This is a genomic window from Yersinia aldovae ATCC 35236, assembly GCF_000173735.1.
Classification (GTDB): Bacteria; Pseudomonadota; Gammaproteobacteria; order Enterobacterales; family Enterobacteriaceae; genus Yersinia; species Yersinia aldovae.
On the sequence record NZ_ACCB01000036.1, the window covers coordinates 1 to 41,500 of the forward strand.

Sequence of the window (41,500 nt, forward strand, 5' to 3'; positions counted from 1 at the left end):
GTCAAGCCAGCGCGATGGGCATCCCTGCCCAAGCGCGCTTTTCGCGGGCGTCCATGCCCGCTCACTCGAGCCATCGCCTTTGTCGGTAATATTCCTGATTGCGCTTAAGGCCAAAATCCAATTCGAAACACGGGTTTTGACCTTGATGTTTAAAAGCACATTTGAGCCGCCGAGTGAAGAGTGTAGCAAGGGAAATCCGCCAAGGACGGCGGATTTAGGCGTCATGAGCAGGGACGCGACAACACTGCGTAGCAGTTTTGAACAACGCTTGCGTTGGCCCGGAGGGTAGCCTCGAAGAGGCCATAATAAAGCCGTCCCGCCAGCGGAATGATGAGTGAGGGCACCCACGAAGTGGGCAAGCGATACGTGCGTAAGCGCAGGGGTTCCAAGGGGGTTACGCGCTTGTAACCCCTTTGGCGGTTGAGGCACCTGTAGTTAAGTGAACACCGATCCCATGTCAACCGAATATATTACCTAGCAAAATCAACCAATTACTGATGATATGTCTCAAGGAATCGCCCCAGTTTCCCAACCGCCATCTCCAGCTCATCCACGCGCGGTAATGTCACGATCCGTACATGGTCTGGATATGGCCAGTTAAAGGCACTGCCTTGAACTAACAATACTTTTTCCTGTAACAATAGGTCTAATACCAACTTCTGATCGTCTTTTAGGTTAAAACGTTTCTGATCAATGCGCGGGAACATATACAGCGCACCTTGAGGTTTCACGCAAGAAACACCCGGTATTTGGTTGATTAGCTCCCAGGCGCGGTTGCGTTGTTCGTACAAGCGCCCACCCGGTTGAATAAACTCGCTAATACTCTGATAGCCCCCCAATGCAGTCTGGATAGCATGTTGCATTGGCACGTTGGCGCACAGGCGCATGGATGCCAGCATTTCCAGGCCTTCAATGTAACCTTTGGCGTGTTTCTTCGGGCCGTTCAATACCATCCAGCCCTGACGGAAACCAGCAACACGGTAAGTCTTGGACAAACCATTGAAGGTGATGGTGAGTAAATCAGGGGCCAGAGCCGCAATAGAATGATGCTGCGCTTCGTCATATAAAATCTTATCGTAGATCTCATCGGCGAAAATAATCAGGTCATTTTGGCGGGCGATTTCGACAATCTCCAGCAACAGCTCTTTACTGTAGACCGCACCGGTTGGGTTATTCGGGTTAATAATCACAATCCCACGGGTACGTGGGGTGATTTTACTGCGGATATCATCCAGATCTGGGAACCAGCCGGATTCTTCGTCACACATATAATGTACGGCTTTACCGCTCGAAAGCGACACTGCCGCCGTCCATAACGGGTAATCCGGTGCCGGCACCAGCATCTCATCGCCAAGGTTTAGCAACGCCTGCATGGATTGTACGATCAACTCAGAAACACCGTTTCCAATGTAGATATCCTCGACAGTCAGGTCACGCATATCGCGGGCCTGATAGTGCTGCATAATGGCTTTACGCGCCGAAAACAGGCCTTTGGAGTCGCAGTAGCCTTGTGCCGTTGGCAAATTACGGATCACATCCACCAGAATTTCATCCGGGGCATCAAAACCAAACGGGGCAGGGTTGCCGATGTTTAGTTTCAGAACCTTGTTACCTTCTTCTTCAAGACGCTTAGCTTCTTTTAGCACCGGGCCACGAATGTCGTAACAGACGTTGTCCAGTTTGCTGGATTTCTCAATGGGGGACATAAAAAATTGAGCCTTTTGCTGGTAAAAGCGTGTCCTCAGCGTGGAACACTGCAAGACATCCAATGTACTCCGACGCCGCTGATTTTTGAAGTTCTATACAGCGGTTTAGTGCAAATGATTTTCGTCGGAAAAGAACCAAGAGAGGGACTGCTATTTTTGCCACTCAACACCCACCGGTTATGTTGAATTGATGAGTTAGGCTGAAGTTTTATTCAGCGTTTTCTGGCGAGATTCGGCATTAACAAAAAAGGTGTCTAACCGACATTTACTGCTTTTTGCTAGCCTAAAAATAGGCTCTTTCAAGGGAGGTAGCCTGGATATAGCCTATTTTTAATAAAGCTACTCCTTATCTCCTTCCTTATATCATCATACATATTATAAATGGGCCGATAATCCATAATTTGTAAATAGGAAAACTATTAAGAATAATTGATGTTATCTGCTTTTTATATCAATGATAAACAAATGCTATTCGTTGAATTCATTGGATTAGATAAAATGGAGTGCAGAGATATATTGAGATTTTTTGATATTTTATGGCGGGCTAAAGACATAAATTTAATTAGAATCGTCAGGTAACGCGTTATAAATCTTCAAAAGTCGAGGTAAATAAAGCTGAAAAAATCTTCATTAATCGAAGATTTAGCTGATTTACATGACATTATTTACAAATCAGTGCATCAACCGACCAATAGATTTTTTAAAAAGAGATAGCGGTAACGAAATATAAGTAAATTTTTTGCCCTACTCTAATGAGTGGGGTACTGTCATACTTAGCGTTGTCCCTTATTGATGGCGCTAAGAGTTAAACACCAGGGTAGTTTGAAGTTAGAATTCAAAAAAGTGAAGAATACACTATGACAAATGCAAATCGTCCGATAATTAATCTCGACCTCGATCTGCTTAGAACCTTTGTAGCTGTTGCTGACTTAAATACTTTTGCTGTCGCAGCTGAAGCGGTTTGCCGAACTCAATCAGCAGTAAGCCAACAAATGCAACGGTTAGAACAGCTAGTCGGTAAGGAGTTATTTGCCCGCCACGGGCGTAACAAATTATTGACTGAACAAGGTCTCCAGTTACTTGGTTATGCCAGAAAAATCTTACGTTTTAACGATGAAGCTTGTACGTCACTTATGTACAGCAATATAGAAGGCTCACTCATTATTGGTGCATCTGATGATACTGCCGATACTTTGTTACCTTTTTTGCTAAACCGAGTGGCCACACTTTATCCTCGACTGGCGATAGATGTGCGGGTAAAACGCAGCCAGTTTATCGCTGATATGCTGAGTGACGGCGAAGTGAATTTGGCTATTACCACAGCCAAAGTTGACACCCATCCTCACGTAATTTTAAGAACATCACCGACACTTTGGTACTGCTCTGCTGATTATCAGTACCAGAAAGGTGAAACAGTGCCGTTAGTGGTAATGGATGGGCCAAGCCCATTCCGTGATATGGCACTAGATCATCTGACCAGAGCCGGTATTGCATGGCGCATCGCCTATGTAGCCTCTTCGCTTTCTGCCATCCGAGCGGCAGTTAGAGCAGGGCTGGGTGTGACTGCCAGACCAATTGAAATGATGAGTCCGGATTTACGTGTGCTAGGGGAAACTGAAGGCTTACCGCGCTTGCCTGAAACACATTATGCATTGTGTAAAGACAGCCGGTGTGACAATGAATTGGCGTTAGCCATTTTCGATGCGATGCAAACCGGTCATCAACATGGCTTGTTGGTGGGACCAAAATCCTCCCTTGTTGCTGATCGTCTAATCGACGAAAAGAATTAAGCTACTTCATCTTGTTAATTATCCAAGCCCCTGTTTAACAGGGGCTTTTTTATTTACTTGTCAGTAAATAACGCCGTTGTCAGCCTTCGATTTAATTTTCCATTAAAAGCGTTGTTTATTTTACTAACGCACATTTGCCAGAACAAAGTAAAATGCGATAACCTTATAAAACTAATGGTCAATATTTCCCTTACATTCGTACATTTGTATTTTATCAAAACGCTATTCCATTATTTATGTAAGAAAGAAGACAACTTTCTATGTTGGATATTCATGAAATAACACTCAAAACGTGTTCTGGATCAAAAAAATACCCCTAGCTAGTGAGTGGAAGAATCGGTTATTCCTGAGACAATGGTATAGTTATGATGAAACATTCACGTTGGTTTATATGTGTATGTTCTGGCTTGATAAATGACTGACTCGATTTAGCTGTCGAGTTCGCACCATTTGTTAAGCAAGATCGTGCGTTTGTAAATTAATGTGTAGTTACTTTTGTCAAAGTTGACAAAAGGTTACTGAAAGGAGTAAAAAGCCCACAGTAAAGCGCTGGCTAAATAGTTGTAAAGACAGTGTGTTTTGTGTGGTTTTTATTCCTTCCCTTTGAATCGATGTGGTGCGCTAACTGCCAACTAAAGAGCAGGATGTTCGACACCACTTTTGATGAGTAAGCAATGCGTATGTCAACAACCACTGAAGTTATCGCTCATCATTGGGCGTTCGCTGTATTCCTGATCGGCGCTATCGGACTGTGCGGTTTGATGCTGTTGGGTGCGTTCTTTCTGGGCGGGAGAGCTCGGGCCCGTGCCAAAAACGTTCCTTATGAATCCGGTATTGACTCCGTAGGCTCCGCGCGTATGCGTTTGTCTGCCAAGTTCTACCTGGTCGCCATGTTCTTCGTTATTTTCGATGTTGAAGCCCTGTACTTGTACGCCTGGTCAATCTCTATCCGTGAGAGTGGCTGGGTCGGCTTTATCGAAGCAACCATTTTCATTTTGGTGCTCTTGGCTGGTTTGGTTTATCTGGTGCGTATTGGCGCTCTGGATTGGACTCCTGTGCGTTCTAATCGCCGTGTGAGCAAACCGAGCATAGTCAAATACGCCAGCAGTCATCCAGATATACCCAAAGAGCTTGGTGTTGCAGGTAGGCAGCAAGCGAACAAACCCCGATAAGCTTACCGAGGTAAGTGATTCGGGTGAGGGCGCACAGCTAACAACCCTGCGGCTCCAAGAACAAAGGGTATAGGTCAATAAATACAGCGAGGCATTAACATGGACTATACGCTCACCCGCATAGACCCTAACGGTGAGAACGACCGTTACCCCCTGCAAACTCAGGAAACCGTCAGCGGCGATCCTCTCGAGCAACATGTCCACCGTAGTGTTTACATGGGTAAACTTGAGAACGCCATGCATGACATGGTGAACTGGGGGCGTAAGAACTCTCTTTGGCCGTATAATTTCGGCCTTTCCTGCTGTTATGTCGAGATGGTGACCTCGTTCACCGCTGTGCATGACGTGGCACGTTTTGGTGCGGAAGTATTGCGTGCCTCCCCGCGTCAGGCTGATTTCATGGTAGTGGCCGGTACCTGCTTTACCAAGATGGCCCCGGTTATTCAGCGTTTGTATGAACAAATGTTGGAACCCAAGTGGGTTATCTCCATGGGTGCCTGTGCCAACTCCGGCGGCATGTACGATATCTATTCTGTCGTACAAGGTGTGGATAAATTCCTGCCGGTAGATGTGTATATTCCTGGCTGCCCACCGCGCCCGGAAGCTTATATGCAAGCCTTGTTGCTGCTACAGGAATCTATCGGTAAAGAGCGCCGTCCTCTCTCTTGGGTTGTCGGTGATCAAGGTGTTTACCGCGCCAATATGCAGCCAGAAAGAGAACGTAAGCATGCTGAACGAATTGCAGTAACTAACCTGCGCACCCCTGACGAAATCTAACGCGGTCTTTAGGCGTAATACTCTGGTGCGTAAGTGATTTGTTTTTGGAGAGAACCGTTTCCTTCCAGAACATGTATGCGGCAAATGACCACAAAATGACACATTTAATGTGGTGAAAAAACAGTGTGGTAAATAAATAATGACCGATTTAACGACGTCCGACAGCACTCAGCCTGCATGGCAGACCCGCGATCATCTTGATGATCCGGTGATCAGTGAGCTGTCGAACCGTTTTGGGCCAGAGGCCTTTGTTGTTCAGGCAACACGCACCGGGATGCCCGTGGTATGGGTGAAGCGTGAACAATTACTGGAAGTAATGTCATTTCTGAGAAAACAACCGAAGCCGTATGTCATGCTGTTCGACCTGCATGGCGTAGATGAACGCCTTCGAACCCACCGCCAGGGCTTGCCTGATGCGGATTTTTCTGTTTTCTATCATCTGCTTTCCATCGAACGCAACCGCGACATCATGCTGAAAGTGGCACTGTCTGAAAAAGACTTACATGTGTCCACAGCCACCAAGATTTTCCCTAATGCCAATTGGTATGAGCGCGAAACTTGGGAAATGTTCGGTATTACCTTCGATGGTCACCCTCATCTGACGCGCATCATGATGCCGCAGAGCTGGGAAGGGCATCCGCTGCGTAAAGATTACCCGGCGCGTGCTACCGAGTTCGATCCCTTTGTGCTGACCAAGCAGAAAGAAGATCTGGAAATGGAGTCACTGACTTTCAAACCGGAAGATTGGGGCATGAAGCGCGGCACCGAAAATGAGGACTTTATGTTCCTTAACCTCGGCCCGAACCACCCCTCGTCACACGGTGCGTTCCGTATCGTGTTGCAGCTTGATGGTGAAGAGATTGTCGACTGCGTGCCAGATGTGGGTTACCACCACCGTGGTGCGGAGAAAATGGGCGAACGCCAGTCCTGGCACAGCTACATTCCTTATACCGACCGTATTGAGTACCTGGGTGGTTGCGTTAACGAGATGCCTTACGTGCTGGCAGTTGAAAAACTGGCGGGCATAGAAGTGCCGGATCGCGTTAAAACCATCCGCGTGATGTTGTCTGAATTGTTCCGCATCAACAGCCATTTACTGTACATCAGTACTTTCATTCAGGACGTCGGCGCAATGACACCGGTGTTCTTCGCCTTTACTGACCGGCAGAAAGTGTATGATGTGATTGAGGCGATTACTGGTTTCCGTATGCACCCAGCTTGGTTCCGTATTGGTGGTGTGGCGCATGACTTACCACGCGGCTGGGAGCGTTTGCTGCGTGACTTCCTTGACTGGATGCCAAAACGGCTTGATTCCTACGTTAAAGCGGCGTTGCAGAACAGTATCCTGAAAGGGCGTTCTATCGGTGTGGCGGCTTACAATGCCAAAGAAGCATTGGAATGGGGTGTGACCGGGGCTGGCTTACGTGCGACTGGCATTGAGTTTGACGTGCGTAAATGGCGGCCATACTCCGGCTATGAAAACTTTGATTTTGAAGTGCCAGTCGGTAACAACGGCGACTGTTATGACCGCGTGATGCTGAAAGTGGAAGAATTACGTCAAAGCCTGCGTATTCTGGAGCAATGTTATAAAAACATGCCAGAAGGCCCATTCAAGGCTGACCACCCACTGACGACGCCGCCGCCGAAAGAACGCACGCTGCAACATATCGAAACGCTGATTACTCACTTCCTGCAAGTTTCATGGGGTCCGGTGATGCCAGCTAACGAATCATTCCAGATGGTTGAGGCGACCAAAGGGATCAACAGCTACTATCTGACCAGTGACGCCAGCACCATGAGCTATCGCACCCGGATACGTACGCCAAGTTATGCCCATTTGCAGCAGATCCCATCGGTTATCCGTGGCAGCCTGGTATCTGACCTGATCGTCTATCTGGGCAGTATCGATTTTGTAATGTCTGATGTGGACCGCTAATTATGAGCAACCAAAAAGAGACTCAGAATCATAACGAAAGCCAAAATGTGGTGGATCTGGCAGTCAATGCGGCTGAACCGGCGACCACAGTTGAAGTTTTCGAATTGAGTGCTGAAGAACGTGATGCTATCGAGCATGAAAAACACCATTACGAAGATGCCCGCGCCGCGTCAATTGAAGCACTGAAAATTGTGCAGAAACAACGCGGTTGGGTGCCGGATGGGGCGATTCACGCCATTGCCGAAGTGCTGGGTATCCCGGCCAGCGATGTCGAAGGTGTGGCCACATTCTACAGTCAGATCTTCCGTCAACCGGTTGGGCGTCATGTGATCCGTTATTGTGACAGCGTAGTGTGCCACATCACCGGTTATCAGGGTATTCAAGCCGCGATTTCGAAAAAACTTAGCATTCAACCAGGCCAGACCACCTTTGATGGCCGCTTTACGTTGCTGCCAACCTGCTGCTTGGGTAACTGTGATCGTGGCCCGACCATGATGATCGACGACGATACCCACAGCTATCTGAAACCTGAAGATATTGAGAAGTTACTGGAGCAATATCCATGACAACTAATTCGGGTTTTACCAAAGAGGTTATTCGCACGCCAGAAATGCACCCGCTGACCTGGCGTTTGCGCGATGATAAACAGCCAGTATGGTTGGATGAATATCGCAGCAAAAACGGCTATGTCGGCGCGGAAAAAGCCTTAAAAAGCATGGCAGCACCTGATGTTGTTAGCTTAGTCAAAGACGCCGGCCTGAAAGGGCGTGGCGGTGCGGGCTTCTCCACCGGTTTGAAGTGGAGCCTGATGCCAAAAGACGAAAGCATGAACATCCGCTATCTGCTGTGTAACGCCGATGAGATGGAGCCGGGTACCTATAAAGACCGCTTGCTGATGGAGCAATTGCCTCATCTGCTGGTGGAAGGGATGCTGATCAGTGCGTTTGCGCTGAAAGCTTACCGCGGCTACATCTTCCTGCGTGGCGAATATATCGAAGCTGCCGTGCATTTGCGCCGTGCGATTAGCGAAGCGACTGAAGCGGGTTTGCTTGGCAAAAACATCATGGGCAGCGGCTTTGATTTTGAGCTGATTGTGCATACCGGCGCGGGGCGTTATATCTGTGGTGAAGAAACCGCCCTGATTAACTCGCTGGAAGGCCGCCGCGCCAATCCACGTTCCAAGCCGCCTTTCCCGGCATCGTCCGGGGTGTGGGGCAAACCGACTTGCGTTAACAACGTTGAAACTCTGTGTAACGTTCCGGCCATTCTTGAGCACGGCGTTGACTGGTATCAGGGGATTACCGCCGGTAAAAGTAACGATGCGGGTACCAAACTGATGGGCTTCTCTGGCCGGGTGAAAAACCCAGGTTTGTGGGAGCTGCCCTTTGGTATTTCAGCGCGTGAAATTCTGGAAGATTACGCCGGTGGCATGCGTGATGGCTTGAAATTCAAAGCCTGGCAGCCGGGCGGGGCAGGGACTGACTTCCTGACCGCTGATCATCTGGATTTACCGATGGACTTCGAGAATATTGCCAAAGCAGGTAGCCGGTTAGGCACCGCACTGGCGATGGCGGTAGACCATGAGATCGGTATGGTGCCGCTGGTGCGCAATCTGGAAGAGTTCTTTTCCCGTGAATCCTGTGGCTGGTGTACCCCTTGCCGCGATGGGTTGCCGTGGAGCGTGAAGATCCTGCGCGCACTGGAGCGCGGCGAAGGTCAGCCGGGCGACATCGAAACGCTGGAGCAGCTTTGCCGCTTCTTAGGGCCGGGCAAAACCTTTTGTGCTCACGCGCCGGGCGCGGTTGAACCACTACAAAGTGCGATCAAATATTTCCGCGAAGAATTCGAAGCCGGGATCGCGAACAAGGACTATGGCAACACCCGAGCCATAGCCGGTATTCAACCGAATAACTTGCTGAAGCAGCGCTGGTGATACTTTGGGTCACATGAGATGTGTTAAATGTAATGTCTCAGAGTGCCAAGTAAGAAAGTTTTTATAATTAACGCTTGAAAAATAACCCAATAATTTACGTGGCGGCAAGGCGGCAACGGAGAGAAGCTCCGGGAGTTTAGTGAACTAAATGACCGGTGTGAACGACGGCAGTCAACGCAGTAGCAGCGTAAAGGATGACGGTTATTTCAGGCCACTTGGAAGCATGCATATGGCTACGATACATGTAGACGGCAAAGAATACGACGTAAACGGGGCCGACAACCTGTTACAAGCTTGTCTCTCCCTGGGACTCGATATTCCTTACTTTTGCTGGCATCCGGCGCTGGGAAGCGTCGGTGCTTGCCGCCAATGTGCGGTAAAGCAATACCAAAACGCGGACGACACGCGTGGGCGTTTGGTGATGTCCTGTATGACGCCGGCCACCGATGGAACCTTTATTTCCATTGATGACGGTGAAGCCAAAGCGTTCCGTGAGAGTGTGGTTGAATGGTTGATGACTAACCACCCACACGATTGCCCGGTCTGTGAAGAAGGGGGTAACTGTCATCTGCAAGATATGACAGTGATGACCGGCCACAGTTTCCGCCGCTATCGCTTTAGTAAACGGACTCACCAGAATCAGGATCTCGGCCCGTTCATCTCACACGAAATGAACCGCTGTATCGCCTGTTATCGTTGTGTGCGTTACTACAAAGATTACGCTGATGGCACCGATCTGGGTGTTTATGGCGCGCACGACAACGTCTACTTTGGTCGTACTGAGAGTGGCACGCTGGAAAGCGAGTTCTCTGGCAACCTGGTAGAAGTGTGTCCGACTGGGGTATTCACCGATAAAACCCATTCCGAACGTTATAACCGTAAATGGGATATGCAGTTTGCGCCAAGTATCTGCCAGCAGTGCAGTGTGGGGTGTAATACCAGCCCTGGCGAACGCTATGGTGAATTACGCCGCATCGAGAACCGCTATAACGGCAGCGTGAACCACTACTTCTTGTGTGACCGTGGCCGTTTTGGCTATGGCTACGTCAACCTGAAAGATCGCCCACGTCAACCGCAGCAATTGCGTGGCAATGACTGGATCCACCTGAATGCCGAACAGGCAATGCAGGGGGCGGCGGATATTCTGCGTCAGGCGAAGAAAACCATCGGTATCGGTTCACCGCGTGCCAGCCTGGAAAGTAACTTCGCGTTACGCGAGCTGGTCGGTGCGGAAAACTTCTATACCGGCATTGCCGCGAGTGAACAACAACGCCTGCAACTGATGCTGAAAGTGCTGCGCGAAGGCGGTATCTACACGCCAGCATTACGCGAAATTGAAAGCTACGACGCCGTGCTGATTCTGGGTGAAGATTTGACTCAGACCGGCGCACGAATCGCGCTGTCTGTTCGTCAGGCGGTGAAAGGCAAAGCGCGTGAAATGGCGGCGGCACAGAAAGTCGCTGACTGGCAGATTGCTGCCATCATGAATATCGGTCAGCACGCTAAACACCCGCTGTTTATCACCAACGTTGATAACACCCGTATGGATGATATCGCGGCATGGAACTACCGTGCGCCAGTGGATGATCAGGCCCGGTTAGGTTTCGCCATTGCGCATGCATTGGATGAATCTGCGCCAGCCGTGGATGATTTAGCGAAAGAGCTGAAAGGCAAAGTGGATATCATCGTACAAGCCTTGGCGGGTGCGAAGAAACCATTGATTATTACCGGCAGCAGTGCTGGCAGCGATGCCATCATTGAAGCGGCCGCTAACGTGGCGAAAGCCCTGAAAGGCCGTGGCTCTGATGTGGGTATCACCTTTGTTGCCAGTGCAGCCAACAGCATCGGTCTTGCTATGATCGGCGGCGGTTCTCTGGATCACGCGCTGGAATCGTTAACCCAGGGTGACGCTGATAGCGTTATCGTGATGGAAAACGATCTCTATCGCCATGCAGCGAAAGATAAAGTTGATGCGGCATTGGATAAAGTGGCCAACCTGATTGTGGTTGATCATCAACGCACCGCCATTATGGATAAAGCGAACTTGATTCTGTCAGCGGCCAGTTTTGCTGAAAGTGATGGAACGCTGGTCAATCAGGAAGGCCGCGCTCAGCGTTTCTTCCAGGTTTACGATCCAACCTATTACGACGACCCGAAAAAACCGGAAAACAACAGCATCATGCTGGAAAGCTGGCGTTGGCTGCACTCCTTGCACTCAACCTATACCAGCCGTCATGTGGACTGGACACAACTGGATCATGTGATTGCCGCCTGTGTTGCAGCATTGCCGCAGTTGGAAGGGATTGTTGAAGCCGCACCCGATGCCAGCTTCCGTATCCGTGGTCAGAAACTGGCTCGCTCACCCATTCGTTACAGTGGCCGTACTGCCATGCGTGCGGATATCAGTGTGCACGAACCGCGCCAACCGCAGGATATCGACACACCGTTTGCCTTCTCAATGGAAGGGAACAACAGCCCACTGGCTGACCGTCAGCAGATCCCATTTGCCTGGGCACCGGGCTGGAACTCACCGCAAGCATGGAACAAATTCCAGGCTGAAGTGGGCGGCAAGCTGCGCTTTGGTGATCCGGGTATTCGCTTGATTGAAGCAGGGGAGGGAACGCTCGGTTACTTTGATTCGATACCGGCGGCCTTTACCGCCAACGGCGAAAACTGGCAGATTGCCCCTTACTATCATCTGTTTGGTAGTGAAGAGATGTCTCAGCGTTCAGATGTGATTCAACAGCGGATGCCAGAGCCTTATGTGATGGTCAATCCTGCTGATGCGACCCGTCTCGGGGTAAACCTCGGTACGCTGGTGGAGTTCAACTGTGCCGGTCAGACCTTGCGTCTGCCAGTGCGTTTGAGTGAAACCTTGGCTCAGGGGCAGGTCGGTTTGCCGCTTGGCTTACCGGGTATTCCGCCGATAATGGTGGGTGCGCGGGTTGAGAATCTGCGGGAGGCAGTACTATGAGCTGGTTTACCCCTGAATTGATTGAGATTTTAATCTCTGTCCTGAAAGCGGTAGTGATTCTGTTGGTGGTGGTGACTTGCGGCGCATTTATGAGCTTCGGCGAGCGTCGCTTGCTGGGCTTGTTCCAGAATCGTTACGGGCCAAACCGTGTCGGTTGGGGCGGGTCATTGCAGCTAGTGGCTGACATGATCAAAATGTTCTTCAAAGAAGACTGGGTGCCGCGCTTCTCCGACAAGGCTATTTTTACCTTAGCCCCGGTGATTGCTTTTACCTCGCTACTGCTGTCGTTTGCTATCGTCCCGGTCAGCCCGACCTGGGCAGTTGCGGATCTTAATATCGGTGTTTTGTTCTTCCTGATGATGGCGGGGCTGGCGGTATACGCTGTGCTGTTCGCCGGTTGGTCGAGTAATAACAAATATTCTCTGTTAGGGGCGATGCGTGCATCTGCGCAAACCCTGAGCTATGAAGTGTTCCTCGGACTGTCTTTGATGGGCGTGGTCGCACAAGCTGGCTCATTTAACATGCAGGATATTGTTAACTCTCAGGAGCACGTCTGGAATGTTATCCCGCAGTTCTTTGGTTTTGTGACCTTTGCTATTGCGGGTGTTGCGGTCTGTCACCGTCATCCCTTTGACCAGCCAGAAGCTGAACAAGAACTGGCCGATGGTTACCACATTGAATATTCCGGTATGAAATTCGGTTTGTTCTTCGTCGGTGAATATATCGGTATCGTGACTGTCTCTGCACTGATAGTCACCTTGTTCTTCGGTGGTTGGCAAGGCCCGTTCTTGCCGCCATTTATCTGGTTTGCGCTGAAAACGGCTTTCTTCATGGTGATGTTCATTCTGATCCGTGCATCCTTGCCGCGCCCACGTTATGACCAAGTGATGTCATTCGGCTGGAAAGTTTGCCTGCCGTTGACCCTGCTGAATCTGCTGGCGACTGCCGCGGTCATTTTGTACAACGCTCAATAAGGGGTGAATGAACCATGACGTTGAAAGAGTTAGTGGTTGGTTTCGGCACCCAAGTGCGCAGCCTGTGGATGATTGGTCTTCATGCCTTCCACAAGCGCGAAACCCAAATGTATCCGGAAGAGCCGGTTTACCTGCCACCGCGCTACCGTGGTCGCATCGTGCTGACGCGCGACCCCGACGGTGAAGAGCGCTGCGTTGCCTGTAATCTGTGCGCTGTTGCCTGTCCGGTTGGCTGTATCTCATTACAGAAAGCTGAGCACCAAGATGGCCGCTGGTATCCCGAGTTTTTCCGTATCAACTTCTCCCGCTGCATTTTCTGTGGTTTGTGTGAAGAAGCTTGCCCGACCACCGCTATCCAGCTGACGCCGGATTTCGAAATGGGTGAGTTCAAACGCCAGGATCTGGTGTATGAGAAAGAAGACTTGTTGATCTCGGGGCCGGGTAAATATCCGGAATATAACTTCTACCGGATGTCCGGTATGGCAGTAGACGGCAAGCAGAAAGGCGAAGCCGAAAACGAAGCCAAACCGATTGACGTTAAAGGTCTGATGCCTTAGGAGCCAGCGTCCATGGAATTTGCATTTTATATTGCAGCATTGGTGGCAGTGGTGGCGACTATTCGCGTTATCACTCACACCAACCCGGTACATGCGCTGCTGTACCTGATTATCTCTTTGCTGGCTATTTCAGCCGTGTTCTTCTCACTGGGGGCTTACTTTGCCGGTGCGTTGGAAATCATTGTTTACGCCGGTGCCATTATGGTGCTGTTCGTGTTCGTGGTGATGATGCTGAACCTGGGCAACGTCGAGCAACAAGAGCGCGATTGGCTGAAACCGAGCCTGTGGATTGGCCCTGGTATTTTAGCGTTAGTACTGCTGTCGGTACTGATTTATGCCATTAGCTCGGTATCTGATCAGGGGATCAGTGGTGAGATGGTCGATGCCAAAGCGGTCGGTATCAGCTTGTTCGGCCCTTATGTATTGGCGGTGGAACTGGCGTCAATGCTGCTGCTGGCCGGTCTGGTGGTTGCCTTCCATATCGGGCGTGAACACAAGCCGGGTGAAGTGCTGGGCGCAAGTGATAGCGCGAAAAGAAAAACGGAGGAACAAGCATGATCCCTCTACAACATGGCCTGATTTTAGCGGCCATTCTGTTTGTGCTCGGGCTGACAGGGTTGCTGATTCGTCGCAACTTGCTGTTTATGCTGATAAGCCTTGAAGTGATGATCAACGCAGCGGCGCTCGCTTTTGTGGTGGCGGGCAGTTATTGGGGTCAGGCTGACGGTCAGGTGATGTATATCCTGGCGATCACGCTGGCAGCAGCGGAGGCCAGTATTGGCTTGGCATTGCTGTTACAGCTATATCGTCGCCGTCATACTCTGAATATCGATACAGTCAGTGAGATGCGCGGATGAACCTATTATATTTAACAATTCTGCTGCCACTGCTGGGCTTCTTGCTGTTGGCATTCTCCCGTGGGCGTTGGTCTGAAAATACCTCTGCTACCGTCGGGGTGGGGTCGATTGGTCTGACGGCACTGGTCACGCTGTATGTGGCGGTGGACTTCCTTAGTCAAAAGGCCACCGGGGTTCAGGTGTTTAACCAAACACTGTGGAACTGGATGTCGGTTGGTGACTTCAACATTCCGTTGACCCTGACTCTGGACGGCTTGTCGCTGACCATGTTGTCGGTGGTCACTGGCGTGGGCTTCCTGATCCACATGTATGCCTCTTGGTATATGCGTGGGGAAGAGGGCTACTCGCGCTTCTTCGCCTACACTAACCTGTTTATCGCCAGCATGGTGGTATTGGTGCTGGCCGATAACCTGATGCTGATGTATCTGGGTTGGGAAGGGGTGGGTCTGTGCAGTTACCTGCTGATTGGTTTCTACTACACTAACCCGGCTAATGGCGCGGCGGCGATGAAAGCCTTTATCGTAACCCGTGTCGGTGACGTGTTCCTCGCCATCGCGCTGTTCATCCTGTATCAGGAACTGGGCACGCTGAACATTCGTGAGCTGATGGTGTTGGCACCGCAGCAACTGGAAATGGGCGGAACGGCTATTACCTGGGCGACGCTAATGCTACTCGGTGGTGCAGTGGGTAAGTCGGCGCAGTTGCCGTTACAAACCTGGCTGGCCGACGCGATGGCAGGCCCAACGCCGGTTTCCGCGCTTATCCATGCGGCAACCATGGTTACCGCCGGCGTCTATTTGATTGCCCGTACTCACGGCCTGTTCCTGATGGCACCAGAGGTCTTGCATCTGGTGGGGATCATCGGGGCGGTAACCTTGGTATTGGCAGGCTTTGCCGCACTGGTGCAGACCGACATCAAGCGGGTGCTGGCGTATTCCACCATGAGCCAGATTGGCTACATGTTCTTGGCGCTGGGCGTTCAGGCGTGGGATGCCGCCATTTTCCACCTGATGACCCATGCCTTCTTTAAAGCGTTACTGTTCCTCTCCTCTGGCTCAGTGATTCTGGCCTGTCACCACGAGCAAAATATCTTCAAAATGGGTGGTCTGCGTAAGACTATTCCATTGGTGTATATCTGCTTTTTGGTGGGGGGCGCGGCGCTGGCAGCATTGCCAATCGTCACCGCAGGCTTCTACAGTAAAGACGAAATTCTGTGGGGCGCATTGGCCAGTGGCCATATCAATCTGATGGTCGCCGGGCTGGTTGGGGCATTCCTCACCGCGCTGTATACCTTCCGTATGATTTTCATTGTGTTCCACGGCGAGCCAAAAACCCAAGCGCATCCGGTTAAAGGGATCACTCACAACCTGCCGCTGCTCGTGTTGCTGGTGCTGTCGACCTTTGTTGGCGCGCTGATAACTCCGCCGCTGGCGGGTGTATTGCCTGAGCTTCACTTCGGTGAAGAGGGTAAAATGCCGCTGGAAATCTTCTCCGGCGTGTTGGTGGTGGTCGGTATTGCACTGGCAGCGTTTCTGTATCTGGGCAAACGTCAACTGGTCAACAGCATCGCGCAAAGTGCGCCGGGCCGCTTCTTTACGGTCTGGTGGTTCCATGCGTGGGGCTTCGACTGGCTGTACCACAATGTGTTTGTCCGCCCGTATTTGTGGATTGCAAGGCTATTGCAGCGTGATCCGCTGAACTCACTGATGAATACCCCGGCGATACTTTCGCGCTGGAGTAATCGCGGTTTGACGCTCAGTGAAAATGGACAGGTGCGTTGGTATGTCGCGTCTATGGGTTTGGGTGCAGTCGTCGTACTGGCTCTGTTGCTTTTCGTTTAATTAGGGACACAAAACGCCATGCTATTACCTTGGCTAATTCTTCTCCCCTTTATCGGCGGCCTGCTGTCTTGGCAGTGTGAGCGCTTCGGTACTAAGGTACCGCGTTGGATAGCGCTATTCGCGATGGGGCTGACATTGGTGCTCTCCTTGCAGTTGTGGGTGCAGGGCAACTATTCACTGATGAACCCGGCGGGTATCCCGCAGTGGCAGTCAGAATTCACCTTGCCGTGGATCCCACGGTTTGGTATTGAATTCCATCTGGCTTTAGATGGTTTGTCACTGCTGATGGTGGTGCTGACCGGCCTGTTGGGTGTGCTGGCTATCCTCTGTTCGTGGCGTGAAATTCAGCGCAATCAGGGCTTTTTCTACCTGAATCTGTTGTGGATTCTGGGTGGGGTAATCGGCGTGTTCCTCGCCATCGACATGTTCCTGTTCTTCTTCTTCTGGGAAATGATGTTGGTGCCGATGTACTTCCTGATTGCCTTGTGGGGTCACAAAGCATCAGACGGTAAAACCCGTATCGCGGCGGCAACCAAGTTCTTCATCTATACCCAGGCCAGCGGCCTTATCATGCTGATTGCCATTTTGGGGCTGGTGTTCGTGCACTACAACGCCACCGGTATCTGGACCTTCAACTACGAAGACCTGTTGAATACGCCGATGTCCCACAATGTGGAATATCTGCTGATGCTGGGCTTCTTTATCGCCTTTGCGGTAAAAATGCCGGTTGTGCCACTGCACGGTTGGTTGCCAGATGCACACAGTCAGGCGCCAACTGCTGGTTCTGTCGACCTGGCGGGGATTTTGCTGAAAACCGCAGCTTATGGTTTGCTGCGCTTTAGCCTGCCACTGTTCCCGAATGCCTCGCATGAGTTTGCGCCAATCGCTATGTGGCTAGGTGTGATCGGTATCTTCTACGGTGCGTGGATGGCCTTCTGCCAGACTGATATCAAACGCCTGATTGCTTATACCAGCGTGTCGCACATGGGCTTTGTGTTGATTGCCATCTATACCGGCAGCCAACTGGCTTACCAAGGCGCGGTTATCCAGATGATTGCCCACGGCTTGTCTGCCGCCGGTATGTTCATCATCTGTGGCCAATTGTATGAGCGCCTGCATACCCGTGACATGCGTCAGATGGGCGGCCTGTGGGGCCGAATCAAATACTTGCCTGCGCTGTCGCTGTTCTTCGCGGTAGCCACATTGGGGATGCCGGGCACCGGTAACTTCGTCGGCGAATTCATGATCCTGTTTGGCAGCTTCCAGGTGGTTCCGGTGATTACCGTGATTGCTACTTTTGGGCTGGTTTTTGCTTCGGTTTATTCGCTTATCATGATGCAGCGTGCTTATTACGGCGCGCCAAAATCTGAAGAGCCATTACCGGGCATGAGTGCAAGGGAACTGTCTATCATCCTGCTGTTAGTGGTGCTGTTAGTGTTGCTGGGGGTTTATCCGCAGCCCATTCTCGACACCTCTCATGCTGCGATGAGTAATGTACAGCAGTGGTTCAATGCTTCATCTATTATTCCAACAACAAGGCCGTAATTCGCCATGACAATAACTCCTCAACAACTGATCGCAATGCTACCGCTGTTGATCGTCGGATTGACGGTGGTGGTTGTGATGCTGTCCATTGCGTGGCGACGCGATCATTTTATCAACGCCACCCTGACGGTTATCGGGCTTAACCTGGCGCTGCTGTCACTCTATTTTGTCGGTCAGGTTGGGCCGATGGATGTCACGCCGCTGATGCGGATTGACGGCTATGCGATGTTCTACACCGGGCTGGTGATTGTTGCCAGTCTGGCGACCAGCACCTTTGCTTATCCGTGGCTCAATGGCTATCCAGATAACCGTGAAGAGTTCTACCTGTTGGTGCTGATTGCCACTATGGGCGGCATTCTGCTGGCCAGCGCCAATCATCTGGCATCGCTGTTCCTGGGTATCGAGCTGATTTCTCTGCCGCTGTTTGGCCTGATTGGTTATGCTTATCGCCAGAAGCGTTCACTGGAAGCCAGTATCAAATACATGCTGCTGTCTGCGGCGGCATCGTCATTCCTGCTGTTTGGTATGGCGCTGCTGTATGCGGAATCGGGTAGTTTGTCATTCGCTGGTCTGGGCAAAAGCCTGAGCGACTCCATGATTCACCAACCGCTGATCCTGGCCGGTCTGGGGATGATGATTGTTGGTCTTGGCTTTAAGTTATCGCTGGTGCCGTTCCAACTGTGGACGCCGGATGTGTATCAGGGCGCACCTGCCCCGGTATCTACTTTCCTGGCAACCGCCAGTAAGATTGCCATCTTTGCAGTGGTAATGCGCTTATTCCTGTATGCGCCAGCCGCTGACAGTGAAGCGGTGCGTTTAGTGCTCTCGCTGATTGCTGTGGCCTCGATTCTGTTCGGTAACCTGATGGCTATCAGCCAAACCAACATCAAGCGTCTGCTGGGTTATTCCTCTATCGCGCACCTTGGCTATTTGCTGATTGCGTTGGTGGCAGTGCAAACCCATCAACTGGCATTGGAGACCGTCGGCGTCTATCTGGCCGGTTACCTGTTCAGCAGCTTGGGGGCTTTCGGTGTGGTCAGCTTGATGTCCAGCCCGTACAAAGGCCCGGATGCGGAATCACTGTTCTCCTACCGTGGGTTGTTCTGGCATAAGCCCATTCTCTCTGCGGTGATGACAGTGATGATGCTATCACTGGCCGGTATCCCAATGACGTTGGGCTTTATTGGTAAGTTCTTTGTGGTCGCAATGGGTGTCAGCGCCAACCTGTGGTGGTTGACTGGTGCGGTGGTCTTAGGCAGTGCCATCGGCCTGTATTATTACTTGCGTGTGACGGTTAGCTTGTACCTGAGTGCGCCGGAAACCCTGGTGCGTGATACACCAAGCAACTGGGCACTGACCGCCGGTGGTGTGGTGGTGCTGATTTCCGCGATTCTGGTGCTGTTCTTGGGTATCTACCCGCAGCCGTTGATCACGCTGGTTCAGATGGCGCAACCCCTACTGTAAATAGCGTTAAAACGGCGATTCTAACCCCCTGTCAGCAACCCTGGCAGGGGGTTTTGTTTTATAAGCTATTTAAGGTTATATAATTTGATATGGGGTAAATGCCTGAATGTGAGATATGTTTTATCTGGATATATTGATAGCTGATTCTCTAGCTCAATATTTAAGGGTATGTATGTCATTTTTTAGTCTTCCCTCGCTGGCACTGGGTACTGGCGATTTGCATAAAAAAACACCTTTTCTGCATTCTGGTAAATTGATATCTGGCGAAGTTTCGATATGCTCTGATAATGTTTTTTTTGGCGATATGAAAGCCATCAATTTTTCACTCGATAAAAGTAAAGAAAATGAAGTGTTCAATGTACTTATGATTGAAAATGCCTATTATATTAAAAATAAAAATTATGCTTATACAAGCAGTCCGATCATAAATAAAAAGGATAAAGCTAATATCACTGCGTTGATATATGCACAAGAACTACAAGAAAGAATAAATAAACAATATAGTTGCTTGAAAGGAAGTGCAGGAATGCATGAAAGTGATTATCAAATAAAAGGTAATTTAATTCTTACCGAGTTAATTGTAAAAGAGTTTACTGCCGTAGCGCCATCAGATATCAATAGTGGACAATGGGCTAATGAAAACCCGTTAACCAGTGCAATGCTTGCTTGTATCAAAGATAACCACGAACAGCCTGATATTAATGCTATTGTTTCAGATAGGGCGATTCGATTTCTTTGTACTAAAATGCCCCATGAGATGAATGAAATATTCTCTTTGGATGGGTTAATTACAACATGTATTGATGAGATTGCTAAATATGTCTTTTCACCTGAAGGGTATAAAGTGACATTTCCAGATGATATTGCGATAAGTATTAAAAGAAAAGCTCAAAAAATGGCGTATGAAGCTCGTAGCTTACCTGAGATAAAACTTGCAGAACTTACTCAGCTTGACTCCCTTATTAAATACTTATCCTGAGCTTATCTAAATAATAAGTTAATTATTCCTCGGGCGATATTTATCGCAATATTAGGCGCGCCATAAACGAAGGTAATCATGACACACCGTATTCTCCCTGCTGTAAATATATTTAGTAATATAAAAAGGTTATCAAATAATTTTTCCGAAACCAAATTATCAAAAATAAAACAACCCCAACAAACAGACTTTAACTGCTTTGAAGAAAAGAAATTAGATAATATCATTTCTGAGTTGGAAAGAGTATTTAACTACAATGATGATTATGGCAAAAACTCCTCTATTTATATGCAGCTTTGGGATGAAATAAATAAAAGTGAAAATCATCGCAATCATGTATTGTGGGAAGCTCAAGCCAATAAAGGTAAACGCAGCGATGCTTTATGTGTATTTTTGGTCGATCTGTCGCGGTTGAGAGTCGAGGAGAGCATATTATATAAACCAGAAAAAGAAAAAGTTAAAGACATTAGGCGCACTGAGCTTTGTGAAGAAGTATTGAGGAAGTTCGTAGCAAGAGGGGTACAGGCAGAAATTGACGCTATCGCAGATATGAAGATTAATTCGCCACACTGGAATGGTAATGAAGAGCTTAAAAAACAAGAAAGCACTCTTTCGTTAGTATCTTATATCTTAGGCTTAACCACTAATAAAAAAGATGGTGCTAAAGACCGTTTAGGTATGGGCCCTATTGCAAGTGTTATAGGCGATGTTGTAAATAATGCACGTAGTTTTCTTAAGTTACATATTCACAGCAATCAACCAAACATAGATGTATTGCACAGAATTACTGATTCTTATTATAGATGTTATTGTGAGAAAGAGAAATTACCAAACGAACAACTTATTGATAACGTGATTAAGGAGGTAAGAGCTAGCGTTAGTCGTAGCAATTTTGCTTCGGCTAAAGGTCTTCCCTCTTCTATTGATCCAGAATCCAGTGCGTATAGGATGATTTCTAAAACCATACTCGATCCTGCCATTAGCGTGATGTATCAGCGACAGATGACGTCAAAAATACTGTCTAACGTTCACCGTGAAAATAATGGGGAGAAGAAAAAAACCACTGTAGAGATACAAAAAGAATATTTAGCGACAGATGAAACGTTGGATTTGAAGAGTAGCCAGATTTATAAAGATGTTAAGAATTATTTATTGAGTATCAATGAAAATCTTACTGAAGATGATATCTCATCATGTGCTAAAAATTATTACGAGTTTTTTCGTGAAAAATACTTTCTTGACGTCCATAGTTTGGTGCAACTGGAGCCTTTTCAGTCGGTAAACGGCATTCAGAATAAACGCAATGGTATTATCTTTGACCGATGATATCCCGCTTATCTTTTCAAGATACTGGGAGGTTGGCAGCCATTACTCACCCAAGGTATTGAGTTATCTCTGTTCCTTGGGTTCATTTCATTGCCACCGGCCTGCAACTCAAAATCTATTGAGCATGGTGTTTTGTGACTTTAACCACAAATTTGATGTAATTAAACAAATAAAATCATTTTAAATGTGATTCTAATCGCTAAAATTCCTCTCATTTCAGGTAAACTGCGCAACTTTCACTCAATAGACATTCTATCTAACGATTTTTGCGCAGGTAACGCGGATGAACATTATTCTGATGATTGCTATCACCACTGGCATTCTCTCGGGGATTTGGGGTTGGGTTGCAGTCAGCTTAGGGCTAATCAGTTGGGCAGGGTTCCTTGGCTGTACGGCCTATTTTGCCTGCCCACAAGGTGGCTTAAAAGGGTTGCTGATCACGCTGCTAACCTGCCTGAGCGGAGTATTCTGGGCGATGATGGTTATTCAGGGCAGTGCATTGCAACCTGAATGGGCGATCCTGGGTTATGTCTTAACGGGGGTTGTCGCGTTTTTGATGTGCATTCAGGCCAGCCAGCAGTGGTTATCGTTTGTACCCGGTACTTTTATCGGTGCTTGCGCTACCTTTGCCGGTAATGGTAATTGGAAACTGGTGATTGTTTCTCTGTTAGTCGGTGTCGTGTTTGGTTATGCAATGAAGAACAGCGGGTTGTGGCTGGCTGCACGGCGTGGCCGAGAGAATACTGCGCCTTTGGCCTCCTCCGCCGGAGCCGATATTGATTAGCTGACACTCATTTAGTCATTACAGCATCGGGTCTGATTGCGGGTATATTCAGTTATCTATCTGTCGTCATGGGGGAATTTAACTCCCCTTAATCACCCAAGCTATTTGCGATACAGATTAATCCTGAAAATCCCTTCTTAGCCCTGAATCAATATTCCCCCGGTTATCTTCGACTATGCTTAGAGGATGCATTTTTTACTCATGGAGAACCCACATGAACCGAGATAAAGAACAGCAAACCTCGTTGGACGACGATCTGACTATGCTAACCGATACGCTGGAGGAGGTGCTTCGTGCTTCCGGAGATGTCGCGGATGAGAGTTATAAAGAGATTAAGGCACGCGCGGAGAAAGCCTTAAAGGAGGTTCAGAACCGTTTGAATGGCCGCAGTGAATGCTATATCAAACGGGCGAAAGAGCTTGCGTGTTGTACCGATGATTATGTGCGCGATAAACCTTGGTGCAGCGTGGGGATTGGCGCAACTGTCGGGTTGGTTGTCGGGTTACTGATCGCACGGCGTTGAGATAGGTGATCGAACCCAAGGGGCTGCGGCCCCTTAATTATTCATTCAGGTTTACATATTTGAATTTGCACTGCCGGATACCCCATGTTGAGTATACAAAACCATCAATATCAAATATTAGTGTGATAACTAACAATAACTTTTGAATCTGACTTTTCTTATTATTCACGCCCCGTATAATCCCACTCTTTCTGTTGATTTACCGAGGTGGTCGTGAAACAACTTTCTGGTTTGCTGGGTGAATTACGGCAGAAGTTACGAGCCGGTTTCCCTGACCAGGCAGGTATCCGGCAAATTATCGTGCCTGCACCGGGCCGAATCGGTAGCCAACTGTTAGAGTGGCTGGCCGCACAATGCCATTTCCCGCAATTTTACTGGCGTCACCGCGAAGGCCATGAAGAGGCCGCAGTCTGTGGTCAAACTCAGATTTTCAATGATATGCAATCGGCTGATGATTTTATTCAGCAGAACCAGGATGCCGGTGGATTACGCATTTGGGGCTTGAATGCATTTGAACCTGTAATTGTTCACGGGCACAACGATGCTGAACAACCGGTTCAGCCCAGCTTCCTGTTTCTACCACGCATTGAGATATTACGCCGCGGTGAGCAAACTTACTTAACGCTCAATCTGACGAGTGATTTTTCCCTGCATCAAGACGCGCTGCGTGCGATGACCTTTATCGATCAACTGGTGGCGGCTAAACCATTGGCTGCATTTGATGTTCAAGTGCGACATGCCAGCCATATGCCGGAATATCCGCAGTGGAGTCGCCTGATTCAACATGCATTGGATGACATTGAGCAGCAGAAGATGGAGAAGGTGGTATTGGCGCGCACCACCCAACTTACGCTGGATAAGCCTCTTTCCTGTGGCGCATTTATGGCTGCCAGTCGCCGGGTTAACCACCACTGTTTCCACTTTATGTTACGTTTTGATGCGCAGCGGGCATTTTTGGGTTCCAGCCCTGAGCGTCTCTATCTGCGTCAGCAATTGCATTTGGAAACTGAGGCATTGGCGGGAACCGTATCCAACGCACCAAGCCATCAGCAAGCCGCAGAACTGGCTGATTGGTTGATGCATGATGAAAAAAATCAGCGTGAAAACTTGTTGGTGGTGGATGATATCTGCCAGCGATTGCAGGGTGGCGTCGCCGCTGTTGATGTGATGCCACCAGAAATCATCCGTCTGCGTAAAGTGCAGCACTTGCGCCGCTGTATTCATGCGCAGCTCAACCATGCCAGCGATACCGATTGTCTGCAACGTCTACAGCCGACGGCGGCAGTGGCGGGTCTACCGCGTAATGTTGCCCGGCAGTTTATTACCGAACATGAGCCAATCTCGCGTGGCTGGTATGCCGGTTCTGCGGGTTATCTTTCCTTAAAACAAACTGAATTCAGTGTCACGCTGCGTTCTGCCTGGGTAGAGGATCAAAAGGTTCATCTGTATGCCGGAGCCGGTATTGTGGCAGGTTCTGACGCAGAGCAGGAATGGCAAGAAATTAACAATAAATCAGCCGGGCTACGTACCTTGCTGGGAAGCCAGCAACAAGACAGTAAAACGCCGTAATTAACCGTACTTACGATGTGGTTGGATTGTGACACTTAAGCGGTAGGTGTAAACTGCGGCTTATCGGTCACTTTCCTTACATAGAGCGGCAAACTTTAACCATTAATCAGTCACTCTGGGCTTTTTTGACTGGATGAAGCGCTATCCTGATGTTGATTATCGGGCTCGCAGTGTCTGTTAACTGACTTTTGAGCAAACCATGTCGACAAGTGTTTTTAACCGTCGTTGGGCGGCATTGCTACTGGAAGCGTTGACCCGCCACGGCGTGCGTCACATCTGTATCGCTCCCGGCTCCCGCTCGACGCCGTTAACACTGGCTGCGGCGGCGAATCCATCGCTGGTTTGTCATACCCATTTTGATGAGCGTGGCTTGGGCCATCTGGCATTGGGGCTGGCGAAAGCTACCACTGAGCCGGTAGCGGTGATTGTTACCTCTGGCACGGCGGCTGCTAATCTTTATCCTGCCCTGATTGAAGCCGGGCTGACCGGTGAGCGGCTGATATTACTGACGGCTGACCGCCCACCGGAATTGATCGACTGCGGTGCTAATCAGGCGATTCGCCAATCCGGGCTGTTTGCCAGCCATCCGACAGTCAGCCTTAATCTGCCTCGGCCAACGCCTGATATTCCCGCCCGTTGGCTGGTTTCTACCCTTGATAATGCAATGGTGCAATTACAACACGGCGGCCTGCATATTAACTGCCCATTTGCCGAACCTCTCTATGGTGGCGATGAGCAAGCCTATGCTGATTGGTCTGCGACATTGGGCGACTGGTGGCAGGGGGATCACCCGTGGTTGCGTCAATCCTTGTCAGAGCCACAGGGCCAGCAAACGGACTGGTCTTTCTGGCAGCAAAAGCGTGGGGTGGTGATTGCCGGGCGCATGATGGCGCAAGAGGGCCAACTGCTGGCTGAATGGGCGGCTTTACTGGGCTGGCCCCTGATTAGCGATGTGTTATCACAAACCGGCCAGCCATTGCCTTGTGCTGATTTATGGCTGGGAAATCCAGCGGCTAAGAAGATCCTCGCTCAGGCGCAGATCGTGTTGCAATTTGGCAGCAGTCTGACGGGGAAGCGTTTGTTGCAATGGCAGGCACAATGCCAGCCGCAAGAGTATTGGCTGGTCGATAATTTGCCCGGTCGCCTCGATCCGGCTAATCATCGTGGGCGCAGAATTATTTCGCCGGTGAATGTATGGCTGGAGCAACATCCGGCGCAGCGCCATGCGCCGTGGGCCAGTGAGTTGGCAACATGGTCGCTGAAGGCGCAAAGTCATGTGGCACAAGCACTGAGTACGCAATTTAGCGAAGCCGCAGTCGCGCATCATCTTGCTGAACTATTGCCGGAGAATGGCCAGTTGTTTGTTGGCAACAGCCTGATTGTCCGATTGATTGACGCGTTTGGCCAGCTGCCTGCCGGCTACCCGGTTTACAGTAACCGTGGTGCCAGTGGGATAGATGGTTTGTTGTCGACAGCCGCAGGTGTTCAGCGCGCCACCGCCAAGCCAACGCTCGCTATCGTCGGGGATTTATCGGCTTTGTATGACCTGAACGCTTTGGCACTATTGCGCCAAAGTTCCGCGCCGATGGTGCTGCTGGTGGTGAACAATAATGGCGGGCAAATTTTCTCGTTGTTACCCACGCCAGAAGCTGATCGTCAGCGCTTTTACTGTATGCCACAGGATGTCAGTTTTAAACATGCTGCTGCGATGTTCCAGCTGTGTTATGCCCGACCAGATAACTGGTTAGAGTTACAAGAGAGCGTAGCCCAATGTTGGTTGCACGGCGGGGTGACATTGATTGAAATCGTGGTGCCGCCGAGCCAGGGAGCCGAAATGCTGCAACAACTGGTACAACAGGTAGCCCAATTATGACGCTGGCGTGCCGCAAACTTGGATCTCATCCCCAGGGTGCGGCACAGCAACATGACGGGCCGTGGTTGGTGTGGCTGCATGGTCTGCTGGGCAGTGGTGAGGACTGGCAACCGGTGGCTGAGTTGTGTGGCGATATCCCTTCATTATTGGTAGACCTGCCCGGCCACGGTAAATCGGTGACTCAGACTACCTGTGGCTTTGCTGATGTTAGCCACCAGCTAGCGCAAACGTTACAGGCCAACGGTATTCGCCAATATTGGCTGGCAGGCTACTCTTTAGGCGGCAGAATTGCGATGTATCACGCCTGTTACGGCGAACATCACGGCTTGCAAGGGCTGATTGTGGAGGGCGGTAACCTGGGTTTGGAAAGCGATGCACTGCGTCAGGCTCGGTTACAACATGACTACCAGTGGGCGCAGCGTTTTCGCAGCGAACCCTTGTCACCGGTGTTAATCGACTGGTATCAGCAGGCGGTGTTTGCCGATTTAGACTCGCAGCAGCGTGCACAACTGGTCGCATTGCGTAGCAATAACCACGGGCCCGCGGTGGCCGATATGCTGGAGGCCACCTCACTTGGGCATCAGCCGTGGTTGTTACCGGATCTGCAACGGCTCAATATCCCTTATACTTACCTGTGTGGTGAGCGCGACCACAAATTCCAGCAATTGGCAGCTCAATACTCGTTGCCACTACGCACACTGGCCCGCGCAGGGCACAATGCCCATCGGGCCAACCCCGGTGCTTTTGCCGCGCAGGTACTATCATTTTTATCACAATCGTCATTTTTATCACTCTCCCGTTAAAGGAATGCTTACTATGCTTTATCCGAGCGAAGAACAACTGTATGCCGCCATCGATTGGCAGGATTGCTCCGCCGGGTTTGAAGATATTCGCTATCACAAATCCAGCGATGGTATCGCCAAGATAACTATCAACCGCCCCGAAGTGCGTAATGCATTCCGCCCGTTAACGGTTAAAGAGATGATTCAGGCGTTGGCTGACGCCCGCTATGATGACAACATCGGCGTGATCATTTTGACCGGCGAAGGCGACAAAGCCTTCTGTTCCGGTGGCGACCAGAAAGTGCGTGGCGACTACGGCGGCTATAAAGATACCAGTGGCGTTCATCACCTGAATGTGTTGGATTTCCAGCGTCAAATCCGGACTTGTCCTAAACCGGTTGTTGCAATGGTTGCTGGCTATTCTATTGGTGGCGGCCATGTATTACATATGATGTGTGACCTCACCGTGGCCGCTGATAATGCTATTTTCGGTCAGACCGGGCCAAAAGTGGGTTCATTTGATGGTGGCTGGGGTGCGGCGTATATGGCGCGCATTGTCGGCCAGAAAAAAGCGCGCGAAATCTGGTTCCTGTGCCGCCAGTATGATGCTCAAAAAGCCTTGGATATGGGGCTGGTCAATACTGTGGTGCCGATCGCTGATTTGGAGAAAGAGACGGTGCGCTGGTGTCGTGAAATGCTGCAAAACAGCCCAATGGCACTGCGCTGCCTGAAAGCGGCATTGAATGCCGACTGCGATGGGCAGGCGGGCTTACAAGAGCTGGCCGGTAACGCCACCATGTTGTTCTATATGACAGATGAAGGTCAGGAAGGGCGTAATGCATTCAATGAGAAACGCCAGCCGGACTTCAGCAAATTCAAGCGTAATCCGTAATGCGCGCGGCCACACTTTACCGCTACAGCATCCCGATGGACGCCGGGGTGATACTGCGCCATCAGCGGCTGAAAAGTCGCGATGGGCTGTTGGTTAAGTTGCAGCAAGGTGCGCTGATCGGTTGGGGCGAAATTGCCCCCTTGCCAGAGTTCAGTCAGGAAACCCTAACAGAAGCGCAGGTTGTCGCACAAAATTGGCTGCAAAACTGGGCAGGCGGGGCAGAACCGGCGCTTGATGCTTTACCGTCGGTGGCTTTTGGTCTTAGTTGTGCGCTGGCGGAGTTGCATCAAACGCTGCCGCTGATGGCGGATTATCGTAAAGTGCCACTGTGTACCGGCGATCCGGATGAGCTGTTTGCGGTACTTCAGGCGCTGCCGGGTGAGAAAGTTGCCAAGGTAAAAGTTGGGTTATATGAAGCGGTACGCGATGGCATGATTGTCAATGTGCTGCTGGAGGCGCTGCCTGATTTGACGTTGCGCTTGGATGCCAACCGTAGCTGGACACGCGCCAAAGCAGATGGCTTTGCCCGGTACGTGAACCCTGAACTGCGCTCACGCATTGCGTTTCTGGAAGAACCTTGTAAAACCCGCGCCGAATCCCGTGAGTTTGCCCGTGATACGGGGATCGCCATCGCCTGGGATGAAAGTGTACGCGAAGCTGATTTTAAAGTGGAAGCCGAGCCGGGTGTGGCGGCGATTGTCATCAAACCGACGCTGGTGGGCAGTATCGCTCGCTGCCAGCAATTGGTGCAGCAAGCGCATCAAGCAGGATTGGTGGCGGTTATCAGCTCCAGTATTGAATCCAGCCTTGGGCTGACCCAACTGGCGCGGCTGGCCGATTGGCTGACACCTGATACCATTCCCGGGCTGGATACCCTGAGCCTGATGCAGGCGCAGTTGGTTCGTCAGTGGCCGGAAAGCCCGTTGCCGGTCATGACTGCCGAACAGTTGGACGTGCTATGGTGCAACTGAAGGATTGGCCCTGGCTCTATTCCTCCCCTTGGATGTATTCATCGCCCTGGCGATACTGGGCTAATCTGCGGCCTCATGCGATAGCCATTCGCACTGGGGCGCAGCTTATCAGTTGGCAGCAATTAGCTGATGAGATTGATGGCCTTGCTGCGGGTTTCGCGCAGCAAGGGGTGACGCCCGGTTGTGGTGTGGTGTTGCGTGGTAAAAACAGTTATTCGCTGTTATTAGCGTATCTGGCGGCTTTGCAGTGTGCTGCGCGTGTTTTGCCGCTCAATCCGCAATTGCCAGAGGCTTTGCTGACGCAGCTACTGCCCCAGTTGGATTGCCATTTTATGTTGAATCTGGCAGACCCGCTCACGGCATCGTGTTCGCAGGTGCCGCTTGATATGCGCCGTGTTGGTCCGCCGGTGCTAAGGCAAGCCTGGGATAGTCAGCGGCTGGCGACTCTGACGCTAACCTCAGGTTCCTCTGGTTTACCCAAAGCAGCCGCTCATTCGCTGGCCGCCCATCTGGTCAGTGCCGACGGCATATTAAAACTGATGAACTTTACCTCAACGGATAGCTGGCTGCTGTCGCTGCCGCTGTTTCATGTCTCGGGGCAAGGTATTGTCTGGCGCTGGTTAAGTGCGGGTGCCACGTTGGTGGTGCAGGAAGGGGCGGCGTTGGTTGATGCTCTGGCTGGATGCAGTCACGCCTCGTTAGTTCCCACGCAGTTATGGCGTTTACTGGCGAACGATGACTCGGCGTTAACCTTAAAAGAGGTGCTACTGGGCGGTGCAACCATCCCGATAGCACTGACACAACAGGCCGAAGCGCGGGGTATTCGTTGCTGGTGTGGCTATGGCTTGACCGAAACGGCCTCAACGGTTTGCGCCAAACGTGCTGACGGTTTGCCCGGTGTGGGCGTTGCGCTGGCGGGCCGTGAGGTGAAATTGGTCGACGATGAAGTGTGGGTGAAAGCAGATTGTCTCGCGGCGGGTTACTGGCAACAGGGGAGGTTACAGCCAATAACTGACAGTGAGGGGTGGTTTCATACCCGCGATCGTGGTGTGTGGCAGCAAGGTGAACTCCGTGTCCTTGGGCGGCTGGATAACCTGTTTTTCAGCGGTGGCGAGGGCATTCAACCAGAGGATATTGAACGCGTTTTGTTGCAATATCCGGGGGTGCAACAGGCTTTTGTGGTTCCAGTTGCTGACACTGAATTCGGCCACCGGCCCGTGGCCGTGATTGATGCTGATAACTCGGTGAATGAGATTGCGTTAGCGGGTTGGTTAGCACCACAGTTAGCGGTATTCCAACGTCCGGTTGCTTTCTATCGCTTACCGGTGGCGCTTAAGAAGGGCGGTATTAAGGTGTCGCGGCGGGATGTTTGTGATTTTGTGGCTAATTTATAGTGAGTTAGCGGCCGGTACAGTGGTTCTATCGTATTAAGGCGTTGTCGGTAATAGGCTATTTTTACTGGCTTACGCCCTGAGTCTGCGCGATCTCGAAGAGATGATGGCTGAACGCGGTATGATCATTGACTATTTCACATTACACCGCTTGATACCGTTACTGAACAAGGCTTTCCGCTGGCATAAATGGAACGCAGCCGCTGCGCTGCGCTTCTTTAAGTGTCATATCAGCATCCACGGGACGGATTATTCCCGGTAAAACCATTTTATCGGTTGGCTACCTAAAATACAGGCGGCACAAATTTTGTTGGCCCCGCATCGTTAACACGACAGAGCCTTGCTGTTGTAGCGCGAGGCATCGATCACTTCTTCCGACCGCCGCATTCTAAACCTACCATTTGTGAAGTTCCTCACGGCCAGTTACTGCTGAGTGCCAATATTAAGACATTAGTGGCAATGACAGAAAGGTTTCGTTCGGTTCATTTTTTATACTCATATTTTGTTTCTTTAACATAATGATAACTTAAAATCAGGGATCATAGAAAATGACAACGCTCTCGCCGCCAGTAACCGGGCAACCCTCTGATATATCGAAAGTGGTATTCGGGATGCCCATAAAGCTCTTCTGGGGATATATTGCCATTGCAATATTTATGACCGGGGATGGTATCGAATTAGCTTTCTTGTCGAAATACATTATTGATATAGGCTTTGATGTTTCACAAAGTGCGATGATTTTCACTGCCTATGCCATCACCGCCGCGATCGCCAGTTGGTTATCTGGCGGTATCAGTGAGATTTATGGTCCGCGAAAAATCATGGCCCTCGGTGTTGTTTGGTGGGTAGTTTTTCATGTGCTGTTTATCCAATTTGGCCTCTCAGCCGAGAATTACCCGCTAATGCTCGTGTTCTACGCGCTGCGTGGTTTTGCCTACCCGTTGTTCTTTTACGCTTTCTATGTTTTGGTGGTACAAAGAACGCCGTCACATCGACTGGCGTCGGCAACCGGTTGGATATGGTCAATGTTTACCATTGGCTATGGCATCATCGCGTCCTTCCTGCCCAGTGTCACCATTCCACTGATCGGTTTTATTGCCACGTTATGGATGTCCCTGGTATGGGTTATTGTTGGCGGAGCTGTCGCTCTATTAACCTTAAAAGATATTCGTTCTCAAAATAAAACCGCCATTCCGATGGCAGATAAATTGCTCGAAATTAGTCGTGGCATCACGCTTATCTTTCAGGATAAAGATATCTTTTTAGCACTTATCATTCGGATCCTGTGCAACCTGGCGCTGTTCGGTTTTCCCATTTTTATGCCATTACATTACACGTCACAAGGTGTCGGTTTTACGTCCGAACAATGGATGCGTATCTGGGGGATTTTCTTCCTGGTTCAGCCGGTCACCAATGTCTTGTGGGGAATTATAGGTGACCGCATTGGCTGGTTATTCCAAATGCGCTGGGTGGGCTTTTTTGGCTGTACAGTGACCACTTTACTTTTTTATTTTATGCCGTTGTACTTCCCTGCCAATCTCGGTATGGCTATTTTCTTTGCGTTAATGCTGGCATTAACCATCACATCCTTCGTCCCTATGGGCGCCATTTTCCCGATGCTGGCACCCGATCATAAAGGTGCTGCCATATCAGTACAAAACCTTGGTGGCGGTATTGGCAACTTCATTGGCCCCGCCATCGCCACCATTTTGTTCACTGCTTCTTTTGATATCAAAACGGTGGTTATCTGTTATTCAGCGCTGTACTTCCTGGGCGGTATTCTTACCTGGTTTATCCGTAATCCTCAGCCAGAACAGATCCCAACACCGATTGAATCCCATATGGCACCGCTTTCTCTTAAGGATGAAAAATGAACATCAATGAATTTTTTGGTATCAAAGGAAAAATCACGCTGGTAACTGGCGCCTCAGCAGGTATCGGTCTGGCTATTACCGAATTACTGAATGAACTGGGTGCTACGGTGATCATGGTGGATAAAGATCCACAGGTTATTGCTCAGGCTAAAAATATGCCGGGCGATGGCTTCGGCATTGCCGCCGATTTATCCGATATTGAAGCACTCCCGATGTTAATCAAGCAAATAGTGGAGCGTTATGGGCGCATTGATATTCTGGTTAACAATGCCGGGATCGGCATTCTCGAATCCGCTGCTGAGGTAAAAAAAGAGAGCTGGGATGCCACATTGTTAGTCAACTTGACTGCACCCTATTTCCTGTCACAGGCGGCTGGAAAATATATGGCAGAGCAAGGTTACGGGCGCATTGTGAATATTGCCTCGCAAGCCAGTGTGATTGCGCTGGAAAACCACGCGGCCTACTGCACCAGCAAAGCGGGTCTGGTTATTGCCTCGAAAGTGTTGGCGGCAGAGTGGGGGAAGTTTGGTATTACCGTCAATACTATTTCGCCGACGGTGGTAGAAACCGAATTAGGCAAACGGTATTGGCAGGGGGAAAGAGCAACGGAAATGAAGTCAAAAATTCCTGTCGGGCGCTTTGCTATGCCTGATGAAATCGCGGCAGCCGTTGCCTGGCTGGCCAGCGAAAAAGCCGGAATGGTCAATGGCGAAAATATTATTATCGACGGCGGGTACACCATAATTTAGTGGGTTGCATCATATGCTATGGCAATACAACGACCATGTTGTTTATGCCATTAAAGCGGCAAATTGCGCTTTTTTAGGGTGATTTAAATGCGAACAGTATGATGCATTGTAAGACTTTTTCCATGCTTCGTTAGTGACTGACACTGACGTGAACAATCTTTCAGCCAGATAGGGTTATTATAAAAATTGCATTCTCCGCTTACAGGGAATTTTTATGTCACAGAAAATTAATGCTGCATTATTCGGTATTGGGCTTAAAACCTATTGGCCACAATTTGCTGGTCTGGAGGATAGGCTTCTTGGTTATTTGGGGGAGATTGAGGAAAAAATACAGTCCCCAAAGATCCGTGTTATTAATGGCGGACTCATTGATTCAATCGAAAAAAGTGATCAGTTTGCACATCAACTCAGACATGATGCCCCTGATGTTATTATGATTTATATCAGCACATATGCACTCAGTTCTACGGTATTACCGCTGGTACAGCAGTTTAAAGTACCGGTATTAATCCTTGCGTTGCAACCCGAACGTGGATTGCCTTATGCAACGATCCGCCGTATGGATGATCGCGGTGCCCGCACGGGTGAGTGGCTGGCACATTGTCAGGCTTGCAGTGCTCCGGAGTTGGCGAATGTTTTCAACCGTGCAGGTATCAATTATGAAATGATAGTCGGTGCCCTGAACGATGATCCTTTGGTCTGGCAGCAAACTGAAGAGTGGCTCACCGCGTTACGTGTACAGCGCGAACTTTCGCACACGCAGATTGGTGTCCTTGGCCATTATTATGACGGAATGTACGATGTTTATTCGAACATGACCAATCTTTCTATCAAGATTGGAGTACGTTTCAAGCTGCTGGAAATGTGTGAGTTGCAAGCCTGTCGTGAAGAGATCAGTGAAACGCAGATTACCTCTAAACAAAAAGAGATCCGCCAACAACTCGTGGTCGATGCCAGTTGCGAGCCAGAAGAGGTCATGCGTGCGGCAATCACTTCAGTGGCGTTGGATACATTAGTGAAGAGACATCAACTCGGTGCAATGGCTTATTACTATGAAGGGCAGCCGGGCAATGCATATGAAAATATTGTCACTTCCCTAATCCTGGGAAATACATTGCTGACTTGTCGTGATATCCCGGTCGCTGGTGAGTATGAAATCAAAAACGTCATTGCGATGAAGATTATGGCACTGCTCGGTGCTGGTGGCTCTTTTGCTGAACCTTATGGTATTGAGTTTGATGATGATGTTGTGCTGTGGGGACATGATGGGCCGGCACATCCATTAATGGCCGAAGGGGATGTCATGTTGGTTCCCTTACCGGTTTATCACGGTAAACCAGGTAAAGGCGTGTCGATTCAAATGACAGTAAAAAACGGGCCAGTGACGTTTCTTTCGGTAGTCGAAGGTATTGATAACCAAGTGACCTTACAATATGCCGAAGGTGAGGCAGTATCTGGCGAAACTCTGGATATTGGCAATACCAATAGCCGCTACCGTTTCTCGATCGGTGCCCGCGAATTTACCACCAATTGGTCATACGGCGGAGCAGCACACCACTGTGCTATCGGTTTAGGCCATCAGGGAGCGATACTGGAAAAGCTGGCAAGCCTGCTGGGGATTGAAACGAATCGTATCGCATGATGCCTGAATAATAGGCATTGTTTTTAGCTTTTGGTCAGTTAGCGAAAATAGACCGATTGCAAAAAATGTACGCAAACGCTATTTATTGTTCTCCATCGTTTGATAAAAATCGGGGTATCCGACTTGGGTTGCGCAGGGTTCCAAGAGGGGCACGCGCTTGTGCTCCTCTTGGCGGTTGATGCCACGGAGATCTGTAAACGACTGAAATGGTGTCAACCGATCCTGTTCACTTAATCGGTTACAACAATAACCCTACTTTAATCCCAGCGCCTTCCTCACCCCAGCACCATAGTCTGGGTGAACTTTCTCAAACAGTTCGATCTGCCGTTTCCGAATATTTTCCGGTACTTGTGACAACTCACCTGCAATACGGGTAAACATCCGTTGATGCTCTTCTGCACTGAGCAAGTTAAACAGCGCCCGTGGTTGGGAGAAGTAATCCTCATCTTCACGGTGATTCCAGTGATCAGCCGCCCCTTCCAGTGTTAATGGGGGTTCGCTAAAATCAGGTTGCTCCTGGAACCGACCATAACTGTTAGGCTCGTAAGTGACATCATTGCCACTGTTACCATCAACGCGCATCGCGCCATCGCGATGATAATTGTGGAACGGACATTTAGCACTGTTCACAGGGATCTGATGATGGTTCACCCCTAAACGATAACGTGCCGCATCGCCGTAGGAGAACAGGCGGCCTTGTAACATGCGATCAGGAGAGAAACTTACCCCGGCACCACATTCGCTGGGTTGAATGAGGCTTGTTCGACTTCAGCAAAGTAGTTTTCTGGATTACGATTCAGCTCAAAGAAACCCACATCAATCAGCGGATAGTCGCCGTGCGGCCACACTTTGGTTAGATCGAATGGGTTATATGGGGTTTGTGATGCTTCCAACTCTGGCATTACCTGAATTTGCAGATTCCAGCGTGGGTAGTCTTTACGTTCAATGGCATCAAATAAATCACGTTGAGAACTTTCGCGGTCAGTACCAATGAGTTTTTCAGCCTCATCATCCATAAGGTTCTCAATGCCTTGCTGACAACGGAAATGGAATTTAACCCAAAAACGCTCATTATTGGCATTGATAAAGCTGAAGGTATGGCTACCGAAGCCGTGCATATGGCGATACGATTTTGGCAGGCCACGGTCACTGAAATCGATAGTAAGTTGGTGCAGAGATTCGGGTAAATGGGAGAAGAAATCCCACTTATAAGTTGGGTTGCGCAGATTGGTACGTGGATCGCGTTTAACAACGTGGTTTAGATCCGGGAATTTCAATGGGTCACGCAAATAGAAGACAGGGGTATCATTACCAACCAAATCCCAATTGCCTTCCTCGGTATAATATTTCATCGCGAAACCACGAATATCACGTTCCGCATCGGCCGCACCACGCTCGCCGGCAACTGTTGAAAAACGCACAAACATTTCGGTCTGTTTGCCAATCTCAGAGAAGATTTTTGCTCGAGTATATTTAGAAATGTCATGAGTGACAGTGAAAGTGCCGTAGGCTCCGGAACCTTTAGCATGCATACGGCGTTCTGGAATGACTTCACGATCGAAATGGGCCAACTTTTCCAGGAACCAGACATCTTGTAGCAGCATTGGGCCGCGTTTACCTGCGGTTATCACATTATTATTATCAACAACGGGAGCGCCCGCAGCGGTAGTTAATCCTTTCTTTTCGCTCATCATTTTCTCCAGTGTGGCTGTTGAATTGACTGCTTTTGTGGGTGTTTTAAAGGATGACATCACGTCAAAAAGCTGATTGACAAGATATTAACTTAAACAACAAAAGAGTGTTTTTCTTTGATCTCCACACTAGTTGTAGCCCTATTGACTGGATTCATCAAATAGGTACGCCTTATCGTTACCATTGCTAACATAAGAAATGGTAACTGGATGGTTATTTACAATTCTTTGAAATTATGCAGTATTTAAGCGGTTTTACTGTGTGTTTATGATGTTTCTTTCGGTTAAACTCGGAGCGGAAAAACCTGTCAGTGAGAATTGGCTCTCAGGTAACATAATGGATAATGAGAGAAGAATATGAATAAGTCTTTAGTCGCGTGCGCAGCAAGTCTGCTGTTTGTGGCCGGTTCAGCCAGTGCAATAAGCTTCAACGGGGAAGTTGGCAGTGATTACACCAACCTGGGTTTCGGTATGGGGACTAACACTGGCGGGTTGGCTATCAGTGGCAACTGGGCACGCAGTGATCACGATGGTGATATCTATGGGCTGGGCCTGGGTTTTAACCTCCCCATTGGCCCACTGATGGCAACTATCGGCGGTAAAGGCATCTACATGTCGCCAGAAGATGGCAGCAGCGGTGGCGCGGTGGCGATTGGCGGTGGCTTAAGCTATCCGATCAGTAAATCGTTCACCTTGTACGGCGAAGGGTATTTCGCGCCAGAAGAATTGACCAGCGGAATGAAATCCTATAGCGAAGCCAACGGCGGCTTACGTTGGAATGTATTCCGTCCGTTAACTGTTGACGTCGGCTATCGTTATATCAATATGAAAGGCAAAGACGGTAATCGGGATAACCGCGTGGCGGACGGCGTGTATATCGGCGCTGGCCTGAACTTCTAATTATCCTTCGTCCTTGACGTTACAGCGTTGTTGGCCGCACTCGTTACTCGGCCCATCCATGGGCCTCGCCTTTGCGAGGCCGCTGCAAGCCGCGTTCAAATCTGCTCCCAACTGATTTTTTTCTCGTTTTCCGCTTGGCTACAACGCCAATAGTTTTGGATAATGAACTGATTTTAATGATAAATTGGTAATATTTGATTAAAAAAGGCGCATTCCTGACAGGATATGCGCCTTTTTTATGTATGGACTGAATTACCCGACTGCCGGTAATACGCCGGTGACAATGCCTACTTGAATGCCAATCACCAGTATGCCACAAGCAAATACCGCAGCCAGTGCGGGTTTCCCACCCCATACCCGATAATGCCCCTGATGGATATTACGGGCTTTCCACGCCAGCATTGCCGGCAGCAGTAAAGCCAGAACAGATAACGCCACGGCCGCAAAACCCAGCGCCATAATAAAGCCACTTGGATAAAATAGCGCAAACAACAGCGGTGGCGTGAAGGTGATAACACCCGTTTGCAGGCGACCCCGCACTGAATTACGGCGCTTGAATAAGTCGGCCAGATAATCAAACAACCCGAGTGCGACACCCAGGAATGAGGTAGCCAGTGCCAGGTCTGCAAACAGGTGTACCGCCAGTTCAACATGGGGTGAGGCTACGACGTCACGCACTGCTTGTAATAAGCCGTTCAACCCGGCTTGTTGCGCCAAAATACCAACAAAAGTATGAGAAGAGATGGCTCCAAGAGTGGTCAATTGCCAGAAAATATAAGCAATCAGTGGAATGGCGCTGCCGATAATAAACACCCAGCGTAGCTTGCGGATATTGCCGCCCATATAATTGACAATACTTGGCACGCTGCCGTGGAAGCCAAATGAGGTAAATATTACCGGAATGGCGGAAAGCGCCAGCCCTTGTTCCAGCGGCAAGGTCAGTAAGTTGGTTTTTTCGATGTGTGGCATCATTAGTGCCAGCATCACAATCAGAAAAATAATTTTAGCACTGAATAGTATGCGATTGAATAAGTCGACTGAATGGGTGCCGATACAGACCACGCCGCCTGCGACTAGCGTGAACAGTAATACGCCGAGTGAGGTCGGAAACGATTGTTGCGTCCATTGGCTGATGCTGGTTGCCAGCAATTCACCGGCTCCGCTGATATAAGCGGCGGTCAGTGCGTACATAAGAAACATCATACTGAAACCGGTCAACCATTGGCCGCGGTTACCAAGATAGCGTTTAGCCAAGGTACCAAGCCCGGTATCTGCCGCTTCATACTGATAAACTTCCACCAGTAGCAATGCGGTGTAACACATTAATATCCAAAGAGAAACGAGCAATACAAGTGTGACGCCAAACCCCACGCCCGCCGCGGCCAGTGGCATTGCCAACATGCCAGCACCAATGGTCGTGCCGGCCACGATAAATATACTGCCCAGAGTGCGATTCTTCACGCTTTCCTCTACTACATGACAATTAATTAGCATGATAAAGTGCAGCAGAGTAGAGGATTGTCTCATTTGTGTCAAATCGACGTTACGGGTGATGTAAACTTATAGTTACGATTGTTAGTGTGTTGAAAAGTCGGCTTTTATCGGGGTTAATAATTCTGATGATCGATAAACGTTGTTTTTATGTAATCAGATTCATAAAGTGAATGCATAAGTATCAACGGAGAAGAGAATGATCAGAGTTGAGATGTTGAGTACCGGGGATGAAGTGCTGCATGGGCAGATTATTGATACTAACGCAGCCTGGCTGGCTGACTATTTATTTAATCAAGGTCTGCCAATCAGCAGTCGGGAAACGGTCGGAGACTCACTTGCGGCACTGATTGACGTGCTGACCGAGCGCAGTCAGGTGGCCGATGTATTGATTGTTAACGGTGGCTTGGGGCCAACCAGTGATGACTTGAGTGCATTGGCTGCGGCGCGTGCCGCCGGAACGCAACTGGTTGAGCACCCGGAATGGATTGCCCGCATGGAGGCGTTCTTCCATGAGCGCGGCCGCGTGATGTCATCGACTAACCGTAAACAAGCCCATATTCCGGCCAATGCGGAAATGCTGGATAACCCGGTTGGAACCGCCTGCGGTTTCGCTTTACGGCTCAATAAGTGTCTGATGTTTTTTACGCCCGGCGTACCGTCAGAATTTAAAGTGATGGTCGAACAGCAGATCATGCCGCGTTTACGTCAACATTTTGATGTGGCTGAACCCCCGTTGTGCCTTCGTATGACGACGTTTGGCCGCTCAGAAAGCGATTTGGCACAAGAGTTAGATCCGTTGAAACTACCTGAAGGCACCGTGCTGGGCTATCGCTCCTCCGCACCTATTATTGAATTGAAGCTGACCGGGCCGGCTTCACAGCAAGCTGCGATGGAAGCGGTCTGGCAGCAGGTCAGGGCAGTCGCGGGTGATAGCACGATATTCGAAGGCACGCGCGGCTTGCCGGCATTATTGAGTGAGCAATTGACTCAACGCGGGTTGTTATTGGCCGTCAGTGAACAATTTACCGGTGGGCTAATGAACTGGCAGTTGCAGAGTGCCAGCGTACCGCTGGTGGGCGGTGAACTGTTACCGGCCCATTGTCAGGAGTCATTAGCCGAGGTGGCGGGCCGCGCTCAGTCATTATCCATGCTGTGTGGTGCGCAAGTGGTACTGGCAGTAAGTGCAATGCAAAATGATCGCCTAAGTGTTGTGCTGCATACTCCTGATGGGACTTTTGCCCAAACGGTACGCTATCAGGCTAGCCGACATGGTTTACGCATCCGTCAGGAAAGCAGCGCCATGCTGGCATTAGACATGCTGCGTCGTTGGCTAAAAGGCAGCGCGGTATGCGGCCAGCACGGCTGGTTGGAAGTGGTTAATATTTTGTAGTTAATTGATAATTCCCGATGATAATATAAAGGCGCAATATTAAAATATGCGTCTTTTTTATTAATTTTATATTATTAATTAGGTGGCCTTGCTATTCTTATTGCTTGGTGACTTTATTTTTACCGCTTGTTTTGTTTTTATGTTTACGCTATTTTTACTTTATCAATTTAACTGCGAGCAATTTATTTAAATATATTGTATATAAATGAATTTAATCTCGATGTAGAATTAATATAACATATGGATGGTGTTAATGAATGAATATATTGTTAGATACTTAATTCCGTCATTAAAAGCTATATTGTTAATTATATCTCCGCTAACTTCTGCCGAAAACCGCCCCGGTTTTGTTTGCGGTAAATTTAATGGTCATGTAATGGAAGTGCCGAATAGCTATGTTTTTTACTGGACAGAATATAGCGGTACCAGCGCCTGGGGCTACAGTTTTACTGAAAATACAAAAGGGTGTGATACCGATTTCGTAGCATTACCGATGATAATAAATTGGCCGGATATGCAACCTGGTGATAAATCACTATGGTATAAGAAAAAAGAAAATTTTGGTGGAGTAAGAGTAAGTATTCACCCGTTAAAACGACCTGACACCGATATGAATTATAAGCGTGATGTTTATCTTGAAAAACAAAATGATAAAGTATTTGAACCTGTGGTTGATCTTGATGAATTAGAATTGTTTTCTGTCAAGGTAAACCAAAAAAATAATTAGAAAAAACACAAGGGACAAAAAAATAATTATTGGCTAGATAAGGATGTCATTACTTATTACTGGTCAGAGGTTGATGGGCGAGTACCGGTAGTATTTGACTGTAAGTGGTTACCGATGAAGAAAATATATTATCTTTGTGAAGCTTGGTTTATCATGCCGGAAATAGGCTCACTGGTTAGGATTATTTTCACCATAGATAAACTTCCTCAGTGGCAAGCTATTGTGAATAATACTCAGCAGTTTATTTTATCGCATATTAAATATTAAGGAGAATAATGATGCCTCCTGATATAAACACCAATTGGTTATTAAATAATAAAACTCAAATGAGAAGGTTAATACTGTTACTTTTAATAATTTCACCACTCGTATTTGCCGAAAACCGCCCCGGTTTTGTTTGTGGTAAATTTAATGGTT

At 49.3% G+C, this 41,500-nt stretch carries 30 protein-coding genes and 5 pseudogenes; 32 read left to right on the forward strand and 3 right to left on the reverse strand.

Features of this window, described 5'->3' with window-relative positions; genetic code table 11:
• A pseudogene (locus YALDO0001_RS21605) lies at window positions 1-289 on the forward strand (hypothetical protein); the annotation flags it as partial.
• 202 nt (window positions 290-491) lie between these two features.
• Here the strand turns inward: YALDO0001_RS21605 and YALDO0001_RS15120 are convergent.
• Entirely contained in the window at window positions 492-1,706 is a 1,215-nt protein-coding gene (locus tag YALDO0001_RS15120) for a pyridoxal phosphate-dependent aminotransferase (protein WP_004704385.1), read from the reverse strand.
• A gap of 857 nt (window positions 1,707-2,563) precedes the next feature.
• Between YALDO0001_RS15120 and rovM the strand changes: the two genes are divergently transcribed.
• From rovM to YALDO0001_RS15255, 28 genes and pseudogenes are all read left to right on the forward strand, one after another.
• Window positions 2,564-3,496 carry a virulence transcriptional regulator RovM gene (gene rovM / locus YALDO0001_RS15125; RefSeq protein WP_004704388.1) on the forward strand — a complete coding sequence of 311 codons (933 nt, stop codon included), beginning with the start codon at window positions 2,564-2,566 and terminating at the stop codon, window positions 3,494-3,496.
• Window positions 3,497-4,170: 674 nt separating this feature from the next.
• Window positions 4,171-4,668, forward strand: a complete 498-nt coding sequence (gene nuoA, locus YALDO0001_RS15130; RefSeq protein WP_042840208.1) for an NADH-quinone oxidoreductase subunit NuoA — start codon at window positions 4,171-4,173, stop codon at window positions 4,666-4,668.
• A 99-nt stretch (window positions 4,669-4,767) separates the two neighbouring features.
• A complete protein-coding gene (locus YALDO0001_RS15135) occupies window positions 4,768-5,445 on the forward strand; it encodes a NuoB/complex I 20 kDa subunit family protein (protein WP_002210278.1) in 678 nt (225 codons plus the stop codon).
• A 139-nt stretch (window positions 5,446-5,584) separates the two neighbouring features.
• On the forward strand, window positions 5,585-7,381 hold the full coding sequence (nuoC, locus tag YALDO0001_RS15140) for an NADH-quinone oxidoreductase subunit C/D (protein WP_004704392.1): 1,797 nt from the start codon (window positions 5,585-5,587) through the stop codon (window positions 7,379-7,381).
• 66 nt (window positions 7,382-7,447) lie between these two features.
• Window positions 7,448-7,947: pseudogene (nuoE, locus tag YALDO0001_RS15145) on the forward strand (NADH-quinone oxidoreductase subunit NuoE).
• Entirely contained in the window at window positions 7,944-9,314 is a 1,371-nt protein-coding gene (gene nuoF / locus YALDO0001_RS15150) for an NADH-quinone oxidoreductase subunit NuoF (protein WP_042840210.1), read from the forward strand. The pseudogene nuoE and the gene nuoF overlap by 4 nt, the downstream one beginning before the upstream one ends.
• 229 nt (window positions 9,315-9,543) lie before the next feature.
• The gene (nuoG, locus tag YALDO0001_RS15155) at window positions 9,544-12,288 is read left to right on the forward strand and encodes an NADH-quinone oxidoreductase subunit NuoG (RefSeq protein ID WP_042840217.1); all 2,745 of its coding nucleotides are present in this window, start codon (window positions 9,544-9,546) and stop codon (window positions 12,286-12,288) included.
• Window positions 12,285-13,262 carry an NADH-quinone oxidoreductase subunit NuoH gene (gene nuoH / locus YALDO0001_RS15160; RefSeq protein ID WP_042546444.1) on the forward strand — a complete coding sequence of 326 codons (978 nt, stop codon included), beginning with the start codon at window positions 12,285-12,287 and terminating at the stop codon, window positions 13,260-13,262. Before nuoG ends, nuoH begins: the two co-directional genes overlap by 4 nt.
• A gap of 14 nt (window positions 13,263-13,276) precedes the next feature.
• A complete protein-coding gene (gene nuoI, locus YALDO0001_RS15165) occupies window positions 13,277-13,819 on the forward strand; it encodes an NADH-quinone oxidoreductase subunit NuoI (RefSeq protein ID WP_004704400.1) in 543 nt (180 codons plus the stop codon).
• A 12-nt stretch (window positions 13,820-13,831) separates the two neighbouring features.
• The gene (gene nuoJ / locus YALDO0001_RS15170; RefSeq protein ID WP_004704401.1) at window positions 13,832-14,377 is read left to right on the forward strand and encodes an NADH-quinone oxidoreductase subunit J; all 546 of its coding nucleotides are present in this window, start codon (window positions 13,832-13,834) and stop codon (window positions 14,375-14,377) included.
• Window positions 14,374-14,676, forward strand: a complete 303-nt coding sequence (gene nuoK, locus YALDO0001_RS15175; RefSeq protein ID WP_032815102.1) for an NADH-quinone oxidoreductase subunit NuoK — start codon at window positions 14,374-14,376, stop codon at window positions 14,674-14,676. Before nuoJ ends, nuoK begins: the two co-directional genes overlap by 4 nt.
• Window positions 14,673-16,517: an NADH-quinone oxidoreductase subunit L gene (nuoL, locus tag YALDO0001_RS15180; RefSeq protein ID WP_042840212.1), complete on the forward strand. Its 1,845-nt coding sequence runs from the start codon at window positions 14,673-14,675 to the stop codon at window positions 16,515-16,517. The genes nuoK and nuoL overlap by 4 nt, the downstream gene beginning before the upstream one ends.
• A gap of 18 nt (window positions 16,518-16,535) precedes the next feature.
• A complete protein-coding gene (nuoM, locus tag YALDO0001_RS15185) occupies window positions 16,536-18,062 on the forward strand; it encodes an NADH-quinone oxidoreductase subunit M (protein WP_004704404.1) in 1,527 nt (508 codons plus the stop codon).
• 6 nt (window positions 18,063-18,068) lie between these two features.
• Complete coding sequence (nuoN, locus tag YALDO0001_RS15190) at window positions 18,069-19,526, forward strand: NADH-quinone oxidoreductase subunit NuoN (protein WP_004704405.1); 1,458 nt, start codon at window positions 18,069-18,071, stop codon at window positions 19,524-19,526.
• Window positions 19,527-19,698: 172 nt separating this feature from the next.
• Window positions 19,699-20,505, forward strand: coding sequence for a hypothetical protein (locus YALDO0001_RS15195; RefSeq protein WP_004704406.1), 807 nt, complete (start codon window positions 19,699-19,701; stop codon window positions 20,503-20,505).
• A gap of 78 nt (window positions 20,506-20,583) precedes the next feature.
• A complete protein-coding gene (locus YALDO0001_RS15200; protein ID WP_004704407.1) occupies window positions 20,584-21,831 on the forward strand; it encodes a hypothetical protein in 1,248 nt (415 codons plus the stop codon).
• Window positions 21,832-22,114: 283 nt separating this feature from the next.
• A complete protein-coding gene (locus YALDO0001_RS15205) occupies window positions 22,115-22,615 on the forward strand; it encodes a DUF1097 domain-containing protein (protein WP_004704408.1) in 501 nt (166 codons plus the stop codon).
• Between the two features lie 214 nt (window positions 22,616-22,829).
• Window positions 22,830-23,138 (forward strand): ElaB/YgaM/YqjD family protein, encoded by a 309-nt coding sequence (locus YALDO0001_RS15210; RefSeq protein ID WP_004704409.1) that lies wholly within the window; start codon window positions 22,830-22,832, stop codon window positions 23,136-23,138.
• Window positions 23,139-23,351: 213 nt separating this feature from the next.
• Window positions 23,352-24,707, forward strand: coding sequence for an isochorismate synthase MenF (gene menF, locus YALDO0001_RS15215; protein ID WP_004704411.1), 1,356 nt, complete (start codon window positions 23,352-23,354; stop codon window positions 24,705-24,707).
• Window positions 24,708-24,906: 199 nt separating this feature from the next.
• The gene (gene menD / locus YALDO0001_RS15220) at window positions 24,907-26,580 is read left to right on the forward strand and encodes a 2-succinyl-5-enolpyruvyl-6-hydroxy-3-cyclohexene-1-carboxylic-acid synthase (protein ID WP_004704412.1); all 1,674 of its coding nucleotides are present in this window, start codon (window positions 24,907-24,909) and stop codon (window positions 26,578-26,580) included.
• On the forward strand, window positions 26,574-27,383 hold the full coding sequence (gene menH, locus YALDO0001_RS15225; RefSeq protein ID WP_145588712.1) for a 2-succinyl-6-hydroxy-2,4-cyclohexadiene-1-carboxylate synthase: 810 nt from the start codon (window positions 26,574-26,576) through the stop codon (window positions 27,381-27,383). The genes menD and menH overlap by 7 nt, the downstream gene beginning before the upstream one ends.
• A 13-nt stretch (window positions 27,384-27,396) precedes the next feature.
• The gene (gene menB / locus YALDO0001_RS15230) at window positions 27,397-28,254 is read left to right on the forward strand and encodes a 1,4-dihydroxy-2-naphthoyl-CoA synthase (protein WP_042546434.1); all 858 of its coding nucleotides are present in this window, start codon (window positions 27,397-27,399) and stop codon (window positions 28,252-28,254) included.
• Complete coding sequence (menC, locus tag YALDO0001_RS15235; RefSeq protein ID WP_004704414.1) at window positions 28,254-29,225, forward strand: o-succinylbenzoate synthase; 972 nt, start codon at window positions 28,254-28,256, stop codon at window positions 29,223-29,225. The genes menB and menC overlap by 1 nt, the downstream gene beginning before the upstream one ends.
• Window positions 29,213-30,619: an o-succinylbenzoate--CoA ligase gene (gene menE / locus YALDO0001_RS15240; RefSeq protein ID WP_042840215.1), complete on the forward strand. Its 1,407-nt coding sequence runs from the start codon at window positions 29,213-29,215 to the stop codon at window positions 30,617-30,619. The genes menC and menE overlap by 13 nt, the downstream gene beginning before the upstream one ends.
• 64 nt (window positions 30,620-30,683) lie before the next feature.
• Window positions 30,684-30,860: pseudogene (locus YALDO0001_RS21330) on the forward strand (IS6 family transposase); the annotation flags it as partial.
• A gap of 304 nt (window positions 30,861-31,164) precedes the next feature.
• Window positions 31,165-32,490: an MFS transporter gene (locus tag YALDO0001_RS15245; RefSeq protein WP_004704417.1), complete on the forward strand. Its 1,326-nt coding sequence runs from the start codon at window positions 31,165-31,167 to the stop codon at window positions 32,488-32,490.
• Entirely contained in the window at window positions 32,487-33,239 is a 753-nt protein-coding gene (locus YALDO0001_RS15250) for a GolD/DthD family dehydrogenase (protein WP_042546430.1), read from the forward strand. Before YALDO0001_RS15245 ends, YALDO0001_RS15250 begins: the two co-directional genes overlap by 4 nt.
• 214 nt (window positions 33,240-33,453) lie before the next feature.
• Complete coding sequence (locus YALDO0001_RS15255; RefSeq protein ID WP_004704419.1) at window positions 33,454-34,881, forward strand: L-fucose/L-arabinose isomerase family protein; 1,428 nt, start codon at window positions 33,454-33,456, stop codon at window positions 34,879-34,881.
• 252 nt (window positions 34,882-35,133) lie between these two features.
• Here YALDO0001_RS15255 and YALDO0001_RS15260 read toward each other — a convergent pair.
• A pseudogene (locus tag YALDO0001_RS15260) lies at window positions 35,134-36,572 on the reverse strand (catalase).
• 357 nt (window positions 36,573-36,929) lie between these two features.
• On the opposite strand from YALDO0001_RS15260, the gene YALDO0001_RS15265 reads away from it, so the two are divergent.
• Window positions 36,930-37,472 (forward strand): YfaZ family protein, encoded by a 543-nt coding sequence (locus tag YALDO0001_RS15265; RefSeq protein ID WP_004704422.1) that lies wholly within the window; start codon window positions 36,930-36,932, stop codon window positions 37,470-37,472.
• A gap of 252 nt (window positions 37,473-37,724) precedes the next feature.
• Here the strand turns inward: YALDO0001_RS15265 and tyrP are convergent, their stop codons facing one another.
• Window positions 37,725-38,933, reverse strand: a complete 1,209-nt coding sequence (gene tyrP / locus YALDO0001_RS15270) for a tyrosine transporter TyrP (protein WP_042840216.1) — start codon at window positions 38,931-38,933, stop codon at window positions 37,725-37,727.
• A gap of 229 nt (window positions 38,934-39,162) precedes the next feature.
• Between tyrP and YALDO0001_RS15275 the strand changes: the two genes are divergently transcribed.
• Both YALDO0001_RS15275 and YALDO0001_RS21335 read left to right on the forward strand, forming a co-directional pair.
• A complete protein-coding gene (locus YALDO0001_RS15275) occupies window positions 39,163-40,356 on the forward strand; it encodes a nicotinamide mononucleotide deamidase-related protein YfaY (RefSeq protein ID WP_004704424.1) in 1,194 nt (397 codons plus the stop codon).
• Between the two features lie 253 nt (window positions 40,357-40,609).
• Window positions 40,610-41,350, forward strand: a pseudogene (locus tag YALDO0001_RS21335) (hypothetical protein).
• Window positions 41,351-41,500 lie beyond the last annotated feature (150 nt).

Coding starts and splice junctions, on each gene's coding strand:
- YALDO0001_RS15195 (WP_004704406.1), top strand. CDS start 19,699: ATGTCATTTTTTAGTCTTCCCTCGCTGGCACTGGGTACTGGCGATTTG.
- YALDO0001_RS15210 (WP_004704409.1), top strand. CDS start 22,830: ATGAACCGAGATAAAGAACAGCAAACCTCGTTGGACGACGATCTGACT.
- menC (WP_004704414.1), top strand. CDS start 28,254: ATGCGCGCGGCCACACTTTACCGCTACAGCATCCCGATGGACGCCGGG.
- YALDO0001_RS15200 (WP_004704407.1), top strand. CDS start 20,584: ATGACACACCGTATTCTCCCTGCTGTAAATATATTTAGTAATATAAAA.
- YALDO0001_RS15245 (WP_004704417.1), top strand. CDS start 31,165: ATGACAACGCTCTCGCCGCCAGTAACCGGGCAACCCTCTGATATATCG.
- YALDO0001_RS15275 (WP_004704424.1), top strand. CDS start 39,163: ATGATCAGAGTTGAGATGTTGAGTACCGGGGATGAAGTGCTGCATGGG.
- nuoG (WP_042840217.1), top strand. CDS start 9,544: ATGGCTACGATACATGTAGACGGCAAAGAATACGACGTAAACGGGGCC.
- nuoI (WP_004704400.1), top strand. CDS start 13,277: ATGACGTTGAAAGAGTTAGTGGTTGGTTTCGGCACCCAAGTGCGCAGC.
- menB (WP_042546434.1), top strand. CDS start 27,397: ATGCTTTATCCGAGCGAAGAACAACTGTATGCCGCCATCGATTGGCAG.
- nuoM (WP_004704404.1), top strand. CDS start 16,536: ATGCTATTACCTTGGCTAATTCTTCTCCCCTTTATCGGCGGCCTGCTG.
- nuoA (WP_042840208.1), top strand. CDS start 4,171: ATGCGTATGTCAACAACCACTGAAGTTATCGCTCATCATTGGGCGTTC.
- YALDO0001_RS15120 (WP_004704385.1), bottom strand. CDS start 1,706: ATGTCCCCCATTGAGAAATCCAGCAAACTGGACAACGTCTGTTACGAC.
- rovM (WP_004704388.1), top strand. CDS start 2,564: ATGACAAATGCAAATCGTCCGATAATTAATCTCGACCTCGATCTGCTT.
- YALDO0001_RS15265 (WP_004704422.1), top strand. CDS start 36,930: ATGAATAAGTCTTTAGTCGCGTGCGCAGCAAGTCTGCTGTTTGTGGCC.
- menE (WP_042840215.1), top strand. CDS start 29,213: ATGGTGCAACTGAAGGATTGGCCCTGGCTCTATTCCTCCCCTTGGATG.
- nuoF (WP_042840210.1), top strand. CDS start 7,944: ATGACAACTAATTCGGGTTTTACCAAAGAGGTTATTCGCACGCCAGAA.
- menD (WP_004704412.1), top strand. CDS start 24,907: ATGTCGACAAGTGTTTTTAACCGTCGTTGGGCGGCATTGCTACTGGAA.
- nuoH (WP_042546444.1), top strand. CDS start 12,285: ATGAGCTGGTTTACCCCTGAATTGATTGAGATTTTAATCTCTGTCCTG.
- YALDO0001_RS15205 (WP_004704408.1), top strand. CDS start 22,115: ATGAACATTATTCTGATGATTGCTATCACCACTGGCATTCTCTCGGGG.
- nuoL (WP_042840212.1), top strand. CDS start 14,673: ATGAACCTATTATATTTAACAATTCTGCTGCCACTGCTGGGCTTCTTG.
- nuoC (WP_004704392.1), top strand. CDS start 5,585: ATGACCGATTTAACGACGTCCGACAGCACTCAGCCTGCATGGCAGACC.
- YALDO0001_RS15255 (WP_004704419.1), top strand. CDS start 33,454: ATGTCACAGAAAATTAATGCTGCATTATTCGGTATTGGGCTTAAAACC.
- nuoJ (WP_004704401.1), top strand. CDS start 13,832: ATGGAATTTGCATTTTATATTGCAGCATTGGTGGCAGTGGTGGCGACT.
- nuoK (WP_032815102.1), top strand. CDS start 14,374: ATGATCCCTCTACAACATGGCCTGATTTTAGCGGCCATTCTGTTTGTG.
- YALDO0001_RS15250 (WP_042546430.1), top strand. CDS start 32,487: ATGAACATCAATGAATTTTTTGGTATCAAAGGAAAAATCACGCTGGTA.
- nuoN (WP_004704405.1), top strand. CDS start 18,069: ATGACAATAACTCCTCAACAACTGATCGCAATGCTACCGCTGTTGATC.
- YALDO0001_RS15135 (WP_002210278.1), top strand. CDS start 4,768: ATGGACTATACGCTCACCCGCATAGACCCTAACGGTGAGAACGACCGT.